Annotated in this window: 50 protein-coding genes and 1 tRNA gene (1 of these 51 running past the window's edge); 23 read left to right on the top strand and 28 right to left on the bottom strand. The window is 63.6% G+C overall.

Annotation, left to right across the window (positions count from 1 at the left end):
- The first annotated feature begins 364 nt into the window (after positions 1-364).
- The 9 genes from ACSQ3E_RS07840 (at position 365) to ACSQ3E_RS07800 (ending at position 10,745) form a co-directional block, all read left to right on the top strand.
- Positions 365-455 (top strand) — tRNA-Ser (locus ACSQ3E_RS07840).
- A 147-nt stretch (positions 456-602) separates the two neighbouring features.
- Positions 603-1,691 carry a porin gene (locus tag ACSQ3E_RS07835; RefSeq protein ID WP_436122246.1) on the top strand — a complete coding sequence of 363 codons (1,089 nt, stop codon included), beginning with the start codon at positions 603-605 and terminating at the stop codon, positions 1,689-1,691.
- A gap of 304 nt (positions 1,692-1,995) precedes the next feature.
- Entirely contained in the window at positions 1,996-2,871 is an 876-nt protein-coding gene (locus ACSQ3E_RS07830; RefSeq protein ID WP_436122493.1) for a tyrosine-type recombinase/integrase, read from the top strand.
- Between the two features lie 217 nt (positions 2,872-3,088).
- Entirely contained in the window at positions 3,089-4,201 is a 1,113-nt protein-coding gene (locus ACSQ3E_RS07825) for a pyridoxal phosphate-dependent aminotransferase (RefSeq protein WP_436122245.1), read from the top strand.
- 193 nt (positions 4,202-4,394) lie between these two features.
- A complete protein-coding gene (locus tag ACSQ3E_RS07820; protein ID WP_436122244.1) occupies positions 4,395-5,621 on the top strand; it encodes a CAP domain-containing protein in 1,227 nt (408 codons plus the stop codon).
- 82 nt (positions 5,622-5,703) lie between these two features.
- Complete coding sequence (locus tag ACSQ3E_RS07815) at positions 5,704-7,446, top strand: type I secretion system permease/ATPase (protein ID WP_436122492.1); 1,743 nt, start codon at positions 5,704-5,706, stop codon at positions 7,444-7,446.
- 2 nt (positions 7,447-7,448) lie between these two features.
- A complete protein-coding gene (locus tag ACSQ3E_RS07810; RefSeq protein ID WP_310323399.1) occupies positions 7,449-8,876 on the top strand; it encodes an HlyD family type I secretion periplasmic adaptor subunit in 1,428 nt (475 codons plus the stop codon).
- Positions 8,877-8,971: 95 nt separating this feature from the next.
- Complete coding sequence (locus ACSQ3E_RS07805) at positions 8,972-9,616, top strand: TetR/AcrR family transcriptional regulator (protein ID WP_310323397.1); 645 nt, start codon at positions 8,972-8,974, stop codon at positions 9,614-9,616.
- On the top strand, positions 9,582-10,745 hold the full coding sequence (locus ACSQ3E_RS07800) for an isovaleryl-CoA dehydrogenase (protein WP_436122243.1): 1,164 nt from the start codon (positions 9,582-9,584) through the stop codon (positions 10,743-10,745). Before ACSQ3E_RS07805 ends, ACSQ3E_RS07800 begins: the two co-directional genes overlap by 35 nt.
- Before the next feature lie 14 nt (positions 10,746-10,759).
- Here the strand turns inward: ACSQ3E_RS07800 and ACSQ3E_RS07795 are convergent, their stop codons facing one another.
- Entirely contained in the window at positions 10,760-11,152 is a 393-nt protein-coding gene (locus ACSQ3E_RS07795) for a hypothetical protein (RefSeq protein ID WP_436122242.1), read from the bottom strand.
- A gap of 341 nt (positions 11,153-11,493) precedes the next feature.
- Between ACSQ3E_RS07795 and ACSQ3E_RS07790 the strand changes: the two genes are divergently transcribed.
- The 5 genes from ACSQ3E_RS07790 (at position 11,494) to ACSQ3E_RS07770 (ending at position 16,662) form a co-directional block, all read left to right on the top strand.
- The gene (locus tag ACSQ3E_RS07790; protein ID WP_310323391.1) at positions 11,494-11,832 is read left to right on the top strand and encodes an AbrB/MazE/SpoVT family DNA-binding domain-containing protein; all 339 of its coding nucleotides are present in this window, start codon (positions 11,494-11,496) and stop codon (positions 11,830-11,832) included.
- Complete coding sequence (locus tag ACSQ3E_RS07785) at positions 11,829-12,206, top strand: type II toxin-antitoxin system VapC family toxin (RefSeq protein WP_246765324.1); 378 nt, start codon at positions 11,829-11,831, stop codon at positions 12,204-12,206. The genes ACSQ3E_RS07790 and ACSQ3E_RS07785 overlap by 4 nt, the downstream gene beginning before the upstream one ends.
- 151 nt (positions 12,207-12,357) lie before the next feature.
- Positions 12,358-13,965 carry a carboxyl transferase domain-containing protein gene (locus ACSQ3E_RS07780; protein ID WP_436122241.1) on the top strand — a complete coding sequence of 536 codons (1,608 nt, stop codon included), beginning with the start codon at positions 12,358-12,360 and terminating at the stop codon, positions 13,963-13,965.
- A gap of 14 nt (positions 13,966-13,979) precedes the next feature.
- On the top strand, positions 13,980-15,935 hold the full coding sequence (locus tag ACSQ3E_RS07775) for an acetyl/propionyl/methylcrotonyl-CoA carboxylase subunit alpha (protein WP_436122240.1): 1,956 nt from the start codon (positions 13,980-13,982) through the stop codon (positions 15,933-15,935).
- A gap of 106 nt (positions 15,936-16,041) precedes the next feature.
- Positions 16,042-16,662, top strand: coding sequence for a YitT family protein (locus ACSQ3E_RS07770; protein ID WP_436122239.1), 621 nt, complete (start codon positions 16,042-16,044; stop codon positions 16,660-16,662).
- A gap of 51 nt (positions 16,663-16,713) precedes the next feature.
- Here the strand turns inward: ACSQ3E_RS07770 and ACSQ3E_RS07765 are convergent, their stop codons facing one another.
- From ACSQ3E_RS07765 to ACSQ3E_RS07750, 4 genes are all read right to left on the bottom strand, one after another.
- Complete coding sequence (locus ACSQ3E_RS07765; RefSeq protein WP_263007767.1) at positions 16,714-17,376, bottom strand: peroxiredoxin; 663 nt, start codon at positions 17,374-17,376, stop codon at positions 16,714-16,716.
- A gap of 150 nt (positions 17,377-17,526) precedes the next feature.
- Entirely contained in the window at positions 17,527-18,648 is a 1,122-nt protein-coding gene (locus ACSQ3E_RS07760) for an ABC transporter substrate-binding protein (RefSeq protein ID WP_436122238.1), read from the bottom strand.
- 65 nt (positions 18,649-18,713) lie between these two features.
- Positions 18,714-18,911, bottom strand: a complete 198-nt coding sequence (locus tag ACSQ3E_RS07755) for a hypothetical protein (protein WP_310323377.1) — start codon at positions 18,909-18,911, stop codon at positions 18,714-18,716.
- A gap of 148 nt (positions 18,912-19,059) precedes the next feature.
- Positions 19,060-19,326, bottom strand: coding sequence for a sel1 repeat family protein (locus ACSQ3E_RS07750; RefSeq protein WP_067964272.1), 267 nt, complete (start codon positions 19,324-19,326; stop codon positions 19,060-19,062).
- Between the two features lie 438 nt (positions 19,327-19,764).
- Here ACSQ3E_RS07750 and ACSQ3E_RS07745 point away from each other — a divergent pair, with 438 nt between their 5' ends.
- Positions 19,765-20,106, top strand: coding sequence for a DUF2147 domain-containing protein (locus ACSQ3E_RS07745; protein WP_067964273.1), 342 nt, complete (start codon positions 19,765-19,767; stop codon positions 20,104-20,106).
- A gap of 99 nt (positions 20,107-20,205) precedes the next feature.
- On the opposite strand, the gene ACSQ3E_RS07740 is transcribed toward ACSQ3E_RS07745, so the two are convergent.
- A complete protein-coding gene (locus ACSQ3E_RS07740) occupies positions 20,206-20,928 on the bottom strand; it encodes a glutathione S-transferase family protein (protein WP_436122237.1) in 723 nt (240 codons plus the stop codon).
- A gap of 115 nt (positions 20,929-21,043) precedes the next feature.
- The gene (locus tag ACSQ3E_RS07735; protein ID WP_310323480.1) at positions 21,044-21,256 is read right to left on the bottom strand and encodes a hypothetical protein; all 213 of its coding nucleotides are present in this window, start codon (positions 21,254-21,256) and stop codon (positions 21,044-21,046) included.
- Between ACSQ3E_RS07735 and ACSQ3E_RS07730 the strand changes: the two genes are divergently transcribed.
- Positions 21,256-21,450, top strand: coding sequence for a hypothetical protein (locus tag ACSQ3E_RS07730; protein WP_310323369.1), 195 nt, complete (start codon positions 21,256-21,258; stop codon positions 21,448-21,450). The genes ACSQ3E_RS07735 and ACSQ3E_RS07730 overlap by 1 nt on opposite strands.
- 63 nt (positions 21,451-21,513) lie before the next feature.
- Positions 21,514-23,016 carry an AMP nucleosidase gene (locus ACSQ3E_RS07725; protein WP_310323367.1) on the top strand — a complete coding sequence of 501 codons (1,503 nt, stop codon included), beginning with the start codon at positions 21,514-21,516 and terminating at the stop codon, positions 23,014-23,016.
- A 27-nt stretch (positions 23,017-23,043) separates the two neighbouring features.
- Here the strand turns inward: ACSQ3E_RS07725 and ACSQ3E_RS07720 are convergent, their stop codons facing one another.
- Together ACSQ3E_RS07720 and ACSQ3E_RS07715 are read right to left on the bottom strand one after the other, a co-directional pair.
- Positions 23,044-24,198, bottom strand: coding sequence for a hypothetical protein (locus ACSQ3E_RS07720; RefSeq protein WP_436122236.1), 1,155 nt, complete (start codon positions 24,196-24,198; stop codon positions 23,044-23,046).
- A 127-nt stretch (positions 24,199-24,325) separates the two neighbouring features.
- The gene (locus tag ACSQ3E_RS07715; protein ID WP_436122235.1) at positions 24,326-24,928 is read right to left on the bottom strand and encodes a DUF922 domain-containing Zn-dependent protease; all 603 of its coding nucleotides are present in this window, start codon (positions 24,926-24,928) and stop codon (positions 24,326-24,328) included.
- A gap of 199 nt (positions 24,929-25,127) precedes the next feature.
- On the opposite strand from ACSQ3E_RS07715, the gene ACSQ3E_RS07710 reads away from it, so the two are divergent.
- The gene (locus ACSQ3E_RS07710) at positions 25,128-26,162 is read left to right on the top strand and encodes an endonuclease/exonuclease/phosphatase family protein (protein WP_436122234.1); all 1,035 of its coding nucleotides are present in this window, start codon (positions 25,128-25,130) and stop codon (positions 26,160-26,162) included.
- Positions 26,163-26,231: 69 nt separating this feature from the next.
- Here ACSQ3E_RS07710 and ACSQ3E_RS07705 read toward each other — a convergent pair whose 3' ends face one another.
- Positions 26,232-27,914 carry an electron transfer flavoprotein-ubiquinone oxidoreductase gene (locus ACSQ3E_RS07705; protein ID WP_436122233.1) on the bottom strand — a complete coding sequence of 561 codons (1,683 nt, stop codon included), beginning with the start codon at positions 27,912-27,914 and terminating at the stop codon, positions 26,232-26,234.
- A gap of 248 nt (positions 27,915-28,162) precedes the next feature.
- On the opposite strand from ACSQ3E_RS07705, the gene ACSQ3E_RS07700 reads away from it, so the two are divergent.
- Positions 28,163-28,816 (top strand): hypothetical protein, encoded by a 654-nt coding sequence (locus ACSQ3E_RS07700; RefSeq protein ID WP_436122232.1) that lies wholly within the window; start codon positions 28,163-28,165, stop codon positions 28,814-28,816.
- A gap of 36 nt (positions 28,817-28,852) precedes the next feature.
- On the top strand, positions 28,853-29,740 hold the full coding sequence (locus tag ACSQ3E_RS07695) for a uracil-DNA glycosylase family protein (protein WP_436122231.1): 888 nt from the start codon (positions 28,853-28,855) through the stop codon (positions 29,738-29,740).
- Here ACSQ3E_RS07695 and ACSQ3E_RS07690 read toward each other — a convergent pair whose 3' ends face one another.
- On the bottom strand, positions 29,741-30,145 hold the full coding sequence (locus ACSQ3E_RS07690) for a hypothetical protein (protein ID WP_436122230.1): 405 nt from the start codon (positions 30,143-30,145) through the stop codon (positions 29,741-29,743).
- 132 nt (positions 30,146-30,277) lie between these two features.
- Here ACSQ3E_RS07690 and ACSQ3E_RS07685 point away from each other — a divergent pair, with 132 nt between their 5' ends.
- Complete coding sequence (locus tag ACSQ3E_RS07685; RefSeq protein WP_436122229.1) at positions 30,278-31,072, top strand: helix-turn-helix domain-containing protein; 795 nt, start codon at positions 30,278-30,280, stop codon at positions 31,070-31,072.
- On the opposite strand, the gene ACSQ3E_RS07680 is transcribed toward ACSQ3E_RS07685, so the two are convergent.
- The 3 genes from ACSQ3E_RS07680 to ACSQ3E_RS07670 all read right to left on the bottom strand — a co-directional run bounded on the left by ACSQ3E_RS07680 (position 31,050) and on the right by ACSQ3E_RS07670 (position 35,391).
- A complete protein-coding gene (locus ACSQ3E_RS07680; protein WP_436122228.1) occupies positions 31,050-32,051 on the bottom strand; it encodes a Stealth CR1 domain-containing protein in 1,002 nt (333 codons plus the stop codon). The genes ACSQ3E_RS07685 and ACSQ3E_RS07680 overlap by 23 nt on opposite strands.
- Positions 32,052-32,134: 83 nt before the next feature.
- Positions 32,135-33,085: a DMT family transporter gene (locus tag ACSQ3E_RS07675; protein ID WP_436122227.1), complete on the bottom strand. Its 951-nt coding sequence runs from the start codon at positions 33,083-33,085 to the stop codon at positions 32,135-32,137.
- Positions 33,082-35,391 carry a xanthine dehydrogenase family protein molybdopterin-binding subunit gene (locus ACSQ3E_RS07670; RefSeq protein WP_436122226.1) on the bottom strand — a complete coding sequence of 770 codons (2,310 nt, stop codon included), beginning with the start codon at positions 35,389-35,391 and terminating at the stop codon, positions 33,082-33,084. The genes ACSQ3E_RS07675 and ACSQ3E_RS07670 overlap by 4 nt, the downstream gene beginning before the upstream one ends.
- Before the next feature lie 149 nt (positions 35,392-35,540).
- Between ACSQ3E_RS07670 and pepN the strand changes: the two genes are divergently transcribed.
- Together pepN and ACSQ3E_RS07660 are read left to right on the top strand one after the other, a co-directional pair.
- Positions 35,541-38,186: an aminopeptidase N gene (pepN, locus tag ACSQ3E_RS07665; RefSeq protein WP_436122225.1), complete on the top strand. Its 2,646-nt coding sequence runs from the start codon at positions 35,541-35,543 to the stop codon at positions 38,184-38,186.
- 245 nt (positions 38,187-38,431) lie between these two features.
- Positions 38,432-40,762, top strand: a complete 2,331-nt coding sequence (locus ACSQ3E_RS07660; protein WP_310323341.1) for a PAS domain-containing sensor histidine kinase — start codon at positions 38,432-38,434, stop codon at positions 40,760-40,762.
- Between the two features lie 3 nt (positions 40,763-40,765).
- Here ACSQ3E_RS07660 and ACSQ3E_RS07655 read toward each other — a convergent pair whose 3' ends face one another.
- From ACSQ3E_RS07655 to ACSQ3E_RS07590, 14 genes are all read right to left on the bottom strand, one after another.
- Positions 40,766-42,154: a serine hydrolase domain-containing protein gene (locus ACSQ3E_RS07655; RefSeq protein ID WP_436122224.1), complete on the bottom strand. Its 1,389-nt coding sequence runs from the start codon at positions 42,152-42,154 to the stop codon at positions 40,766-40,768.
- 132 nt (positions 42,155-42,286) lie between these two features.
- Positions 42,287-42,739 carry an EF-hand domain-containing protein gene (locus ACSQ3E_RS07650; RefSeq protein ID WP_436122223.1) on the bottom strand — a complete coding sequence of 151 codons (453 nt, stop codon included), beginning with the start codon at positions 42,737-42,739 and terminating at the stop codon, positions 42,287-42,289.
- A gap of 66 nt (positions 42,740-42,805) precedes the next feature.
- On the bottom strand, positions 42,806-45,769 hold the full coding sequence (locus tag ACSQ3E_RS07645) for a bifunctional [glutamine synthetase] adenylyltransferase/[glutamine synthetase]-adenylyl-L-tyrosine phosphorylase (RefSeq protein WP_436122222.1): 2,964 nt from the start codon (positions 45,767-45,769) through the stop codon (positions 42,806-42,808).
- Positions 45,770-47,206, bottom strand: a complete 1,437-nt coding sequence (locus tag ACSQ3E_RS07640; protein ID WP_436122221.1) for an ATP-binding protein — start codon at positions 47,204-47,206, stop codon at positions 45,770-45,772.
- Positions 47,206-47,880 (bottom strand): response regulator transcription factor, encoded by a 675-nt coding sequence (locus ACSQ3E_RS07635; RefSeq protein WP_432288437.1) that lies wholly within the window; start codon positions 47,878-47,880, stop codon positions 47,206-47,208. The genes ACSQ3E_RS07640 and ACSQ3E_RS07635 overlap by 1 nt, the downstream gene beginning before the upstream one ends.
- A 188-nt stretch (positions 47,881-48,068) precedes the next feature.
- Entirely contained in the window at positions 48,069-49,598 is a 1,530-nt protein-coding gene (locus ACSQ3E_RS07630) for a Do family serine endopeptidase (RefSeq protein ID WP_436122220.1), read from the bottom strand.
- A gap of 114 nt (positions 49,599-49,712) precedes the next feature.
- Positions 49,713-50,180 carry a cytochrome c-type biogenesis protein gene (locus ACSQ3E_RS07625; RefSeq protein ID WP_436122219.1) on the bottom strand — a complete coding sequence of 156 codons (468 nt, stop codon included), beginning with the start codon at positions 50,178-50,180 and terminating at the stop codon, positions 49,713-49,715.
- Complete coding sequence (locus ACSQ3E_RS07620) at positions 50,177-52,159, bottom strand: heme lyase CcmF/NrfE family subunit (protein WP_436122218.1); 1,983 nt, start codon at positions 52,157-52,159, stop codon at positions 50,177-50,179. The genes ACSQ3E_RS07625 and ACSQ3E_RS07620 overlap by 4 nt, the downstream gene beginning before the upstream one ends.
- A 16-nt stretch (positions 52,160-52,175) precedes the next feature.
- Entirely contained in the window at positions 52,176-52,616 is a 441-nt protein-coding gene (ccmE, locus tag ACSQ3E_RS07615; protein ID WP_436122217.1) for a cytochrome c maturation protein CcmE, read from the bottom strand.
- Positions 52,617-52,619: 3 nt separating this feature from the next.
- Complete coding sequence (gene ccmI / locus ACSQ3E_RS07610) at positions 52,620-53,756, bottom strand: c-type cytochrome biogenesis protein CcmI (RefSeq protein WP_436122216.1); 1,137 nt, start codon at positions 53,754-53,756, stop codon at positions 52,620-52,622.
- 99 nt (positions 53,757-53,855) lie between these two features.
- The gene (locus ACSQ3E_RS07605; RefSeq protein ID WP_310323323.1) at positions 53,856-54,299 is read right to left on the bottom strand and encodes a hypothetical protein; all 444 of its coding nucleotides are present in this window, start codon (positions 54,297-54,299) and stop codon (positions 53,856-53,858) included.
- A 105-nt stretch (positions 54,300-54,404) separates the two neighbouring features.
- Entirely contained in the window at positions 54,405-55,805 is a 1,401-nt protein-coding gene (locus ACSQ3E_RS07600; RefSeq protein WP_436122491.1) for an ATP-binding protein, read from the bottom strand.
- Positions 55,806-55,827: 22 nt separating this feature from the next.
- Positions 55,828-56,493, bottom strand: coding sequence for a response regulator transcription factor (locus tag ACSQ3E_RS07595; RefSeq protein WP_067964332.1), 666 nt, complete (start codon positions 56,491-56,493; stop codon positions 55,828-55,830).
- 80 nt (positions 56,494-56,573) lie between these two features.
- On the bottom strand, positions 56,574-56,753 hold the 3' portion of the coding sequence (locus ACSQ3E_RS07590) for a hypothetical protein (protein ID WP_436122215.1). 114 nt of this gene lie beyond the right edge of the window; 180 of the gene's 294 nt are visible here — the last part of the coding sequence; its start codon lies beyond the right edge, outside the window; it ends in the stop codon at positions 56,574-56,576.

Here is a 56,753-nt window from a genome sequence, read left to right as displayed (position 1 = left end):
AAGATGCGCACCGCGCTCCCTCTTCGACCCCGACATTACCCATGAGCCGCTGCGGTTCAACAGCCAACACGGCCCGCAAGCCTCCCGTAACGCTCTATCGCCGGGCCATGTTGCACAAATGACACGATTTGATACCCCCCATAAAGAAGTCATTAAGAAATGGGGCCATTCCAGCGCAGGTTTTGCGCTTGGCACCACATGCAGTTGAGTTCTCTTTCCGCAGAATCGCGGCTGAGCCGATTCCACCGGAGCCCAGCTGAGCGGACGATTCGTGCATCGAACTCGCCAGGCGATGCTTTTTCCCACCGATATGTAGAATGGCTTATTGATTGTGCCGCGCCTTTTCTTTATCCAGCGGCGCAACGGAGAGGTGGCCGAGTGGTCGAAGGCGCTCCCCTGCTAAGGGAGTAGAGGTCAAAAGCTTCTCGTGGGTTCGAATCCCATCCTCTCCGCCAGCCTCAGGCTACCTTCCCTCCCAGATCTCAGAATTACCAGCTATTTCAATTGCTTGCAGGATCGCTGCGCGCGAGGGGAGCTGATTTTCGCGGCTTTCTGATTTCTTTTTTCGATCTCCAGCCGCGATTCTGACTGGAGGTCAGAAAATGAACATTAAGAGCCTTCTTCTCGGCTCCGCTGCGGCTCTGCTCGCAGTCTCCGGCGCTCGTGCGGCCGACGCTGTCGTCGTCGCTGAGCCGGAACCCATGGAATACGTCCGCATCTGCGACGTTTACGGCGCGGGCTTCTACTACATCCCCGGCACCGAGACCTGCCTCAAGATCGGCGGCCTTGTTCGTTACCAGATCGACTGGAACAGCGAGACCGATGACGGCTGGCGCAAAACCGCCCTGTTCCGCCTGAAGGTCGATGCTCGTTCGGAGACCGAATACGGCACGTTCAAGCGCTACATCGAATTCCAGGGCGCAAACAACGGCGCGACCCACTCTCCGATCTTGGACGACGCAGGCGCTGTCATTGGCACGTCGTTTGATGGCAACGACGACAGCACCTTCGCCGTTCGTTATGCTTACTTCGAACTCGGCGGCCTGATGGTCGGTCGCAACGACACGCTGTTCGACGGCGATCTGTCGGGCGAGTTCGACAAGGGCGGTGGCGACTTCATCCAGCAGATCCGCTACACCTTCGACGCCGGCAACGGCATCGCTGTGTCGGTCGGCCTGGAAGAAGAAGACAACAACTTCGACTACGTGCCGCTCGTGACCGGTAAGGTCTCGATCGCTCAGGGTTGGGGTTCGGTCGACCTGTTCGCAGGTTATGACGATCGCTTCTCGGAGTTCGCCCTCAAGGGTATCGCCAAGATCAAGGCAACCGACGCTCTGACGCTCGAGCTGCTCGCAGCTTACGAGTCGGGTGCTACCTGGTTCGGCCTGTCTGACTTCTACGCTGGCTACGAATGGTCGGTCGGCGGTTACCTGAAGTACCAGGTCAACGAGAAGCTGGCGATCGGCGCTGGTGGTCAGTACTTCGCTGACGCTCACGAAGGCGACTTCGTGACCCTCACGACGGTTGACTCGGGCTTCAATGATTGGACGGTCGGCGCGGTTATCGACTACACGATCGTCGAGAACCTCAACGCCAAGCTCGCCCTCAACTACGTCGACGGCGACACCTTTGAGGATGCTGGCGAAGACGGCGCGTTCACGGGCTTCCTCCGCCTCAACGCCGAATTCTAATCGGCTGACGGCGTAAAGCATAAGGCGGCCCGGGTTTCCTAGGAGACTCGGGCCGTTTTTTTCTACCGGCAGAACGCCGGGACCCTAACCACAAAAGGAGAGCACGACGCTGTAAGACGAAGCGAGTTCGAGCCCAGGACGATATTGCCGTCTGCATCACGGCGTGAGCTTGCTCATTTGTTTACGTTATCCCTTGCCTCCGCAAACCATGGCTGTATCGTCCGCGCCGGGGATTGCTGAGGTGGTTATGAAGAAAGCAACTCCTAAGGACCAAATTATGAGCGGCCACCACTCAGCCGCCCTGATGACTGATTGCAAGGTAACTTACAGTTTCAATACTATTAAAGAAGTAAAGTCATTCAGGGTCATAGACCTTTTTTATTCTTACAAAGACATCTTATGGGATGACGGCAAGCACAAGTACAACGTCAGCTCCTTTATTGGTGAGATCGACGAGGTCCTGCTTGGCGAGCGCTTCAGCGCATTTTCCCAGGAGACACTCGACGGCCTGATAGGCTCCTTGCGCCAACGCGGTAACAGCAACGCGACCATCAATCGAAAGATGGCCGCTTTGAGCAAACTGCTGCGCAAGGCCTACAAGATGGGAGATATCCACAGCCTGCCCGAGTTCCGCCGCCAGAAAGAGCGGGCGGGACGAATCCGCTTTCTCGAGCTCGAGGAAGAGGATCGGCTGTTTGCTGCCATCAGGGCCAAGAGCGAAGACGCCTACCGGCTTTCCGTTTTCCTTGTCGACACCGGATGCCGCCTCGGCGAGGCGATCGGGCTGATCTGGAACGACATCCAGGACACCCGCGTCAGCTTCTGGATCACTAAATCCGGGCGCAGCCGCACCATTCCCCTGACCGCACGCGCGAGAGAAACGACCAAATGGCCGGCAGACCGTGGGCCGCGTCCAAAAGGACCGTTCGCCATGCTGACGCAGCCGCAGTTCCGCGCCATCTGGAACGAAGCCAAGGCAGAAGTTGGATTGGGTGCCGACGACCAGGTGGTGCCGCACATCCTGCGCCACACCTGCGCCTCGCGCCTCGTGCAGGGCGGCATCGACATCCGCCGCGTGCAGATGTGGCTCGGCCACCAGACGCTGTCGATGACGATGCGCTATGCACATCTCGCGACCAACGATCTTGATCGTTGTGTGGTGGTGCTGGAACGGCACTGAGGGCAAGCAGGCAATTTGTCGGGCGAACACCGGCCTCACTCAGGCTGCGTTGTCGTTCGCCGACGATTCGTCTCGGCCGCTTTGAAAGATTGTTGGTCCCGATCGCGCCAAGGCTGCGACAAACCGCATGCATGCGCGGCCGGTTTTGTCGTATAGGCAAAATCCGAGAGAGTTCCGCGCCCGGTACGGGGCGGACGACGCCATCGAGTATGCTGACATGACCAACCGCCCTGCCCTCACCCCCGTCATCAATGCCCTGCCTGTTACCGTGCCGTTTGTTGGGCCGGAGGCGCAGGAGCGTGACCGCGGCGCGCCGTTTCGGGCCCGCATCGGTGCCAATGAGAGCGGTTTCGGCCCCTCGCCACGCGTGATCGCGCGCATGCAGGAGGCGGCGGGCGAGATGTGGAAATATTGCGACCCCGACAACTATGAACTCAAGGTCGCCCTTGCGCGCCATCTCGGTGTCGGCATCGAGAATGTTGTCGTCGGCGAAGGCATCGACGGGCTGCTGAACCTCGTCGTGCGCATGTACGCCAGCGAAGGCACGCCAGTCGTGACCTCGCTCGGCGCCTATCCGACCTTCAATTTCCACGTCGCCAGCGTCGGCGCCAGACTGGTGCCGGTGCCGTTCCGCAACGACAAGGAGGATTTGCAGGGCCTGCTCGACGCAGTGAAACGGGAGAATGCGCCCGTTGTCTATCTGTCCAACCCGGACAATCCGATGGGCAGCTGGTGGGAGGCAACCGAGATCCTTCGCTTTGTCGAAGCGTTGCCCGAAACGACGATGCTGGTCCTTGATGAGGCCTATGGCGAGACGGCACCGGCTTCGGCGCTGCCGCCGGTCGACATTTCGCGACCCAATGTCGTGCGTATGCGCACCTTCTCCAAGGCCTATGGGCTCGCCGGCATCCGCTGCGGCTATGCCTTTGGCGACGCCGAGGTGATCACGAGCTTCGAGAAGGTGCGCAATCACTACGGCGTCAGCCGGATGGCGCAGATAGCGGGCGAGGAAGCCCTCGCCGACCAGGCTTATCTCGCTGAGGTCGTCGCCAAGGTTGATGCCGGGCGCAAGCGGATCGCCAGGATTGCAAGTGACAACGGGTTGAAGCCCCTGCCCTCGGCGACCAATTTCGTCACCATCGACTGCGGCGGTGATGCTGCCTTTGCCCTGGCGGTTATGCGCAACATGCTTGCCCGCGACGTGTTCATCCGCAAGCCGATGGCGCCGGTGCTCGACCGCTGCATTCGCGTCAGCGTCGGTCTCGACCACGAGCTCGACATCTTCGCCGAAGAACTGCCTCGGGCAATCGCTGCTGCCCGCGGCGCGTGACGACGGCCGACACTTTCAACTAGGGATAGCCACGAACTTCGCGCGACATAGGTTTGCGCGAAGATATATGCGCATATCCTAATTTATTCATTTCGACGCCGCATCATCAACACAGTTCGTGCCTAGGCCGGACCTGGGCGGACGGGGACACAGGGGGTTCAACAGCAATCAAGAACCAAACCGGGGAGACCCTATGCCTCAGCACAGCGCCAACGAGCAGTATCTGCTCGAGCTCATCAACGCGGAGCGCGCCAAAGTCGGCGCCCAGCCTCTGGCATTCGACAACGACCTAAGCGAAGCCGCCGAAAACCACGACAAGTGGATGCTCGCGGCGGATGTCTTTTCACACACGGGATCCGGCGGCTCGTCGCCGACGACACGCATGAAGGCGGCCGGCTACACGCTCAGCGGCTCCTGGGCGACCGGCGAGAACATCGCCTGGGCGACCACGCGCGCGCCGACCGGCTATGTCGACGAAGTGAAGCTGCTCCACACCAACCTGATGAATTCTTCCGGACACCGGGCGAACATCCTCAACCCGAACTTCCGCGAGGTCGGCCTCGGCTTCGAGGTCGGCGACTACAAGGGGCGTTCCTCCGCCTTCGTGACCGAAGACTTCGGCAAGACGGGTACCGACCTGTTCCTGACCGGCGTCACCTTCGACGACAAGGACGGTGACCGTTTCTACGATCCGGGCGAAGGGCTTGGCGCAATCACGGTGACGGCCAAGAACGCCCTCGGCCAGACCTTCAAGACCACGACCTCGGCGGCGGGCGGCTACGACCTGGTGCTGAAGCCCGGCACCTATACCGTGACCTTCACCGGCACCAACATCGCGACCTCGACGCAGACGGTCACGATCGGCACCAAGAACGTCAAGAAAGACCTGATCGATCCGGTGATGAAGTCGGGCACGCTGGCAGCCACCGCTTCGGCCGACGATGCCGGTGCAGCCGCGCCGACAACGCCGACCAAGGCAGTCGACGTTGCCGACAACACCGATACTGGCGGCGCCACGACCGGCGGCGACAATACGGGCGGAAACCCTGCGAACAACTGGCTCGCCGACTTCTTCAAGAAGATGGACCACTTCGGCCAGGACCAGGGCACGCGTGGCGCACGTGAAGTCGCCGACTCGGCCGACACGTCGACGAAGAAGACGGTGGCGCTTGATGGCGACCACTTCAACTTCAGCTCGAAGGTGGTGGCACATGTCAACGCTGACCATGTCAACGACATCGTCGATGGCGGCCACGTGCAGCAGGCGGTTGACCATGTGATCGCGGTCTTGCAGGCCCACCTTCCGGCGGATGGCCACGCCGTTGCCGATGCGGGCGATGCTGCCCAGGCAGCGGTCGCCAAGATCCTGGCGCAGATGGCCGCCCATTCGGGCCACCAGAACGGCGACCTCGCCGCCTGATCCTACTTGCGATCCAAGAGGCGGGCCTCGTTTGACGAGGTCCGCCGCAACGCAGCCGAGAGGCTGACATTGGGGAAAAGTCCTGACTTATCCGCTTGCGAATGACCCAGGCCGTACCAACCGCTCGGAGCTGCGCGATGCGCTGGGCTCGTTCCGGGGCGCTTTCGTTGCCGTTGCCGGCTTCAGCGGCCTGATCAACATCCTGATGCTGTCCGGCTCGCTGTTCATGCTGCAGGTCTATGACCGGGTACTGCCGAGCCGCAGTGTGCCGACGCTCGTGGCGCTGATCATATTGGTGGCGGTGCTCTACGCATTCCAGGGCGTGCTCGAAGCTGTCAGGGCACGCGTGCTGACGCGCATCGGCGCGGGCATCGACGAAATCATCAGCGGCCGCGTGTTCAACTGCATCGTCAGGCTGCCCTTGCGCACGCGCGACCGCGGCGAAGGCCTGCAGGCAATGCGCGACCTCGACCAGGTCAGCGGCTTTCTATCAGGCGCCGGACCGGCCGCCTTGTTCGACCTGCCATGGATGCCGCTCTATGTCGGCATCTGTTTTCTCTTTCATCCCTGGATCGGCGTCGCGGCACTCGCCGGCGCGGTGCTTCTTGTCGCGCTGACCGTGTTGACAGACCGCCTGGTGCGCGGGCCGACCAAGGCGATGTCGGGCTTCAGCACGCGGCGCAGCGCGATTGCGCAGGCAGGCGCTCGCAATGCCGAGGTGCTGGCCGCGATGGGCATGGGTGACCGGCTGGCGCAGCGCTGGGCCCAGGCGAATGGCGATTTCCGCGAGGCGCAGGAACGCGCCAGCGACCTGACCAGCGGCTTCGGTGCGGTATCGCGCATCCTGCGCATGATGCTGCAGTCGATGGTGCTGGCGCTTGGCGCCTATCTCGTCATCTACCAGCAAGCGACGCCCGGTATCATCATCGCCAGCTCGATCCTGACGTCGCGCGCGCTGGCGCCGATCGAACTCGCCATCGCGCACTGGAAAGGCTTTCTCAATGCGCGCCAGAGCTGGAACAGGCTCGACGCATTGTTCGCGGCAATGCCGGCGTCCGAAGGCGGCATGGAGCTGCCGGCTCCGGCCGACGAGCTCGCCGTGGAGGGCATCAGCGTGGTGGCGCCGGGCAACCGGCGATTTGTGCTGCAGGATGTCGAATTCTCGCTCCGGGCAGGATCCGGCATGGGCGTCATCGGCCCGAGCGGCTCGGGAAAATCGTCGCTGGCGCGGGCACTGGTCGGCGTCTGGCCGCTGATGCGCGGCAAGGTGCGGCTCGATGGTGCCGCGCTCGAGCAGTGGCCGGCGCAAGCGCTCGGCCGCCATGTCGGCTACCTTCCGCAGGACGTAGAGCTGTTTGCCGGAACGGTCGGCCAGAACATCTCGCGCTTTGAAGACAAGGCAGCCTCCGAAACGATTATCTCAGCGGCGAAGGCGGCGGGCGTGCACGACATGATCCTGCGCCTGCCCGAGGGCTACCAGACCGAGATCGGTGAGAGCGGTGCTGCCCTCTCCGCCGGCCAGCGCCAGCGCGTGGCATTGGCGCGTGCACTGTATCGCGACCCGTTCCTGGTCGTTCTCGACGAACCCAATTCCAACCTCGACGCATCGGGCGACCAGGCGTTGACGCAGGCCATCGAGCGCATCAAGGCGCGCGGTGGCATCGTCATCGTTGTGGCGCACCGGCCGAGCGCGCTCGCAGCACTCGATCACCTGCTGGTGCTCGGCGGCGGCAAGCAGCAGGCGTTCGGCCTGAAGAGCGACATTGCACGGCAGGCGCTGCAACCGGTGCCGGTGCCGCTGCATGCGGTGGGAACGGCGGGCTGACCATGACACTGGTGACGAACCATTTTTCGGCAGACCGGCTGAAGGCAGCCCGAAATCTTGCCGCATCGGCGAAGACGCAGATGCTCGCCTTGCTCGACAAGGGCGCCATGCCGGTTGCCGGCGCTACCCCGCAACAGCAGCGGCTGCGCAACGACATCAGGCGCAACATGCGGCTGGGCGGCATCGCCGCGCTGGCGCTGGTCGGCGGCCTCGGACTTTGGGCTGCGACGAGCAGCCTATCGGGTGCAGTGGTCGCTGCCGGTCACCTGGTTGTCGATTCGAACGTCAAGGCGGTCCAGCACCCGCAGGGCGGCGTTGTCGGTGCGCTCAACGTGCACAATGGCAGCATGGTTTCGGCTGGCGAGGTGCTGGTGCGGCTCGACGACACCGTCGCCAAGGCCAATCTCGCCATCGTCGACAATGGCCTGGACGAGCTGGTGGCGCGGCGCGCGCGGCTGATGGCCGAGCGCGACGGTGTCGACGCGATCGCCTATCCGGCCGAACTCACGGCCCGCGCCTCCACTCCCGAGATTGCGCAACTGATCGAGGGCGAAAACAAGCTCTTTGCGCTCCGGCGGCAGGCGCGCGATGGGCAGGTGTCGCAATTGCGCGAGCGTATTGCCCAGTTCCGCCAGGAAATTTCGGGCATCGAAGCCCAGCAGAACAGCAAGAAGCAGGAGATCGCCCTGATCAAGGTCGAGCTCGCGGGCATGGAAGAGCTCTGGAAAAAGAAGCTGGTGCCGATCTCTCGGTTGGCCGACCGCCAGCGGGCGCAGGCACAGCTCGACGGCGAGGACGGCCAACTCACCGCATCGGCGGCGCAGACGCGCGGCCGCATCAGCGAGACCGAGCTCGCCATCATCCAGATCGACCAGGACATGCGCAGCCAGGTGGCGGGCGAACTGCGCGAGATCGACGCCAAGGCCGGCGAGCTAAGGGAACGGCAGGTCGCCGCCGAGCAGTCGCTGAAGCAAATCGACATCCGCGCGCCGCAGGCCGGCCGTGTCCACCAGCTGGCGATCCATACCGTCGGCGGCGTGGTCACGCCGGGCGAAGCGATAATGCAGATCGTGCCGACGGCGGATGCGCTGGTGGTCGAGGCGCGCGTCGCACCACAGGACATCGATCAGGTGCGCATCGGCCAACCGGCGACGCTGAGGCTTTCCGCCTTCAACCAGCAGACCACGCCGGAAGTGGAAGGCACGGTCGACCGGGTTTCACCCGACATGATCGAGGACCAGAAGGCCGGGCTCTCCTACTACGGGGTGCGCATAACCCTGTCCGCCAAGAGCCTCGAACAGGCTGGCTCGCCGGAGCTCAAGCCGGGCATGCCGGCCGAGGTGTTCCTCAAGACCACCGACCGCACGGTGCTTTCCTATCTGTTCAAGCCGCTGACCGACCAGGCCAGCCGCGCCTTCCGCAGCGACTGACGCCGATCGGCCGTCATCCACAGGTCGCAATTCGCACCCCTTGAATTAATTAAACGTTCGTTTTATTAATTTGGTCATTCGGGAGGAATGGCTGGATGGCGCGAACTGCGGGTTCGGACGGCGGCAGGACGGAAGCGGCGATCCGCGAGGCGGCGGTGCAACTGATCGCGCGCCACGGCTTCGAGGCGGTGACTATGCGCCAGCTGGCGGCCGAAGTCGGCGTGCAGGCTGCTGCGCTGTACCGCTATTTCCCGACCAAGGAAGACCTGCTCCACACACTGATGCGCGAGCACATGGAAGCGCTGCTTGGCGCCTGGGAGGCAGCGCGCGCCGACAATGACGATCCGCTGGCGCGGCTGACCAGTTTTGTCGCCAACCACATCCGTTTCCATGTCGAGCGCCGGCACGCCACCCATGTCTCCAACATGGAGTTGCGCAGCCTTTCGCGCGATAATCTGACCAGCATCCTCAAGCTCCGCACGGCTTACGAAAAGGAGCTCAGGACCATCCTGCGCGACGGCGCGGATGCGGGCCTGCTGGAGGTCGACGACACCGGCCTGACCGCGATGGCGATCATCCAGATGATCACGGGCGTCATCGTCTGGTTTCGTCCCGATGAGAGACTGTCGGTCGACGAAGTGACCGCGACCTACCTTGCCATGACGATGCGCCTGACCGGTGCCAAGACCAACGCGGAGGACCGCCATGTACGACAAGACGCTGAACTTCGGGCTCGGTGAAGACATAGACAGCCTGCGCGAGATGGTCCGGCGCTTCGCCCAGGACCGCATCGCCCCGATCGCCGCCGACATCGACCGCAGCAATGAATTTCCCGCCCATCTCTGGCAGGAACTGGGCGCGCTCGGCCTGCTTGGCATCACAGCCGAGGGCGAGTATGGCGGCTCGGAAATGGGTTATGTCGCCCATGTCGTGGCGGTGGAGGAGATATCCCGCGCCTCGGCCTCGGTCGGCCTGTCTTATGGCGCGCATTCGAACCTGTGCGTCAACCAGATCAAGCGCTGGGGCACGCCGGAGCAGAAGGCAAAATACCTGCCCAAGCTGTGCTCGGGCGAAAATGTCGGCGCACTCGCCATGTCGGAAAGCGGCTCCGGCTCCGACGTCGTGTCGCTCCGCCTGAGGGCCGAGAAGCGCAACGACGTCTATGTGCTCAACGGCTCCAAGATGTGGATCACCAACGGGCCCGACGCCGACACGCTGGTTGTCTATGCCAAGACTGATCCGGATCGCAAATCGCGCGGCATCACCGCCTTCATCATCGAGAAGACGATGAAGGGCTTTTCGGTGGCGCAGAAGCTCGACAAGCTCGGCATGCGCGGCTCCAACACCGGCGAGCTGGTGTTCGAGAACGTCGAGGTGCCGGTCGAAAACGTGCTGCACGAGGAAGGCCGCGGCGTCGAAGTGCTGATGTCCGGCCTCGACTACGAGCGTGTGGTGCTGGCTGGCGGACCGATCGGCATCATGGCGGCATGCATGGACGTCGCCGTGCCTTACGTGCACGACCGCAAGCAGTTCGGCCAGCCGATCGGCGAATTCCAGCTGGTGCAGGGCAAGCTCGCCGACATGTATTCGACGATGAACGCCGCGCGCGCCTACGTCTATGCCGTGGCCGCTGCCTGCGACCGCGGCCAGACGACTCGCAAGGACGCCGCCGGCTGCGTGCTGTTTGCGGCCGAGAAGGCGACGTTGATGGCGCTCGACGCCATCCAGCTGCTCGGCGGCAATGGCTACATCAACGACTATCCCACGGGCCGACTGCTGCGCGACGCCAAACTCTACGAGATCGGCGCCGGCACCAGCGAGATCAGACGCTGGCTGATTGGCCGCGAGATCATGGCGGAAGGCGCATGACGCCTCCCGCCTGGTCACTGGAAAGCCCTTGGCAGATCGGCGGTCGGCTTCGACACGATCTGATGGGCGTCACGCCAGATGACCTCGCGCTGACCGGCGGTCTTGATTGTCCGCACCGGCAGGCCGCCCTCGCCAATCAGCCAGGCGCAGTAGCGCGCACGGCTGATGGCCTCGGCGGCGTCCGGGTCGAACCAGCAGATGCCCCAGATCGAGTTACGCCGCTTGAAATGGCGACCGATCCTGCCGGGTATCGGCAAATGCTCATTGAACCAGTTGAACTGCTCGCCCAGTTCGGCATGGATCCAGTCCGGACAGCCGGTCCTGTAGAGATACCAGGACGCCCGGAAGAAGCCGGCCTCCACCCGGCTGTTCGGGTGGATAAGCGGCGTAACGAAACGCACATACATGATGACAACCGCGCGGCCTCGACGGCGGCGCGCTCCCCTGCAACTTCGGTGAATTCAAGGTGTGAAGGTGCCGCCCTTCGGCGGCCTCAGCCTTTTGCCGAAGGGAGACGGAATGCCAGGCGCATATCGATGCGTCTCATCGGTCGTCTCCAAGAGGACAGGTTGCGGAACATGCGGACGAGCCAGAGGCTCGCCCATTCGGGAGCGGGCAGGTACACGCATTCCGCAACGTTATCAAGCCAAAACAATCAGAGGTTTTCGCAACACCTCTGGCTGCAATTTGCCGCAAATGGCCATTTATGGCACAATCTCGATTTCTGCCACAGATCGAGGTTCGTTCCATGACAGAGCCAGAGACACCGAAGGGCTTCGCCGAGGAGCCGCAGAAGCCATACAGCTCCAGGATCAGGGACGAATTGCTGCGCAAGCCGCCGAAGTACGAGCGGCTGCGCGTCGGCGACGGCGGCCGTGTCGTCATCCCCGCCGCCATGCGCGAGGAAATGGGCATCAAGCCGGGCGACGATCTCGTCGCTCGCGTCGAGAACGGAGAACTCAGGCTGATCTCGCGCCAGATGGCCCTCACCCGCGTCCAGCAGGAGATGGCCAAGTACAAGAAGCCGGGCGAGAGCGTTGTCGACGAGTTCATTGCCGAGCGCCGCGCAATGTGGGGTGAAGAGTGATCGTGCTCGACGCTTCGGCGGTGCTGGCGGCGATGCTGCAAGAGCCTGGAGCCGACCGGGTGCATGCGCTGGTCGACAAGAGCGTGATCTGCGCGGTCAATGTGACGGAGGTCATCTCGAAGCTGACCGACAAGGGCTATGACGAAGTTGACGTACGCCAGCAATACGAGAACTTGAGTCTTGAGGTGGTGTCGTTCGACCAACACCTGGCGCTGGTGGCGGGGCACCTTCGTGCATCGACGCGTCACAAGGGCCTGTCGCTGGGCGATCGCGCCTGTCTGGCACTGGCGATACTGACTGAACGAACGGCTGTCACCGCCGACAGGAAATGGGCCGATCTCGACGTCGGCTGCAAGATTGAGGTCATTCGCTGAGAGGCGATGCAGAGCGGAGATGGATCAACAGCAAGACACCGACGTCTGGACTTCGCCGAAATTACGAGGCTAGTGCGTTAGATTCGCCACCCACCATGACTGCTTCGCGCCTTGGGCGCGGCTATGCATGGGTATCACTCCAAGAGGAAAAATGCCGACGCTTCATTCCCAGCTCTCCCCCTCCTCCGAAAGCTTCAAGGCCAATGCCGCGCGCCTGCGAACGCTGGTGGCTGACATCAGCGAGAAGGCTGCGACGGTGGAGCGCGGCGGTTCGGAGGATGCGCGCAAGCGGCATGTGTCGCGCGGCAAGCTTTTGCCGCGTGAAAGGCTGGCACAGCTGCTCGACGCCGGCTCGCCCTTCCTCGAGGTCGGCCAGTTCGCCGCCTTCGGCCTCTATGGCGGCGACATCGCCTCGGCCGGCGTGATCGCCGGCATTGGCCGCGTCGAGGGCACCGAGGTCATGGTGGTGGTCAACGACGCCACGGTGAAGGGCGGCACCTATTATCCGCTGACGGTGAAGAAGCATCTCAGGGCGCAGGAGATCGCGCTGCAGAACAATCTGCCCTGCATCTATCTCGTCGATTCGGGCGGCGCCAACCTGCCCAACCAGGACGAGGTGTTTCCCGACCGCGATCATTTCGGCCGCATCTTCTTCAACCAGGCCAACATGTCGGCGGCAGGCATTCCGCAGATCGCCTGCGTCATGGGCTCGTGCACGGCGGGCGGCGCCTATGTGCCGGCAATGTCCGACGAGACCGTCATGGTGCGTAACCAGGCGACCATCTTCCTCGCCGGGCCGCCGCTGGTGAAGGCGGCCACCGGCGAGGATGTGAGCGCCGAAGACCTGGGCGGCGCCGACCTGCACACGCGGGTCTCGGGTGTCGCCGACCACTATGCCGTGGACGACGAACACGCGCTGGCGATCGTCCGGCGCATCGTCAAAAACCTGAATCGGAAGAAGGACATCGGGCTCGTTCTCAAGAAATCGATTCCGCCTGTTCATGCGCCGGAAGAGGTCTATGGCGTCATCCCCGCCGACCTGCGCCAGCCTTACGACGTGCGCGAGGTGATCGCGCGCGTTGTCGACGGCTCCGAGTTCGACGAGTTCAAGCAGAACTACGGCGCCACGCTGGTGACCGGCTTTGCCCATATCCACGGCATGCCGGTCGGCATCATCGCCAACAACGGCGTGCTGTTTTCGGAGAGCGCGCTGAAGGGCGCGCATTTCATCGAGCTGTGCTGCCAGCGGAAGGTCCCGCTGGTGTTCCTGCAGAACATCACCGGCTTCATGGTCGGCGCGAAATACGAGGCCGGTGGCATCGCCAAGGATGGCGCCAAGCTGGTGACGGCGGTCGCGACCGCCCAGGTGCCGAAGGTGACGATCATCATCGGCGGTTCGTTCGGCGCCGGCAATTACGGCATGTGCGGCCGCGCCTACTCGCCTCGCTTCCTGTGGATGTGGCCGAACGCACGCATTTCCGTCATGGGCGGCGAGCAGGCGGCGACCGTTCTCGCCATGGTCAAGCGCGAGGGCATCGAGCGCAAGGGCGGCACCTGGAGCAAGGAAGAAGAGGCCGAATTCCGCGCGCCGATCCTCGAGAAATATGAGCGCGAGGGGCACCCGCTCTACTCGTCGGCGCGCCTGTGGGACGACGGCATCATCGACCCGGCGAAGACGCGCGAGGTGCTGGCGCTCAGCCTGTCGGCTGCGCTCAACGCGCCGGTCGCCGACACCAAGTTCGGCGTGTTCAGGATGTGATGGGGGATCAAAGAATGTTCTCAAAAATCCTCATCGCTAATCGCGGCGAGATTGCATGCCGCGTCATCCGCACTGCCCGCAAGATGGGCATCAAGACGGTGGCCGTTTACTCCGACGCCGACGCGCGCGCGCTGCACGTCGCCATGGCCGACGAAGCCGTGCATATCGGCGGCTCGCCGGTCGCCGAGAGCTATCTGCGCGGCGACGTCATCATCGCGGCTGCCAAGGCGACCGGCGCCGAGGCGATCCATCCCGGCTACGGCTTCCTGTCCGAAAACCCCGGCTTCGTCGACCAGGTGACGCAGGCAGGGCTCGTCTTCATCGGCCCTTCGGCAGATTCGATCCGCGCCATGGGGCTCAAGGACGCGGCCAAGAGGCTTATGGAAAAGGCCGGCGTGCCGGTCGTGCCAGGCTATCACGGCGAGGCGCAGGAGATCGTCATCCTCGCCAGCAAGGCGCGCGAGATCGGCTATCCCGTGCTGATCAAGGCGCGCGCCGGCGGCGGCGGCAAGGGCATGCGCCGCGTCGACCATCCCGACGATTTCGCCGATGCGCTCTCTGGCGCGCGGCGCGAGGCCAAGGCCGCCTTCGGCGACGACCGCGTGCTGGTCGAGAAATATGTCGACAAGCCGCGCCACATCGAAGTGCAGGTGTTCGGCGACAATTTTGGCAATGCCGTGCACCTGTTCGAGCGCGACTGCTCGGCACAGCGCCGCCACCAGAAGGTGATCGAGGAAGCCCCTGCTCCTGGCATGACGGCGGAGTTGCGCGCTGCGATGACCGATGCCGCCGTGAAGGCGGCAAAGGCGATCAAATATTCCGGCGCCGGCACGATCGAGTTCATCGTCGATGCCTCGGACGGGCTGAAGCCGGACCGCTTCTGGTTCATGGAAATGAACACGCGGCTGCAGGTCGAGCATCCGGTGACCGAGATGATATCAGGCGTAGACTTGGTCGAATGGCAGCTTCGGGTCGCCTCGGGCGAGCAGATACCGCTGGCGCAGGATGAGATCGCGCTGTCCGGCCATGCCTTCGAGGCACGGCTCTATGCCGAGGATCCCGCCAAGGGCTTCCTGCCGGCGATCGGAACGCTGCATCATCTCAGTTTCCCGACCGAAGCCACGCCGGGCACCGAAATTCGCGTTGAAACCGGCGTGCGCCAAGGCGATGCGATTTCGCCGTTCTACGACCCGATGATCGCCAAGGTGGTGACGCACGGGCCTGATCGCGCCACGGCCCTCAACGCGCTGGCCGAAGCAGTCACTCGCACCGAAGTGGCCGGGTCGACGACCAATGCGGCGTTCCTCGCAGCCCTTGCACGTGACCCCGACTTCGCCTCCGGCGATGTCGACACCGGTCTCATCGGGCGCAAGCAGGATGAGCTGACGGTCACCGCGCCGCCGAGCAGCCGGGCCGTAGCACTCGCCGCACTGGCTGCCACGGGAGCCACGGCATCCGCTGCCTCTGATGATCCGTGGTCTGGCCTCACCGGCTACGCCCACTTCAACCCGCTGGCACGGCGGGCAACGCTGTCATTTGGCGGCGACGATATTGTTGCCCACATCACCGCGCGGCCGGACGGGCGTTTCCAGGTCAGACCGGAGGGCGGCGAGGCTTTCGTGCTAGCTGCGGGCGTGAACGATGTCGGTGCGACCGTCGCGGCGTGGCCCGGCCATGTCACCGTGTTCGAAAACGGCCGCTCGTTCGACTTCGCCATCAGCGATCCGTTCGCCCGTGCTGCCGAGATCGGCGAAGGCACGTCGAGCATGCGCGCGCCGATGCCAGGGCTGGTCAAGCTGGTACGTGCCGCCAAGGGCGACAAGGTGACCAAGGGCCAGCCGCTGCTGGTGCTCGAGGCGATGAAGATGGAGCACACCATCACCGCCACCCATGACGGGGTGATCAGCGAGATCGCCGTCGAGGGCTCGCAGGTCACCGACGGAACTGTGCTGGTGCGCTTCGAGGACTGACGCGAGCCTTGCTGTTTGCGCATGACAGCCCAGCCCGAAAATCTGTACCGGATTTCGGGCTGGCGTCTTATTGCTGCGATGCAGCAAACATGGACAGGCAAGCGCAGTGACCAACATCAGCAACAGTGATGCCCTACCGCATCGCCAGTACGAGGACGTGCTGGCACTGCTCACCGGTACCATGATGGTGGCGCTCGGGCTGGTGCTCTACACCAATGCCGGGCTGATCACTGGCAGTTCGGCCGGACTGGCGCTGCTTGTCCAATACGCCACCGGCTACGGCTTCGGCGCCATCTTCTTCGTCATCAACCTGCCCTTCTATTATCTCGCGGTGAAGCGCATGGGCTGGCCATTCGCGCTGCGCACCTTTGCTGCCGTGGCGCTGATTTCGCTGCTGTCGCGCCTGGTGCCCGACTGGATCGGCATCGGCCACCTGAACCCGCTTTATGCCGCGATATCAGGCGGCGGCCTGATGGGCATGGGCCTTCTGGTGCTGTTCCGCCATCGCGCCGGCCTCGGCGGCTTCAACATCTTGGCTTTGTACCTGCAGGACAATTACGGCATCCGCGCCGGCTATTTCCAGCTGGCGGTCGACCTCGTGATCCTTCTCGTGTCGCTGTTTTATCTCGAGCTCGACAAGGTCGCACTTTCGGTGCTGGGTGCGGCGGTGCTCAACCTGATCATCGCCATCAACCATCGCCCCGGCCGTTATGTCGGCATGAGCTGAATCGAAAAAGCCGCGCCAAGGGCGCGGCTTTCGTTCGCATGCTGGGCCGGATCAGCTGGCGGTCGGCTGCTTGGTCTTCCTGAGATAGGGCAGAACGCGCTCGAACGAGCCGAAGCGCTTGATCGCGTCCTCGTCGGAGACGGCGGCGGTGACGATGACGTCGTCGCCCTGCTTCCACTGCACAGGTGTTGCCACCTGGTACTTGGCGGTCAGCTGGATCGAATCCAGCGCGCGCAGGATCTCGTCGAAGTTGCGGCCGGTCGACATCGGATAGGTCAAGGTCAGCTTGACCTTCTTGTCGGGGCCGATGACGAAGACCGAACGCACGGTGGCATTGTCTGCCGGCGTGCGGCCTTCAGAGCTGTCGCCGGCCGTCGCCGGCAGCATGTCGAAAAGCTTGGCAATGGCAAGCGTCGGGTCGCCGATCATCGGATAGTCGACCTTGTTGCCGGAGAGCGTCTCGATGTCGGCCTTCCATTTGTGGTGGTTCTCGACCGGATCGACCGAAATGCCGATGATCTTGGCGTTGCGCTTGGCGAAATCCGCCTTGAGCCCGGCCATGTAGCCGAGTTCGGTGGTGCAGACGGGCGTAAAATCCTTCGGGTGCGAAAACAGCACGGCATAGCCGTCACCGATCCAGTCATGGAAGCTGATTGCGCCTTCCGTGGTGTCGGCCTTGAAATCGGGGGCGGTGTCATTGATGCGAAGGCTCATTGTCGGTTCCTCCTGAATGCGACGCACACGGCTTGCGCCGGCCAGAACGGCCTGATCTTGGCGTCCGCGTGCGAAAATCTCATTTTGCGCCAAGCTCGTGAAAACGACAATGGCCGGGACATGCCCGGCCATTGAATGCATACGTGCGGCTTACTGCTTGATCGGCGCGTATTTGCCGTCGTGCCACTGGTTGATGTCGTAGCTGGCGTTCTTGAGATCGCCCTTCTCGTCGAAGACGACATCGCCAACGACGGTGCTGATCGGTTTGCCGTCCTTGAGCGCCTCAGCGACCTTCATCGGGTCATCCGTGCCGGCACGCTCGATGCCCTGCGCGAAAGCCTGGATGGTGGCGTAGGAGAACAGCGTGAAGCCTTCCGGCACGAAACCGCCGGCCTTGATCTTCTCGACTGCTTCCTTGGCCTCAGGCTTGGCCTGCGGATCGGACGGGAAGACGAACAGCGTGCCCTCGCCGGCCGGGCCGGCGATCTGCCAGAACTCCGGCGAGGCGATCGAGTCGGGCATGATCAGCTGGTACTTCAGGCTCTGCTCTGCCGACTGGCGCAGGATGAGGCCGGCTTCGGGGTGGTAGCCGCCGAAATAGACGACGTCGGCCTTGAGCTCCTTGAGCTTGGTAACCAGCGCCGAATAGTCCTTCTCGCCGGCATTGATGCCTTCGTAGAGAACCTCGGTCAGGCCACCGGCGTTCATCGTTGCCTTGACTGCGTCGGCCACGCCCTGGCCGTAGGCGCTCTTGTCATGCAGCACGACGACATTCTTGCCTTTGTACTTCTCGGCGATCCATGGGCCGATGAAGGCACCCTGGGCGTCGTCACGCGTGTAAAGGCGCATGATCGTCGGCCAGCCCTTCTTGGCGGCATCGTCGGTCAAAACAGGATTCGACGACGCCGGCGACATCATCAGCGCGCCGGATTCGGCATAGACGGCGGATGCCGGGATGCTCGAGCCCGAGCAGGCATGGCCGTCGATGAACTTGATGCCGTTGGCAACGATGCGGTTGGCGACAGAAACCGCCTGCTTGGGATCGCAGACGTCGTCTTCGATCGACAGCTTGAGCTTGCGGCCCAAGACGCCGCCCTTTTCGTTGATCGCCTTGACGGCGGCTTCGGCACCTTGCTTGAACTGGTCGCCGATGTTGGCGAGCTGTCCGGTCATCGGACCCGCCACGGCAATGCCGATGTCCTGCGCGTAGGCGGCGCCGGCGCTGATCGACAGGCCGACAAGAGCCGCGCCGAATGTACGTTTCAAATGCATTGTTACCCTCCCTGGGACGCTCCGGAATTCCCTGATCGCGTCATACGTGCAATCGCCGAAAGCTGTCATCGCGACCGGGCCTTGTCTTGGCGCATCGGCGTCAGGATGTTGTGCCTGCAAACAGGGCGGCGGGCAATGCGGTGGGCATGACGATGCTGCCACGCTTCGGCTGGCCGAAACAAAAAGGCCGCGCCGATCTTATGGTGATCGGTCGCGGCCTTTTTCGTGGAGAGTGCCGCGAGCATCTTCGGCCCGTCGGACATTCGCCTGCCCTGTCTAACTCTTTGTTCGTCAATGGGGCATGCTGGAGGTCATGTCCCTGTCGCGCCTGGCCTGTCCTTCAAACCGTCGCGTTGTTGTTATTGGAAGCCGCCATTCAGGCGACCTCGGCCTCCCCCCGGAAGCAGATTGTTAGTGCATCGTCATCCATTCACGCGCTTCGCGCAGCGCCTTGACGATGTCGAGCTTGGACATCGTGCCGGAAAGCTCCGAGCGCAGGGCCGCAGCGCGGGCCGAGCCCTTGATCGCGGCGATGTTGAACCATTTGTGGGCGGCAACCACGTCGACCTCGCAATCGCGGCCGGTCGCATACATCATGCCGAGTTCGAGAAGAATGTCGGCCTGAGCGGTGGTTCCCATCGCGCCGAAGCCAGCGTCAAAGATTTCGAAACGTGCCATTTTCTTATCCTCTGCCTGTCTCCTGAGAGCCGGCCCGCTGGTGTTCCGGAGCTGCCCTTTCGATGCTTCCGAGAATGCCGGGGAGCCTTGAATCCGCCGTTAAATGGCTTGCTTAACTCGAAGAAAACAAACTGAAAACAAAGGGTAAAGCTCGGAATTCATTAAGGATAGGATTCCTTGCGGCGGCTGGAATTTGAAGAAAATGCGATGAAAACTCTCAGGCCGCCGGATAAGTCTTTGATAACCACGCGACACATTGATCCGCTGCCAAGGATGAACTTCGGCACTCGGACGACGCGTTTCGGGGCTCTCAAAAAGGCTCAAAACTTCCCTTGCGGCACCACTTTCGTTTTGCCGACAGCTGCATTACGCTTACGTTTGCGTAAACGTCAGGCAGGGAGAGTGCCTGTGAGCGACAATTCAACCGGGAGGACTTCAATGCTTCGCAAGATGAGCCTGGCCATCGCGGCCACCCTGATGATGGCGGGGGCTGCCTATGCCGATCCGATCGAGGGCAACTGGAAGACGGAAGCCGGATCGACTGCCGCGATCACGCCCTGCGGCGGCGGCTTCTGCATCACGCTGAAGGACGGCAAGCACGCCGGCAAGAAGATCGGCACCTTCAACGCCAATGGCGGCACCTATGCCGGCAAGATCACCGATCCGGCCAATGACAAGACCTATACTGGCAAGGCTTCGGTCGCCGGCTCGACGCTCAAGATGAGCGGCTGCGTGCTCGGCGGCCTGATCTGCAAGACGCAGAACTGGAAGAAGCTGTAAGCGAATAGCGAATAGCGAATAGCGAATAGCGAATAGACGGCTCACAACGACCCTGGCGGTCAAGAGTCCCTCATCGCTATTCGCTATATCCTAGCCGCCTTATGCCCTCGCCCGCTGGCCGAACAGTACCTTCTGGGCTTCCTTGTCGTCGGCGAGGTTACGGCGATGGTCTTCGCCAACAGCCAGGCCGCGGATAACGGCGGGACGGGCTAGCAGCGTGTCGAACCAGCGCTTGAGATGCGGGAAGTCCTCGAGCTCCTGGCCCTGGTTCTTGTAGGGCTTGACCCAACCGAGCGAGGCGATGTCGGCGATCGAATAGTCGCCCGCCAGGAATTCGCGATCGGCGAGTCGCTTGTTCATCACGCCATAGAGCCGGTTGACCTCATTGGTGTAGCGGTCGATGCCATAGGCGATCTTCTCCGGCGCGTATTGCCGGAAGTGATGTGCCTGGCCGGCCATCGGGCCGAGGCCACCTACCTGCCAGAACAGCCACTGATCGACCTCGGCACGGCCGCGCTCATCCGAGGGATAGAGCTTGCCGAACTTGCGGCCGAGATATTGCAGGATCGCACCGGATTCGAAGATCGAGATCGGCGCGCCGCCCCACTTGCCGTCAGCAGTCGGGCCTTCCGGGTCGATGATGGCAGGCATGCGGTTGTTGGGGGCGATCTTGAGGAATGACGGCTCGAACTGCTCACCCTTGCCGATGTTGATGTATTTGACCGTATAGGGAACGCCAAGTTCCTCCAGCATGATCGAAATCTTCCAGCCATTGGGCGTGGGCCAGTAATAGAGTTCGATCGGCAATGTCTGACTGGTCATTCCGCAGTCTCCGTTGGTGAGCGATGCTCTGGAGATATGCGTGGCGGGGCGAAACACAACCCTGCGGACACATTAAGCCCTGTCAATAAATTTGAACCGAAGATGAACGGAGGTCTCAGAACCCGTTCAGTCGCAGCTTGGCATAGTCCGATCCATCGAAGGAGAAGACACCAATGCTCGCCCGCCGGTTCACCATCGTCTGCCTGCTGAGTGCCCTGTTCGGGATCATGTTCGCAACGCTGGTGGCAGAGACCAGCCGCCCGGCGCGATCCTGGGAAATCGTGACGAAGTAACGAAACAACGCAAAACCGAAAAGAAGCAACGCCAATGACCCGCACCGCAACCCAGATCAAGAAGACGCTCCGGCTCCTGCCGCGCGCTGCTTTGATCCTGATGGTCCTTGCCGCTCCGGTGCTGGCCGTTCCGCAGCTTCGCGCCGACAACGGCTCGACGATCGAGGCACCTGCCGCTCGCAAGAGCGGCGTCGGCTTCGTCCTCTTGGTCAGCCTGCAGCGCGCCTGAGAGATTTGAAGGAGGCGCCGCGAGCCCCCTCGCAGCCGTCATAATTGATCTCTATAATAGGTCATGGAAAAGCGAATCTATCCTCAACCTATCGAATCGATCTCTTCGCCGCTGCCGTTTCCACGGCAGAGCTTTACTGATGCTACCAAGGCGGTTGCTGCCTTGCAGGCGCTTTACGAGCGCAACACCGCCTTCCTGCGCGATGCTTTTGCCTCGCTCGCAGCCGGCGCAGACACCAATGTCAGGTTCCGCGCCTGCTATCCCGAAGTCGGCGTCACCACGACATCCTACTCGCAGGTCGACTCGCGCCAGGCCTACGGCCACATGCCGACGCCAGGGCATTTCTCGACGACGATCACCCGGCCGGACCTGTTCAAGAGCTACCTCACCGAACAGCTCAAGCTGATCATGCGCAACCATGGCGGCCCGGTGACGGTTTCGGAATCGACGACGCCGATCCCGCTGCATTTCGCCTTCCTCGAAGGCACCCATGTCGACGGTGCCGCCGCCGACCGCATCCAGCGGCCGATCCGCGACCTGTTCGACGTGCCTGATCTCGACGGCACCGACGACCATATCGCCAACGGCACGTTCGAGATCATGCCGGGCGAATCCCGGCCGCTGGCCGTGTTCACCGCCCAGCGCATCGACTATTCGCTGCACCGGCTGGCGCACTATACCGCGACCACGCCGCAGCACTTCCAGAACTTCGTTCTGTTCACCAACTACCAGTTCTACATCGACGAATTCGTCGTATTGGCCCGCGACCTGATGGCCAAGGGCGGCGGCGGTTACTCGGAGTTCGTCGAGCCGGGCGGCGTGGTGACCAAGGCAGGCGACTCGGCGCCGTCCGAAGGCACGCCTGCCGCGCGGCTGCCGCAGATGCCGGCCTACCACCTGAAGAAGCCTGGCCATGCCGGCATCACCATGGTCAACATCGGGGTCGGACCCTCCAACGCCAAGACCATCACCGACCACATCGCCGTGCTGAGGCCGCATGCCTGGCTGATGCTTGGCCACTGTGCCGGCCTGCGCAACACCCAGGCGCTCGGCGACTATGTGCTGGCGCATGCCTATGTCCGCGAGGACCACGTGCTCGACGACGACCTGCCGGTGTGGATCCCGATCCCGCCGCTGGCCGAGGTGCAGGTGGCGCTGCAGGAGGCGGTCGCGGAAGTAACCGGCCTGTCCGGCTACGATCTCAAGCGCATCATGCGGACGGGCACGGTCGCCACCATCGACAACCGCAACTGGGAGCTGCGCGACCAGCGCGGACCGGTGCAACGGCTGTCGCAGTCGCGCGCGATTGCGCTCGACATGGAATCGGCGACGATCGCGGCCAACGGCTTCCGCTTCCGCGTGCCCTACGGCACACTGCTGTGCGTTTCCGACAAGCCGCTGCATGGCGAACTCAAGCTGCCGGGAATGGCGACGGAGTTCTACAAGCGGCAGGTGGCACAACATCTGACCATCGGCATACGCGCGATGGAGAAGCTGGCCGAAATGCCCAATGAGCGGCTGCATTCGCGCAAGCTGCGCAGCTTCGCCGAAACGGCGTTCCAGTAAGCTGCGGACCGACCAAATGGCCGCTGGCTAGTGCTTGCGGCCGAAAACAGCGGTGCGTCGAGTGAACCCGCCACCAAAGCGCGGCGCTGGCGACGGGTCGTCCGAGCCGCCCTCGCCCTTGCGGTAAAGCTGCAGGCTGTTGCCCACGGCCTGGGCCGTGCGCTCCTTCTGCTCCCAATCGGCGATCAGTTCGCGCCGCTTGTCCCTGTCCGGTTCGACAGAGGCGGCGACGCTGCGCATGCCGCCTGATATCAGCGTGCGGGTCTCGTGTTCCATCGTGGTGTAGCTGTGCTGTCGGGAGAAGCGCAGCGTCAGCGCATAGCAGGGCTCGCGCATGCCAATCGGGTGCTGCTCGGCAGACAGATGCCTGACGCGATAGGAATAGTCGCCGTTTTCGGGACCGAAGGTCTCGTCGTCGGGGACGATGTAGCCGTTGGGCAAAATAGCGACACGCATGAAGGCCAGCGCGGCGTCGTAGAGATCGATCCACGGAATGGGCGCCGGCGCGACATAGACTTCGCGGCCGATATAGTCGGCGCCGCCCAGGGTCAGCAGACCGGCTGGCTGCTCGTTGAAGCCGGGCACGGGCTCGCCGGCGAAAAGCTTGGGATGAACGGTCAGCATGCTGGGCTGCGGCTGGTCCAGAAACGCCGTGAACTGCTCTCCGGCGATGAGCATATTGTTCTGGGTCCAGTGGATGGCGCTGGCAGGCTGGATCTTGAGCAGGTGGCGGCAGACTTCGCCGAGGATCTCGACGCGCATATTGAACTCGCGCAGCGTCGCGCCGGGGCGCGGCATGCCGATCTGGCTGAAGAAGCCCGCAATTTCAGGGTTGTCGGTGACGCCTCCCATGACGCCATGATGCACCTCGACAAGGACATGCGCGGTGTGCCGGCGCACGCGCTCCCTGGCATCCGGCATCAGAAGGGTCGTGACCGCGGAGCCAAGTGTCGGGGCGAAGACTGCCGCATCGGCGGGCCGCGGAAAATAGGTGACCAGGATGCGGAACTCGCCCGGCCCCATCATCAGGACGAAATGACGGTCCTCCTGGACGATGTTGAGCGGAAGCTGATTGTTGAGCATCGCTGCACGGAAGGCATTGAGATGCAGCGACGGATAGATCTCATCTCCGCCCTCATAGAGGATCGCTGCCTGGATATTGTTGGTGTACCTGCCGGTCATGGTTGCACCTCGCGTCAAGGCAACGGTGCCATTTGGCCGCAAAAGCAAGGTTAACTTCCAGCGCAACCATAAGCTGTGGTTAAAAATCCCCTTGCGTCATGCAGGTTCCGCGTCGAGGCAGGTAAGACTACTGCCCGTTGACGAAGGACAGGATCAGGCGATGGACGTTGCCGCCATCGTTGAGCTCGACGCGGTCGAAGTCGCTGCTTTGCTGGCGTTGTGCCAGAGACGCCTCAGACAGTGGTTTGATCATCTCCTGCCTGATCTTCTTGCAGTTCGGATCGCCCGGAACCGAAAGGCCGATCGTGGTTCGCTCGATTGTCGCCACCATGTCCTTGATCATCTGGCCGTGCACCAGCTCGTGGCGGCGGACGCCTTCGTAAAAGACATCCCAGCGCTGCTTCAGCCCGCCCGGCAAGCGTCCGGCCGGCTTGGGCAAGGTGTAGGTGATGATGAGCTTTGGCTTGGCCGAGACCAGCGTGCAGGTGTCGCCTTGCGGCACGTAGTTGCGCTGCCAGGTGAGCTTGAAATTGGTGTCCGCGATGGCGCGGCCGATACCGGCTTTCGGGCCGCGCTCGCCGATCGAGGCGTAGAGCTCGGGGGCCGTGGTTCCCGAGATTGCGTAGGTCTTGACCTGCTCGACGACCTGTCCCTCGGCTTGCGCGGCAAACGGGGTCATGACGATCAGCGCCACGCATGCACGTAGCCAGCGATGGGCGGTTGATTTCATTCCAGTCTCCGCAAGGCCAATGCATGCGCGCATCGATGCCGGTTTCCAGGCCATCGGTCTCACGAGTCGCCCAGCATTTCAACCGTTGGTCACGGGCATAGCCAACTTGCACCGCGGCGCCGACGGAGCTTTCCAGCAAAGCGCAAACGGCCCATAATCGATCATCAATGGGCCGTATTTGTTGCTACATGAAATCAGAATGACGACGTTTTGCAGATTGGGCAGGATCGCCTGCTTCTTGGCGATGATGATCTTGTCGGCGCCGCTGGTCGCCGGATTCTTCGGCGCCTGGCATCCGGCGCTCGACTCGTTTGCGCATTTCAGGGTGCATCTGGCGGTGGCGATGATGCTGGCGGCACTGCCGCTGCTCTTGACCTCGCTGCGCTGGCAGGCGGTTGCCGCCCTGGCATTTGGCGCTGCGGCCCTTTCCACCACCTCCAGTTCGCTGCCCTTGCCCGGGCTCGGTCCGGTACATGCCGCGTTCCAGCCGCGCGCCGAAGGCCGGCCGGTCTACAAGATGCTGCAGATGAACCTGCGCTTCAAGAACACCGAACCCGGCAAGGTGCTGTCGCTTGTCGGCCGCTGGCAGCCCGACGTGATCACCTTCCAGGAGGTGTCGGCGATGTGGGAAGGCAAGCTGCAACCGCTGTTCGCGCGCTACCCCTATCGCATGATGTGCCCTTATCCGAACGGCATCTTCGGCGTGGCGATCCTGTCGCGACGGCCATTTGCCGAAGGCGGCGAGCCGCAATGTTTCGGCGAAGGCGCATTGGCGGTTGCCAGGGTCGATTTCGGTGGCCGGGCAAGCGACGTCGTGTCCATCCATCTCGGCTGGCCCTGGCCGTTCGAGCAGTCGGGCCAAATCGATGAATTGGGCGGCAATCTCGCTGCCCTCGGCCAGAACGCCATTCTCGGCGGCGACTTCAACGCCACACCATGGAGTGCTGCCGTGGCTCGCGTTGCCAGGCTTGGCGGGCTGACTTTGATGCCAGCCGCCGGCCGCACCTGGCTGACCTTCATGCTGCCCGATTTCATGAGCTTTGCGGGGCTGACCATCGACCATGTCATGGCCAAGGGTGACGTGCTGGTCCACCAGGTGACGATGGGTGAGGATGCCGGCTCGGACCATCGTCCGCTGCTGGTCGAGTTCTCGTTCCGCGACACGGCCACCCATCCAGAAGACAGCGAGACGGAAACGGTGGCGACCGAAAGCGCCTCAGCACCCCGCAGCTAAAGAAACGGCCCGGAAGTCTGGAGACTTCCGGGCCGTTTCGTTTGTTAGCTGGAGGCCAGCCGGCCTCGATCACATGTTTGGATAGACCGGCCCTTCGCCGCCCTGCGGCGGCACCCAGTTGATGTTCTGGTTCGGATCCTTGATGTCGCAGGTCTTGCAGTGGACACAGTTCTGCGCGTTGATGACGAACTTCGCGTCCGCATGGCCGGGATCGCCGGCGATCGAATTGCCGTCCTTGTCGACCCATTCATAGACGCCTGCCGGGCAATAGCGGCTCGAAGGGCCGGCGAAGACGCCATATTCCGAGCGCTTCTGCAGTTCCATGTCCTTGACCTGGAGGTGGACCGGCTGGTCTTCCTCGTGGTTGGTGTTGGACAGGAACACCGACGACAGGCGATCGAAAGTCAACACGCCGTCGGGCTTGGGGTAGTCGATCTTCTTGTGCTTCGAGGCCGGCTCGAGCGACTGGGCGTCCGATTTGCCGTGCTTCAGCGTGCCGAAGGGCGAGACGCCGAACAGCGTGTTGAGCCACATGTCGAGGCCGCCGAGGCCGACGCCCAGGATGGTGCCGAACTTCGACCACAACGGCTTGACGTTGCGGACCTTCTTCAGGTCCTTGCCGATGTCGGTCGAGCGCCAGGCGGCTTCGTAGGAAGCGAGCTCGTCATTGGCGCGGCCGGCGCCGATGGCTTCGGCGACATGTTCGGCAGCGAGCATGCCCGACAGCACGGCGTTGTGCGAACCCTTGATGCGCGGGACGTTGACCAGGCCAGCCGAGCAGCCCATCAGCGCGCCGCCTGGGAAGGACAGCTTCGGCACCGACTGGTAGCCGCCCTCGGTGATCGCGCGGGCGCCATAGGACAGGCGCTTGGCGCCGTCGAAGGTGTGGCGGATCGCCGGATGCGTCTTGAAGCGCTGGAATTCCTCGAAGGGCGAGAGATACGGGTTCTTGTAGTTGAGGTGGAGGACGAAACCGACCGCCACCATGTTGTCCTCAAGGTGGTAGAGGAACGAGCCGCCGCCGGTCTTCATATCGAGCGGCCAGCCGAAGGAATGCTGGACGAGGCCCGGCTTGTGATGCTCGGGCGCGACCTGCCACAGTTCCTTGAGGCCGATGCCGAACTTCTGCGGCTCCTTGCCGGCACCGAGGTCGTATTTGGCGATCAGCTGCTTGGCAAGCGAGCCGCGGGCGCCCTCGCCGATCAAGACGTACTTGCCCATCAGCGCCATGCCGGGAGCGAAGGACGGGCCATGCGAGCCGTCGCGCTCGACGCCCATGTCACCGGTGTAGACGCCGGTGACGGCACCTTCGTCGTTGTAGATGAGGCCGGCGGCGGCGAAGCCGGGATAGATCTCGACGCCGAGCGCTTCAGCCTTCGTCGCCAGCCAGCGGCAGACATTGCCGAGCGAGACGATGTAGTTGCCGTGGTTGCTCATCAGCGGCGGCATGAACATGTTCGGCAGCTTGACCGAACCTGCCGGCCCCAGCACCAGGAAGTGGTCATCTGTGACGGGCGTCTTGAACGGATGGTCGCTGTCTTGGCGCCAGTCGGGCAGCAGACGGTCGATGCCGATCGGATCGACGACGGCACCCGAAAGGATGTGGGCGCCGACCTCGCCGCCCTTCTCGAGCACGACGACGGAGAGTTCAGGATTGACCTGCTTGAGCCGGATCGCCGCCGCCAGGCCCGCCGGGCCAGCGCCAACGATGACAACGTCGAATTCCATGCTCTCGCGTTCGATATCGCTCATCAATCCCTCCGCGTTGGCTAGCCCTGTCCCAGGGGCAATCTGTAGCTAAGCGCTGCATAGCGCATCGTCGGCAAACGTCAAACGGACCAATCCGCACATCGGCTGTTTGGCCTATGACGCTCCTCCAAGTCATGAATTATCTTACGTTAACGTAAAGGTCAAAAGATTTCACCTTTCGGCTGTGCGTTATGGCCCGTACTGTCACAAAACAGGTGTTGTTCAACAGCCTTTTCGTCCATTGATTCTACATGCGCCAACACGTGCCTTGCAGGACCGGACTGGAGCGCTTTCACCCCAAACGCCACATCCTGGCTGGGGCCGCCCTTCTTATTGCGACATGTCTTGTTAGCGAAGGTCGCTCGCAGGAGACCGAGGCCGATCAAAAGGTCTGGAATGCCGGCGCTTACTCGTTTTCCGACGAGCTCGGCGGCTTCAAGATCACCGGCGTTTCGGGAACGGGCACCAGGGAAGACCCCTTCGTGGTCAGGGAAGAGCTGGAATCGGCGACGCCGGTGACGCTGACCATCCGCACGATCCGGCCGATCCGTCCCTTCGACAGCTCGGGCTTCTATGCCAATGGCATTATGTTCATGCGCATCGAGGCGCTGAACAACAGCGGCCAGGCCTGGGTGGAGTTCGAGTTCGAATTGCAGGAGCAGCAGGGCCAGGCCAGCGTGTTTGGCGACGGGCTGTCCTTCGACCAGCGCCGCACCGACAACGTCAACATCTCCTCCGACAGCTTCGTGCAGTACAGCCGCGACTTCGAACCTTATGACCGGCTGCGCTACCTCGATGGTAAGGTCGACCCGCTCGCGGTCGCCAGTTTCAGCTTCCTGGTCACCGACTACACACCACGCTGGCGCTTTTATCTGGTGCAGGACCCGCGCATTCCTTCCTCGTGAACTTGCAAATCGGCGGCGTAACACCGACAAAGGGCCATGGTCTCAATTTCGGGAAACGCCACAACTTCGGGAAACGAATTTCCGGATCTGCGCGATCTGCTCGCCTTCTATGCGGCGGCGGGCGTCGACGATGCGCTTGTCGACGATCCGATCGACAGGTTTGCCGAGAGCGCCGCCCAGCGGCAGGCGGCCCCGGCCAAACAGACAGTACAGGCAGCACAGGCTGGAGAGGGCGGCGCATCGCGCCCTGGTGCGGACAGATCGGCGCCGCCGCCGCCACAGCGCCCCGCGGTTGCCGCCGTGCCGGACGAAGTACAGGCAGCGGCGGCACGCGAGCTTGCCTCCAAGGCTGCATCGCTCGACGAACTCAAGCAGATCATGGAAGGCTTCGACGGCTGCAATCTCAAGACCACCGCCAAGAGCATGGTTTTCGCCGACGGCAACCCTGAAGCCGATCTGATGCTGGTGGGCGAAGCGCCCGGCCGCGACGAGGACCTCGAGGGCCTGCCCTTTGTCGGCCGCTCAGGGCAACTGCTCGACCGTATCCTTGCGGCGATCGGGCTCGACCGGACGTCGGCCTACATTGCCAATGTGATTCCGTGGCGTCCACCCGGCAACCGCACGCCGACGCCGCATGAAACGGAAATCTGCCGGCCATTCGTCGAGCGCCAGATCGCCCTTGCCAGGCCCAAGGTGCTGGTGACGCTGGGTGGCCCCTCGGCCAAGCTGCTGGTCGGATCGCAGGACGGAATTCTGAGGCTGCGCGGCAGCTGGAAGAGCCATGTCACTGCTGACGGCATCGTCATCCCGGTCATGCCGACTTTGCACCCGGCCTATCTACTCAGAAATCCCGCCCACAAGAAACTTGCGTGGCGGGATTTCCTGGAGGTCAAGGCGAAGCTGCGGGAACTTGGCAGCCTCTAGTCAGGCAGCTGCAACCGCTGCAGTAGCGCGGCGGATGCCGATGAACTGCAGTTCGGCGAAGACCGCAACCGCCAGCGCCTGGGCAACCACGAAGGCGATGCCGAGCGCATTGGGCGCAACCACGCCGCTGAGCAGCAGGCCGAAGCTGGCGACCACCCACAGAGCGTTGATGGCGATGATGTCGATCATCATCAGCTTCGACACCGTGGTGCGGCGGGCGACGACCACCAGCATCGCAACGAATGGCACCAGCACCAGGCCGGCCCAGAACAGCAGTTGGGCCGGCAGTTCGAGCAGCGGCGACAGCAGAGGGGCACCCTGCATCATGAGCAGGCCGGCCGCGCCGCTGATCAGCGCATCGGCATGGAGGACGTTGCGGAGGAAGGGGGTGACGGTGATGGACATGGCAAGCTCCTGTTCGGTTGGTGGAGGCTGTCTGCGACCGCCTTCCTGAAACCGAACATCTCATCGCCGCTGAACCAATGCGATTACGCTTGAGGTAATAGCAATCAGAATTCGATTGCTTAATGTAGCGGCATGACAACGACACAGAATTCCGTAGGCGACCTCATCCGCGAATGGCGCACCAGGCGGCGCATGAGCCAACTCGACCTCGCAATGGAAGCCGAAATCTCGCAGCGGCATCTGAGCTTCATGGAGAGCGGGCGCTCGGCGCCATCACGCGACATGGTGCTTCACCTTGCCGAACAGCTGGAGATTCCGCTGCGCCAGCGCAACCAGATGCTGCTCGCCGCCGGATATGCGCCGAGCTTCAGCGAAAAGCCGCTCGACCATCCCTCGCTGGCGCCGGCCATGGAGGCGGTGCGGATGGTGCTGAAGGGGCATGAGCCCTACCCCGCCATAGCAGTCGACCGGCACTGGAACCTGATCGAAGGTAACGCAGCACTCGGTCCGATGCTCGCAGGCGTCGATGCCGCCCTGCTCGAGCCGCCGGTCAACGTGCTCAGGCTCAGCCTGCATCCGAAGGGCGTGGCGCCACGCATCGTCAACCTGCACGAATGGCGTTCGCATCTGCTGGAGCGGCTGAAGCACCAGAACGACACGGCGGGCGACCCGGTACTCAAGGCACTGGAGCAGGAGCTGCTGACCTATCCCGACGGGCCGCGTCAGGGCCGGCCGATGCAGGCCGACCCGCTGGCAATCGCCCACCCGCTACGGCTGCGCGTGGGGGACGACGTGCTGTCCTTCATCAGCACGATCACCGTGTTCGGCACGCCGCTCGACGTGACCTTGTCGGAAATCGCCATCGAGTCGTTCTTCCCGGCCGACGAAGAAACGGCGGCACGGCTCAGGTGCCTGGCTGTTCAGTAGGCTCAAGCCTAATCTCACGACGATCCTTTTCGAATGGCGCCGGGTCTGGAAAGATCGACGCCAAGGCAGCCTGCAACTCCAGGGCCCTGACAGGGGCACGCACATCGTCGTCGATCTCGTCATTGAGGCAGAAGAAGGTAGGCGGGGCCGCGACCAGGCGCGCCAGCGATCGGCTGAACGCGTCATCATCCCTGACGGCGACGACATGCTCGTTCGCCAGCTTCACTTGCACGGCGCCATCCGGCCGGCCGCGATCGCGCTCGGGAATGGCGTTGATGTAGAGCACCCGCGCCTGCGCGTCCGTCCGCTGGCGAAAACGATGCCGTGCGGTGCGGCGCAGCAAGAAGCCGAACCGGGCGTTGAGCCAAGCCAGCTTGTCGAGCTCCATTAGCAACGGGATATGCGGCGGGTAGGACCATCGCCTGCGACGGAAGGCCAGGCACAGCAGCAGGTTGTTGAAGGCCAGCATGTGCCCGTAGCGGTCGGCCCGCAGCCGAAACCTTGGCAGCCTTGCCGACATGACGTGAAGCCGGGACCTGCCATCGGGCGTGACGAACTCTTCGCGTGGCACCATCTGGCCGACGAAGAAGTCGTCGTTGAAAAGCAGGAAGCGGTCAGCGACGCCTGCCCTGCCGATACCATGAAGATTGGCTTCGATGGTGCTGGAGCTGAACACCGGCAGGCTGGACGGCTCGGCGAAGAAATCGCCATGCGTGATCAGATTGATGCCTGCATGATCAAGATCGAGCCATGGCGGCACCTGGCCATTGGTGACGAGATGGATGGTCCGGACCCACGGCAGGTGGAAATGGATCGACCGCAGCGCATAACGCAGCTCGCCATTCTCGCGGTAGCGATAGGATGCCGGCCTCAGCCAGGGCAGCGTCGGCCAATGGCGCAGGAGACTGTCGCGATGGGCAGGATCACTACCGTCGACCCAAGGCATGACGACGTCGATGGGGCCGGAAAACTCACTCAAAAGAATGCCTCGCCGCTCGACCGAAAACAGGCCGCTTCACGTTCCGCGGAGCGGGCAGGCTCCAGATGTATAGTCATCGCCTCTTACTGGGGCGACGACGCTTTCTTGACGGCCTGGCGTTCCAGGCCAAGGCGCTGTTCGCGCCAGATGATGAAGATGCCGGCGGCGATGACGATGATGCCGCCGATCAGCGTGTGGATCGTCGGCAGGTCGCCGAAGACGAGATAGCCGACGGCAATGCCAAGCAACAGGGATGTGTATTCGAAGGGGGCGACGGTCGACGCCTCCGCATGGCGGTAGGCCTCGGTCATGAACAGCTGGGCAATGCCGCCGCAGAAACCGCCGGTGACGAGCAGTGCAGTCTGCTGCCAGGTCAGCGCCTGCCAGCCGAACGGGATGCTGAACAGGGCCATGACGCTGGCTGTCAGCGAGAACCACAGCACGATGGTTGCGGTGCGTTCTGTATGGACGAGGTTGCGCACAAGCAGCATGGCGATGGCCGACAGGCCCGCGCCGATGATGGCAGCCACCGCACCCATCGCTGCCTTGTCGCTGACGCCTCCGGGCGACGTGAACAGCGTCAGGTTGGGCCACGACACGATCAACACACCGACAAGACCAACCGCGACCGCGGTCCAGCGATAGGCGCGAACGTTTTCGCCGAGGATGAGCGCGCTGAAGACGACGACGAGCAGCGGCTGGGCATAGTTCAGCGTGATCGCCTCGGGCAGCGGCAGCTGCGTCAGCGCGAAGAAGCCGAAGCCCATGGCCGTGACGCCGGCCAGTCCGCGCATGATGTGGCCGACCGGGCGCTTGGTGACGACCGCCGTGCGCAGCTCGCCACGGAAGGCGAGGAAGACCAGGATCGGAAAGATGGCGAAGAAGGAGCGGTAGAACACGATCTGGCCTGCGGGCACCTGGCCGGCCAGCTTGATGGCCGTCGACATGCCGACGAAAATCGCCACTGAAATGACCTTGAGAGCGATACCTGTAAGCGGCGACGACGACGCCGCCTGAACCACGTTTTGCTTCACTGCTGCCGTGCCGCCTCTATCGCCGCCCAGATGCGCAACGGCGTCGCGGGCATTTCAATGTGGGTGATGCCGTAGGCGCGGTAGAGCGCGTCGGTCACCGCGTTGAGCGCCGCCGGCGTTGCGCCGATGGTGCCCGCCTCGCCCGCGCCCTTCATGCCCATGGCATTGGTGGTCGAGGGCACGTTGCGCGTCTCGAAATGAAAGGACGGCACGCTGTCGGCGCGCGGCATGGTGTAATCCATGAAGCTGGCCGTCAGCAACTGGCCGTCCTCGCTGTAGACCGCATCCTCCTGCAACGCCTGGCCGATGCCCTGGACGACGCCGCCATGGACCTGGCCGGCAAGCAGGATCGGATTCACCGTCGCGCCGAAATCGTCGACGATGGTGTAGGCGATCACCTCGGTCGTGCCGGTCTCCGGATCGATCTCGACTTCGCAGATATGGGTGCCGTTCGGATAGGTCGCCTCGTCCTGAACAAACTCGCCCATTGCCTTGAGATCGTCGGGGTTTTTCGCCGCAGCATGGAGATCGGCGAATGTCATGGCGCGGTCGGTGCCGACGATGCGCGCCTCGCCATTGCCAAGCTCGATGTCGGCGACAGCGGCCTCAAGTTCGTCGGCGGCGATCTTCTTTAGCTTCTCGGCAAGGGCAGCACCGGCGCGGGAGGCAGAAACGCCGCCGAGCGGGATCGAGCGTGAACCGCCGGTGCCGCCGCCCTTGGCAAGCTGGTCGGTATCGCCCTGGTGAACGCTGATGCTGGCGACGTCGAGATTGAGCTTTTCCGAGACGAACTGGGCATAGGCAGTGGCATGGCCCTGGCCGTTGGACTGGGTGCCGATGAAGACCGAAACGGTGCCGTCGGCATTGAGCTCGACCCGTGCCGGCTCGGAGCCGGCAAAGGCGCAGGCCTCGATATAGGTCGCCATGCCGATGCCACGGATTCTTCCGCGGGACTGAGCTTCGGCGAGGCGGTCGGGGAAGCTTGTCCAACCGGCGCGTTGCATTGACAGGTCCATATGGGCCTGGAACTCGCCGACGTCGTAGAGCCGGCCGGTCTGGGTCCGGTATGGGAACTGCTCGGGGCGGATGAAGTTGCGGCGGCGGATCTCGTCGACCGACAGGCCGAGATCACGGGCGCAGGCGTCAGTCAGCTTCTCGACCAGGAGCGCTGCTTCCGGGCGCCCTGCGCCACGATAGGCGTCGACGGGACAGGTGTTGGTGTAGACACCCAGGATCGTCACGTCGAGCGCCTGGATGTCGTAGACACCAGTCGACATGCTGGCGCCGATATGGGCGATGGCCGGACCGTATTGCGAGATGTAGGCGCCGAGATTGGAGAGCAGTTCGACGCGCAGGCCGAGGAAGCGACCGTTCTTGTCCATGGCCATCTCGGCCTTGACGACATTGTCGCGCCCTTGCGCATCGGTGAGGAAATGTTCGGTGCGGTCGCTGGCCCACTTGACCGGTTGGCCAAGCCGCTTGGCCGCTTCCAGCACCAGCGCATGTTCGCGGTAGACGAAGGCCTTGGTGCCGAAGCCGCCGCCGACGTCGGGGGTGACGACGCGCAGCTTGTCGGCACCGATGCCGAAGACCTGGCCGGTCAAAACCGTGCGCATCGAATGCACGCCTTGCGAGCCGGTGGTCAGCACGAAGCGGTCTTCGTCGTCGCGCCACTCGCCGATCGCCGAGCGCGGCTCCATGTAGTTGCATATCAGGCGGTTGTTGATGAACTCGACACTGGTGACGTGATCGGCCTTGGCGAAAGCGCTGTCGGTCTTGGCCTTGTCGCCAAGATGGTAGGTGAAGGCGCGGTTGGTGCCGAGCTCCGGCCACACCAGCGGCGACTCGTCGTCAAGCGCGGTCGCGGTGTTGGCGGCGGCGTCCTCGCCGTCATAGTCGACCTCGATAAGTTCGGCGGCGTCCTGGGCAAGGGCGCGGCTGTCGGCGACGATAAAGGCAACCGCATCGCCGACATAATGAACCCGGTCACGGCACAAGATCGGAATGTCGCGCGTCGGTGCACGGGTGCCGTCGGGCTGCTTCTGCATGACCGTCGACTTGAGATCGCCGAGATGTGCGACATCGGCACCTGACAGCACCAGCCGCACGCCGGGTGCGGCACGGGCATCGTCGAGAGAGCCGATCTTGAAACTCGCCTTGGCGACGGGCGAGCGCAGGACATAGCCGTGCAGCTGCGAAGTGGCCGCGATGTCGTCGGTATAGCGGCCCTTGCCGGTGATGAAGGCGCCGTCCTCGACGCGCAATACGGACGCGCCCATTCCGAATTTCGGCGTGACGACTGTCATATCTGCCTCGTGAGGATTGGTGGGGAGCGCAGCGAATGTGCGGTCCCGAACAGTTTTGCCGAGGGGGCGTTTCGTGTAAAGAGCAGCGGCCGCATATTTATGATACCAGCCTGCGGCGAGCATCCGGAAGTCGACAGGAGGGCCATCACATGCGCACTGACACTGGACAGGTGTTTCGTCTCGAAGACTACCGGCCCAGCGACTACCTGATCCCGAGAACCGAACTCGATTTCCGTCTCGGCGAAGACAGCACCAGGGTGGTGGCACGGCTGACGATCGAGCGGCGCGCCGGCATCGACAAGCCGGTGCAGCTCGAACTCGACGGCGACGGCCTGACCATGCGCCGCATCGAAATCGATGGCGAGGCGGTCGACGCGGCCGACTTCGACGCCACGCCCGACAGGCTGGTCATCCACACGCCGCCGGCATCTGGCCGCTTCACGCTGCTGATCGAGACCGAGCTGGCGCCCTCGCGCAACGAGGCGCTGATGGGCCTCTACCGCTCCAGCAATGTCTACTGCACGCAGTGCGAGGCCGAGGGTTTCCGTCGCATCACCTATTTCCTCGACCGGCCCGACATCCTGTCGGTTTACACGGTGCGCATGGAAGCGCAGCGCACTGAGGCACCGCTGCTGCTTTCCAACGGCAATCCGGTCGAGCATGGCGACCTCGCTGACGGCTGGCACTATGCCGTGTGGCACGACCCCTTCCCCAAGCCGTCCTACCTGTTTGCGCTGGTCGCGGGCGATCTTGGCTGCATCAAGGATCGCTTCGTCACCGCTTCCGGCAAGGAAGTGGAACTCGGCATCTATGTAGAGCACGGCAAGGAGAACCAGGCCGGCTACGCCATGGATTCGCTGCGCCGCTCGATGAAATGGGACGAGGGGGTGTTCGGCTGCGAATACGACCTCGACGTTTTCAACATCGTCGCCGTGTCCGATTTCAACATGGGCGCGATGGAGAACAAGGGCCTCAACATCTTCAACGACAAGTATGTGCTTGCCGACGAGGAGACCGCGACGGACACGGATTTCGCCAATATCGAGGCGATCATCGCGCATGAATATTTTCACAATTGGACAGGCAACAGAATCACTTGCCGCGACTGGTTCCAGCTCTGCCTCAAGGAAGGTCTGACGGTTTTCCGCGACCACGAGTTCTCCGCCGACCAGCGCTCACGCCCGGTCAAGCGCATCGCCGAAGTGCGCACGCTGCGCGCGCACCAGTTCCCCGAGGACCAGGGTCCGCTCGCCCATCCGGTCCGCCCGCGCCGCTATCGCGAGATCAACAACTTCTACACGCCGACCGTCTACGAAAAAGGCTCGGAAGTGGTGCGCATGATCCGCACCATTCTGGGCGCCGAGACCTTCCGCCGTGGCATGGACCTCTATCTCGAGCGTCATGACGGCGATGCCGCGACCATCGAGGATTTCGTCAAGGTGTTCGAGGACGTGTCGGGCCGCGACCTGTCGCAGTTCGCGCTCTGGTATCACCAGGCAGGCACGCCCAATCTCAGCGTGACGACGAAGCACAGCCCCGCCACCGCCGAGTTCACCATCGAGGTCGAGCAATCGGTGCCGCCGACGCCGTCGGAAAGCCGCAAGCGGCTGATGCACATTCCGCTCGCCTTCGGCCTGGTCGGCAGCGACGGCAAGGACATGGCCTTCGGAGGCGCCGAGGGCGCGACCTTCGAGGACGGCGTCATTCACGTGCGCAAGCGCAAGCATGTCGTGACCTTTTCAGGTGTCGCCGAGCGGCCGGTGCTGTCGCTCAATCGCGGCTTCTCGGCGCCGATCACGCTGAGCATCGAGCAGCGCCCGGAAGACCAGATCTTCCTCGCCTCGCATGACAGCGACGCATTCTCGCGCTGGCAGGCGTTCAACACGCTGCTGACCGACGCGATCATCGCTGCGTTCAGGAACATCCTCGGCGGCAAGCAACCGAAGTTCGGCACCGAGCTGACGGGACTGGCCGGACGCATCGCTGGCGACGGCTCGCTCGAGCATGCGTTCCGCGCTTTGGCGCTCGCCCTTCCCGGCGAAGCCGACATTGCCCGCGAGATCGGCAAGAACATCGACCCCGATGCCATCTTCGCCGGACGCGAGGCGCTGGCGCGCAGCATCGCGCAGGCTAATGGCGGAGTCTTTTCGCAGCTTTACGACGATCTGCTGATGTCCGGTCCGTTCTCGCCGGATGCGGCAAGCGCCGGACGACGAGCATTGCGCAACACGCTGCTCGACTATCTCGCGATCCTGCCTGATGGCGCGCAGCGCGCGGCAGCTCATTTCGCTTCGGCCACCAACATGACCGACCGTGCCGCGGCCCTTGCCGTGCTGGCGCATCGCCATGCCGGAAGCGAAGAAGCGAAGGCCGCGCTGGCGGAATTCGACAAGCGCTATCGCGGCGATCCGCTTGTCATGGACAAGTGGTTCATGATCCAGGCGACAGCGCCGGGCGCAGGCGCGGTCGAGGCGGTACGGGCGCTGACCGAACATCCGGCGTTCTCGATCGCCAACCCCAACCGGGTGCGCTCGCTGATCGGCGGTTTTGCCAGCGCCAACCAGACCGGCTTCCACCGTGCCGACGGCGCCGGCTACACCTTCTTCACCGAGACGGTGCTGACTGTCGAAAAGCGCAACCCGCAGGTCGCAGCGCGCCTGGCAACCGCACTCCGGTCATGGCGTTCGCTCGAGCCGAAGCGCCAGGCCAAGGCACGCGACGCGCTGCTGACGATCCAGGCCAAGGAAGGCCTGTCGGCCGATCTGCGCGACATCATCGAGCGCACGCTGGCCTGACGAGGCCGGGCCGATCCGGCCACGCATGACTTCCAAAAAGCGGCAGCCCCTGAAATCCAGGGTGCTGCCGCCTTGGTTTGGCGCGTAATACGCCGCAGCAAATCGGGCGGACTTTTAGTCGAACTTTAATCTTTTTCGCGCCGACCACTGGACAAGGCGAATCAGCTTTGATTCTTTAGTGACGATTCGGATGTTCGGCGTGTTCCGGATCGAGCTACCAGGAAACGGGATTTGGGGAGCCATTTATGGCAAAGGCGGACGCGTGGGGCGCGCCCGATGAGACTGCTTTTGGCCGTCGCAGGCAGGCGCGTAGCGCTGGTCTGGCGGGCAATGCACGCCTCATCGCCGAACCCGCATATCGCCGGCTGCTGGCCGCCGAGCCGCTGCTCCGCCGCTCCATCCCGACGCTGATCGTCATCTTCCTGATCGTGGTCGCCGGCACGCGCTTCCTGTCCTTGATGGCGCAGCGCGACGATGTCGAACGCAATGCCAAGGCGATCCTGGCGCTCTCGGCCGGCGAGCTGGTCAATGCGCTGATGGTCGGCGCCACCACGGAGCGGCCGCTTGCCGCGGCAAGCCAGGACCTGCTCGAACGCACGAGCCAGCAAGGCACGCTGAGCCGCAGCCACGTCATTGCGCTGACCGACCAGAATTTCCGCATCGTGGCCGTCAGCCCGCAATCGACCGGGTGGCAGGGCCAGGCGCTCGACGGCCTTGTTTCGGGCGGGCAGCCGCTGTTCATGTTCGGCGACCGCGCCGGCGTGATGGAGGTGCGCATCGGCGGTAGGGACTGGCTGGCGGCCGTCAGCATCGCCGACGACAAGCGCGCGGCGGCCGCCGCCATGGTGCCGCAGGACGCGGTGTTCGCCGACTGGCGCAAGACCGTGTCGCTCAATGTCGCCCTGTTCGTGATGACCGCCGGCATGCTGATCGTCATCCTCTTCGCCTATTTCAGCCAGGCGGCGCGCGCCCAGGCTGCCGACGGCATCTATCTGCAAGCACACGAGCGCATCGACCTCGCGCTGGTGCGCGGCAAGTGCGGGCTGTGGGACTGGGACATGGTGCGCGGCAAGATGTACTGGTCGCGCTCGATGTACGAACTGCTCGGCTACGAGGCCTGTGAGGCGATGCTGTCGTTCGGCGAGGTCGCCCGCATCATCCACCCCGAAGACGGCGACCTGTTCGAGCTGGCCAACCAGGTGATCATGCGCGAGGTCGACCATATCGACCGGGTGTTCCGCATGCGCCACGCCGACGGCCGCTGGGTGTGGATGCGCGCCCGCGCCCAGGTGGTGGACCCGGAAGCGCCTGAAATCCAGATGACCGGCATTGCCGTCGACATCACCGAGCAGCGCCACCTCGCCTTGCGCTCGGAGGCAGCCGACCAGCGGCTTCGGGCGGCGATCGAAAACATCACCGAATCCTTCGTGCTGTGGGATGCCAACGGGCGCCTGGTGATGTGCAATTCGAAGTACCAGCACGACAACGGCCTCGGTGACCGCGACGTGCTGCCGGGCACGGCGCGCGAGGAGATCGAGGAGCGCATGGTCGCCTTCGCTTCCGAACGACGGCTGGCCAATGCCAACGGCCCGCGCGGCGGCGCGACCTATGAGCGCCAGCTGGCCGACGGCCGCTGGCTGCAGGTCAACGAGCTGACCACACGCGACGGCGGCATGGTGTCTGTCGGTTCCGACATCACCCAGATCAAGCAGCACCAGGACAAGCTGATGGAGAGCGAGCGCCGGCTGATGGCGACGATCCACGACCTCAGCCTGGCGCGACGCTCCGAGGAAGAGCGCTCGGACGAGCTGGTCGAACTCAACCGCAAATACATGAAGGAAACCGAGCGCGCCGAGGCGGCCAACCGGGCCAAGTCGGAATTCCTCGCCAACATGTCACACGAGCTGCGCACGCCGCTCAATGCGGTGATCGGCTTTTCGGAGTTGATGGAAGGCCGCCTGTTCGGCCCGATGGGCTCGCCGCGCTACGAAGAATATGCCCGCGACATCAACTCCAGCGGCAAGTACCTGCTGGGCGTCATCAACGACATCCTCGACATGTCGAAGATCGAGGCTGGCCAGTTCTCGATGGACCGCGAGGAGATCGACCTCTGCCCGCTGATCCGCGAGACGGTCCGCGTGGTGTCGCTGCAGGCAGCGCAGAAGTCGATCACCGTGGAGACGCAGATCGCCGACTCGATGACGCTGTTCGCCGACCGTCGCGCGGTCAAGCAGATCGTCATCAACCTTTTGTCGAACGCGGTGAAGTTCACCGGCGAAGGCGGGCGCATTTCGGTGCGGGCGCGCAATGCTTCGGGCGCACTCACGTTGTCGATCGAGGACAATGGCTGCGGCATCCCCAAGGACGCGCTAGGCAAGCTCGGCCGACCGTTCGAGCAGGTGCAGAACCAGTTCTCGAAGAACCATGCTGGCTCGGGTCTCGGCCTCGCCATCTCGCGCTCGCTCGCCGAACTGCATGGCGGCGCGCTGAAGATCCGCTCGACCGAAGGCGTCGGCACCATCGTGTCGGTGCGCATCCCGGTGAAGAAGGTCGAACGGCTGGCCAAGGCCGCCTGAGGTTCAAGGCGTTTCCGGCAGCCGGGCCTCGATGAATTCCAGCGGCCGCGTGCTGGCAGGCGGATCGAGGTTGGACAACGACACCAGCACATAGCCCAGCTTGGGGAAGACATGCAGGTCGCCGCTCATGCCCGGCGCACCGCCATTGTGGCCAAAACCCTTCCAGTTGCCCTCGCCGACAACGGCGAAGCCAAGGCCGAACATCTGGACCTGCGTGCTGATCGCCTGATCGAGCATCTTCTTCGAGATGAGCCTGCCGGCTTGCAACGCGTCGACGAAACGCCAGAGGTCGCCGACGGTCGAGTAGCCGCCGCCGGCGGAGGTTCCACGCCACGGCAGGGTGTCGGTGTTCGGCACGAGCTTGCCACCCTGGTTGACGTAGCCTCTCGCGCGGCCAGGTACAGTCTCGGTTTCCGGCAGCGAGCCCGTCGATGTCATCCCGGACGGCTCGAAAATTTTCTTCTCGACATAGTCGTCATAACTCAGCCCGCTGACCTTCTCGATCAGGGCGCCGAGCAGGATGAAGCCATAGTTCGAATAGCGCTGCGCGGTGCCGGGAGCAAATAGCGGGGCGCGCTCACCATAGAGCGCAATGTAGTCGTCGATGGTCTTGAGCTTGAGCCGGTTGCGGTCGAATTCGGGACCGAAGATATCGCCGGAGCCTCCGGTGTGGGTCAGCAAATGGCGAACGGTGACCTGCTCGGCGATGTCCTTGTTGAGGTAACTGACCAAGTACTTGCCGATCGGGTCGTCGAGGCCGAGCTTGCCGGCTTCGACCAGCTGCAGGATAGCCACCGCGGTGAACATCTTGTTCATCGAGCCGATGCGGAACCTGGTGTCGACTGTCACTGATAGCTTGCGCTCGCGATCGGCCAGGCCCCAGGCTTTCTCCAATACGACCATGCCATCCTTGGCGACCAGCAATGCGCCGGAAAACCTGTCGGCAACCGCAGCTTCGTCCTGACGTTTGACTAGCGCGGCGAGCGCTTCGGCCAAGGACAGGCGCTTAGCGCCAAGACCGGGTGGCGGCGCCACCGGTTCGAGCCGAAAGCCTGTCAGTTTCGGTTCCACGCCGCCGCTCAGCGACAGCTGCAATCTTGCGAAGCGATCACCCGCCTTTTCCCTGAGAAAGGCTATGAGCGTGGTGGCGTCGCTTGTCTCGACCTTGACCAGTTCGAAGCCGCCGGTCTGGCCGCGCAAGGCGGCCATGCCGGCGATCGGGTCCTGTGGCTGGTAGGTGCGGTCGAAGGCTTCGGCCTTCGCCGTGTCGCCACTATTGAAGGCTTCAAGCAGTTCGGCGAGCACCTTGCCCGGCGGCGTCGGCGGCAATGCCGCTTGGGCTATAGCGGCAGCGGAAATGAACAGCGAGAAAATGGCAGCGATCCAGCTCATGGCGGCACTCCTTTGTTGGAGGCGAGCAGAGGCCGGCTGCATTGCGGCAAGGTTGCGCAAGGTCGTGTCCGGACAAAACAAAACCTCCCGGATAGGCAATCTCCGGGAGGTTTCTCAGCTTAGGCGTCCGCGTTAGTGCTTGCCGTCGCGACCATGCCAGCCGCGGACAGGCATCTCGTCCTTGACGATCTTGCCGTCGTCGTTGCGGTCGAGCAGCGCAAACATCTTCTTCTGCCGCGACTCGATTTCCGCCTTGGTCAGCTCGCCGTCGCCATTGGCGTCGAAGCGCTTGATCAGGCGCTCAGCCATGCGCTCGGCGCGCATGCGCTGGATCTGGTCCGCCACCTCGGCAACTGTGATCTTGCCGTCGGTGTTTTCATCGGCATCCAGCAGCCGGGTGTTCATGGCGGCAGCGAACTCCTCGAAGGTGACGTCGCCGCTCTTGTCGGCATCGGCCCGTTCGAAACGCATCTGCGGCTTCATGTTCTGGCCGCGCTGCCCCTGCCCGTTGGCGGCAAAGGCGGAGGTTCCGGCAGTGCCGGCGAGGGCGAGAAAGGCGATCGCGATCCTTGTTGACGTGTTCATGGGGTTTCTCCTGTTGCATCGACACCCCCGATGCTGACCGAAGCGCTGACGCGGCGTCCCATCGCCTCATTTGCGCTTCGCACGGAGCAGAAGGTCAAAGTGGTCCCTGACCTTCTGCGACGTCTCCTTGAGATGCGCCTCCAGCACGCTGAAATCGGGAAGGTCGGTTGCTGCTAGCAGCAGGTCCGACAATCCCGGCGGAACATCGTTCCGTTCGAACGCACCGGTGAGGCACAGCCTCGTCATTTGTGTGATCGCCTGATAGAGCACGTAGGCATCGACGAGATCCTGCCGCACCTGCGCATCGGCGAAGCCTGGCGCTAGCCGATGCAGCGTCTCGGCCGTTCCAGTGGCGTGCCCGTTGCCCTCGATCTGGCCGGTCAGGACCGCGACCTGGGCGATGAATTCCAGATCGATCAGCCCGCCCGGGACCAGCTTGATGTCCCAGAGATCGTGCGGCGGCTTTTCGTCCTCGATCATCTGGCGCATCTCGCGCGCCTCGGTCGTTACCTTGGCGGCATCGCGCGGCAAGGCGATGATGGCGGCGACCTCGGCTTCGACCTCGGTGCAGAGCGAAGCGTCGCCGGCAATCGGGCGGGCGCGGGTCAACGCCATGTGCTCCCAGGTCCAGGCTTCGCCGCGCTGATACTTGCGGAACGAGTCGATATGGGTGGCCACCGGCCCCTTGTTGCCTGAGGGGCGCAGCCGGAGGTCGAGTTCATAGAGCACGCCTTCGGCGGTGGGCGCCGATACCGCGGCGATCAGGCGCTGGGTCATGCGCGAGAAGTAATGCGACGGCGCCATCGGCTTGTCGCCGTCGGACTCCTCGGCATTCTCGCTGTGGTCGTAGAGCAGGATCAGATCGACGTCGGAGCCGGCGGTCAGTTCGCGGCTGCCGAGCTTGCCCATGCCGAGGATCGCTACCCTGCCGCCGGCGATCTTGCCGTGGCGGCGGGCGAATTCGGCCTCGACGGCCTCGAGTGCCGCCCCGACCGTCAGGTCGGCAAGATCAGAAAAAGCCTTGCCGGCACGGGCGGCGTCGATCGCGCCTGCGAGCAAACGGACGCCGATCAGGAATTTCTGCTCGGCGGCAAAGATGCGCAGGCGGTCGAGCACCTCCTCGTAGAGCCGGGTGCTTTCGAGGAAGGCCGCAAGGCGCGCGGCAAGATAGGCGCGGTCCGGCAGTTCGGACAGCAATGCCGGGTCGAGCAGGCCGTCGAAAACATGTGGCCGGCGCGTGATGATGCCGGCCAGCCGGGGTGCTGCACCCATGATGGTGGCGAGCAGCTTGAGCAGTGCCGGATTGGACTGGAGCAGCGAAAACAGCTGGATGCCTGCCGGCAGGCCGGCGAGGAACTCGTCGAAACGCATCAGCGCCTCGTCGGCGCGGCGGGTCTTGCCGAAGGCTTCGAGCAGCGCTGGCGTGAGTTCGGTCAGGCGTTCGCGCGCTTCGGCAGACTGGGTCGCGCGGTAGCGGCCAAAATGCCAGCTGCGAATGACGCGGCAGATATCGGAGGGACGCTGGAAACCGAGCTGGCGCAACGTATGCAGCGTGTCGGGATCGTCGACGTCGCCGGTGAAGACGAGATTTCCGACGCCGGAGGACAGCTCGGGCGCCGCCTCGAACAGCGCCGCATAATGACGCTCGACCTCTTGCAGCGAAGCACGGAACACCTTGGAGAAGGCATCCGCATCGGCAAAGCCAAGCATGTGGGCAATGCGCTGGAGGCCCTCATCGTCTTCCGGCAGCATGTGGGTCTGCTCGTCGGCGACCATCTGGATGGCGTGCTCGACGCTGCGCAGGAACCAGTATTGCCGTTCGAGCGCATCGCGCGCCTCCGGCGTGATCCAGCCGCGCAAGGCAAGCTGCGTCAGCATTGGCACCGTTGCCCGGCCGCGCAATTCAGGAAAGCGGCCGCCTGCGATCAGCTGCTGGGTCTGGACGAAGAACTCGATTTCGCGGATGCCGCCTCGGCCGAGCTTGACGTTGTGGCCCTTGACCGCAACCTCGCCATGACCCTTGTGGGCGTGAATCTGGCGCTTGATCGAATGGACGTCGGCGATCGCCGCATAATCCATATATTTGCGCCAGACATAGGGCTGAAGCTCCTTGAGGAAGGCCTCGCCGGCGGCGATGTCGCCGGCCACCGGACGCGCCTTGATCATCGCGGCGCGTTCCCAGTTCTGGCCGCGGCTTTCGTAATAGTGCAGGGCTGCAAGGACCGGAATGGCGAGCGGCGTCGAACCGGGATCGGGGCGCAGCCGCAGGTCGGTGCGGAAGACATAACCGTGCTCGGTGCGGTCCTGCATGATGCGGACAAGCCGCCGGGTGAGCCGGGCGAACAGCTCCGTTGCTTCATACGGGTCTGCGATCGCCGGCGCCTCGGGATCGAAGAACACCACAAGGTCGATGTCGGACGAGAAGTTCAGCTCGTGGGCACCGAGCTTGCCCATGCCGAGCAATATCCAGCCGGACCCGACGGTCGGGTTTTCGGGATCGGGCAGCTTGAGCTTGCCCTGGCCATGCGCGTCCCTGAGCAGGAAATTGACCGCAGCACTGGTGCACAGGTCGGCAAGGTCGCTCAGCCGGCGCACGCTGTCGGCCGCACTCGCCTCACCCGAGAGGTCGGCAAGCGCGATCAGGAAATGTGCCTCGGCCTTCAGCCGGCGCAAGCGCATCATCAGGGCGTTTTCGACGATGCCGTCCTCGAACGGGATCGCGGCCATCGCGATGCCGATGTCGACGAGCCGCTGCTCGATGGTCTGGTCGAACAGCCTGTCCAGAATTTCGGGCTGCCGCCGGGCGCTGTCGCGCATGAATGCGGAGAGATCGAAGACGGCGGCAAGAAAGGACTGAGCAACACCCTTCGCCTCCAGGAAGGCGGCGAGACGGTCGAGCCCCTCCTCCTTGGCCACGCCTGCAAACTCCGCCAACTCGCGCTGCGCGCGCTCCGGGTCGAGCGGCGCGACGTTGGTTAAGGGCTCCAGAAGCCACTCGGTCGCTGTCTTGCTCGCGGCCACGGTTTTCATCTATGCGTCCTTCGATCCGGGAAAGCCCATCAGGACCGATAATCCGGGATTGCCGGGCAGAAGATCAAGCCGGCCATTGTGAAACTTCATCACCGCCTTGGCGAGGCTGAGCCCGAGCCCGGAGCCCGGTTGCGAGCGGCTCTTCTCCAGACGGACGAAGCGCTCGGTGGCCCGCGCCCGATCGCCTTCGTCGGGAATGCCAAGGCCATTGTCGGACACCTGCAGCCGAACCTCGTCGCCTTCGCGCTGCAGGGTGACGCCGACATGGGGCTTTTCAACCGATCCGGCAGAATATTTGATGGCGTTGTCGATGATGTTGGACAGCGCCTGGGCAATCAATTCACGATTACCGTTGACGACGACAGGACCGGCGACGCTCGCCTCGAAGCCAACGCCCAGTTCTTCGGCAACCGGCTCGTAGAGCTCGACGACGTCGTGAACGACAGCGGCGAGATCGACCTTGTCGGTCGACTCGGCGGAGTAGCCGGCCTCGAGGCGCGAGATCATCAGGATCGCGTTGAAGGTGCGGATGAGCTGGTCGGACTCGGCGATTGTGCCTTCGAGCGCCTCGCGGTAGTCGGCTCCGGTCTTCTTGCCCGACAGGGCCGCCTCGGCGCGGTTGCGCAGGCGCGTCAGTGGGGTCTTGAGGTCGTGGGCGATGTTGTCGGAAACCTGCTTCAGCCCGTCGTTGAGATGGGCGATGCGGGCCAGCATGGCGTTGAGGTTTTCCGAGAGCCGGTCGAACTCGTCGCCGGCACCTGTCACCGGCAGGCGGCCGCTGAGGTCGCCGGCCATGATGCGCCGGCTGGCCTCGGAAACGCTGTCGATGTGCTTCAGCGCGCGGCGGCCGACGAAATACCAGATCAGCAACGCGCCGAAACCCATCATGGCAAGTGCCAGCATCAGCGAGCGCTGGATCACGTCGCGGAAACGTTCGGGTTCGCCGAGGTCGCGGCCGACCATCAGGATCATCTGGTTGGGCAGGCGCAGTACCACAGCAATGGCGTTGTGGCCGACCTCCGTCGGCGTTTCCGCCTCGGTCGATTGGCGCCTGCCGGCGGCTTCGCCGTAGCGCTCATAGGAAAAAGGCAGTTCGGTCCAGCCCTCGCGCTGCAGCACGCCCGGCTGGATGCTCTGGACGTTGCCCGACAGGATCTGGCCGTTCGGGTCGGCAAGCAGATAGAGGTTGGCGCCGGGCTGGCGCGAACGCTGTTCGACCACGCGCACCAGCACCGGGATGCCGCCACGTTGATAGCCGCGGGCAAGGCCCTGGACCTCTTCGTTGATGGTTTCCTGGGTCTGCACCATCAGCATGCGTGCCGACAGCGACGTCATGTAGAAGACCAGGAGGACCGCGCAGAGGGCGAAAAGCAAGAGGTAGAGCGCCGAGAGGCGCGCTGCGGTCGTCTTCATGATGGCCGGCAGCCTGAATGCCATCAGCCGGCCTTGAGCATGTAGCCTGCGCCACGGATGGTGTGCAGGATCGGCTTCTCGAAGCCTTTCTCGATCTTGCCGCGCAGCCGCGAAATGTGGACGTCGATGACATTGGTCTGCGGATCGAAATGGTAGTCCCAGACATTTTCGAGCAGCATCGTGCGCGTCACCACCTGGCCGGCGTGGCGCATCAGATATTCGAGCAGGCGGTATTCGCGCGGCTGCAGCACGATCTCCTGCGAGGCGCGACGCACCGTATGCGACAGCCGGTCGATCTCGAGATCGCCAACCCGGTAGAGCGTTTCGGATTCACGCGTCGGGGCACGCCTGTTGAGCACTTCGACACGCGCCAGCAATTCCGAGAACGCGTAGGGTTTGGTGAGATAGTCGTCGCCGCCGGCGCGCAGACCGGTGACCCGGTCGTCGACCTCGCCGAGCGCCGACAAGATCAGCACAGGTGTCGTGTTGCCGCGCGAACGCAGGCCGGCGATCACCGAAAGACCATCGCGCCTCGGCAGCATGCGATCGACGACGAGGACATCGTATTCGGCAGCATCGGCAAGCGCGAAACCTGAATCGCCGTCGCCCGCGACATGGGCGGTGTGGCCAGCTTCCGCGAATGCCTTCTGCATGTAGTCGGCGGCCTCACGGTCATCTTCGATGACAAGAATCTTCATGCCGTCGTTATACGCGATTTTGTGGGATGTCAGAGGCGACATGTCGTTTCCTCCTAACGTGAATGTGGCAGCGGACGATGGGAGCCCGCTGCCACCGGTGCCGGAATCGAAGACTGACAAACTATCCGGCGCCGTAAGCTCCCGCCGTGCGACTGGGGGTGATGAAGCCACCCAGCGGGAGCGAACGGTCAGCCCTGATTGAGCGGCAGGGCGACGAACCGGTTGGAGTCCTCGCGGCTGATCTGGAACAGGACGGCCTTGCGTCCTGCCTTCTCCGCCTGGTCGAGCGCCTTGGTGACGTCGGACGCCGACTGGACCTCGACGGCATTAACCGCGGTGATCACGTCGCCGGCCTGGATGCCGCGGTCGGCAGCGTCGCTAGAGGGGTCGACATCGGTGATGACCAGGCCCTTGCCGTCCTCGGAACGGGTCACGGTCAGGCCGAGGTCAGCCAGGGTGCTCGGCTCGGCCGGCGACGACGGCTGGTCGGCCGAGGCCTTCTTGTCGCCGCCCGGGATCTCGCCGAGGTTGACCTTCAGGGTTTCGGCCTTGCCGTTGCGCCAGACGGTGACGTCGATAGACTTTCCTGGAGTGATGCCGGCGATCAGGCGCGACAGTTCCTTCGGCGAGCCAACGTCCTGGCCATTGACACCGGTGATGATGTCGCCGGCGGCGATGCCCGCCTGCTTGGCCGGACCGGCATCCTGGGCGCTCGCCACGAGAGCGCCCTTCTCGTTCTTCAGGCCGAGAGATTCCGCGACATCGGCGGTCACGGGCTGGATTTCCACGCCGAGCCAGCCACGCTGCACGCTGCCGCTCTTCATCAGGTCCTGGACCACCTGCTTGGCGGTCGAGGCGGGGATGGCGAAGGCAATGCCGACATTGCCGCCCGAGGGCGAGAAGATGGCAGTGTTGATGCCGACGACTTCGCCGTTCAGGTTGAAGGCGGGGCCGCCCGAATTGCCGCGGTTCACAGCAGCGTCGATCTGCAGGAAGTCGTCATAGGGGCCGGCGCCGATGTCGCGGCCACGGGCCGAGACGATGCCGGCGGTAACGGTGCCGCCGAGGCCGAACGGATTGCCGACGGCAACGACCCAGTCGCCGACGCGAACCTTGGCGTCGTCGGCAAAGCCGACATAGGTGAACTTGGTGCTGGCATCGACCTTGAGCACGGCCAGATCGGTGCGCGGATCGGTGCCGATCAGCTTGGCATCATATTCCTTGCCGTCATTGGCGACCACCGTATAGGCGGTGCCGTCCGAGACAACGTGGTTGTTGGTGACGAGATAACCGTCCTCAGAGATGAAGAAGCCCGAACCCTGCGCGACCGGACGCGGCTTCTGGCTGCCGTCGCGACGATTGAAGCGCGGACGATCCTGGTTGCCGTTGCCGTCCTGGCCAAACTGGCGGAAGAAGCGCTTCAGCGGGTGATTATCGGGAAGGTCGTCAAAACCCTGCTCGTTGGAGAAGGGCGACATGCCACGGTCAGCAGCCGGGTCGATCCGCGCCTTGACCTGGACGCTGACGACTGCCGGCGAGACCTGCTGGACGACATCGGCGAAGCCGGGTGCCTGGGGCGCTTCGACACGCACTGCCTCGGCATAGACGGGGGCCGTTCCGCCGGTGACGGCGCCGAGGCCAATCGCGCCCGCCAGGGCGACGGATGCGGCGGCAGCCATGAGACGCTTGCGAGAACGCGAAAGGGGGGTGGTGCTCATTGTCTCTAATCCTCTTGAACGGGATGCAGTGGAGTCGCATCCGTTGGTTCAAGAGATAGAGAAGCTCACATTACGCCACCATTTCCGAAGCATGAAACTTTCGTAATGTTCGGCTCAGGCGTCCTTGTTCAGGATCGCGTCAAGTGCTGCCTGCTCGTCCCTGGTCAGGCCGGCTGGCTCCTGCCTGCGCCGCGAGCGCGCCGACAGGAATACGAAGGCACCGCCACCGAACAGGAGCAGCACCGGCGTGCCCCACAGCAAGGCATTGCGCAGGTTGAACTGCGGCTTGAGCAGCACGAATTCGCCATAACGCGAAACGATGTAGGCCATCACCTGCTCGTCGCTGTCGCCGGCAAGCAGCCGCTCGCGCAACAGCACGCGCAGATCGCCGGCCAGTTCGGCATCGGACTCGTCGATGGACTGGTTCTGGCAGACCATACAACGCAGCTCTTCCGAAAGCAGCCGCGCGCGTGCCTCGAGCTTCGGATCGGCAAGCATTTCGCTGGGCTTCACCGCAAGTGCTGTTCCTGCAAACAGCAGCGCTGCGACAAATCCGGCGATCGCAGGCAGCCGGGCTGTCATGGCGTCACCGCCAAAGGTTTGGCGGACTTGCGCCGTGCCGGCGCGCCCACCCGCAGGCGGCGGTCCAGCAGCGAGACGAAGCCACCCAGCATCATCACCAGCGAACCGCCCCAGATCAGCGTCACCAGCGGCTTCCACCACACACGCACGACCACCGAGCCATCGCCCGATTCATCGCCGAGCGAGATGTAGAGCTGGCTGAGCCACATCGTCTTGATGCCGGCCTCCGTCGTCGGCATCTGGCGCACCGGATAGAAGCGCTTGGACGACATGATGACATCGCTCGGCTGGCCATTGGCGCCAAGCAGTGAGAAATGGCCCTGGTCCTCGGTGAAGTTGGGCCCACGGACCGGCGTCAATCCGTCGAAGCGCAGGCTGTGGCCCGAGATTTCCACGACCTGACCCGGCTTCATGACCAGGATTGCTTCCTTTTCGAAAGAAAGGACGCCAACGATGCCGAGCAGCGTCAAGCCAAGGCCAAGATGGGCGATTGCCGTGCCGAACACCGAGCGCGGCAGGCCGACGAAGCGGCGCAGCGCCATGCCAGGCGCGACATTGCCGATACCCGCCTTCAAGGCGAGATCGGTGAGCGCGCCAAGCACGAGCCAGGCAGAAAGACCAGCACCAAGGGCCGCGAACACCGAGGCGCCATCAATGAACAGGTACGTCACGAGGACAGCCAGAAGTGCCGCGCCAAAGGCAAACATCAGTCGCTGCGCCACCGCAAAGACATCGCCGCGCTTCCAGGCCAGCAGCGGGCCGAAGGGCACGACGACCAGAAGCGGGATCATCAGCGGGCCGAAGGTGAGGTTGAAGAACGGCTCGCCGACGGAAATCTTGTCGCCGAACATCGCCTCGACGACCAGCGGATAGAGCGTGCCGATCAGCACAGTCGCGGTCGCCGTGGTCAGGAACAGATTGTTCAGTACCAGCGCGCCTTCGCGCGAGATCGGATGGAAGATGCCGCCCGCTGTCAACGACGAGGCCCGGAAGGCAAACAGCGCCAGCGAACCGCCGATGAACAGCGTCAGGATGCACAGGATGAACACGCCGCGGCTCGGGTCACTGGCAAAGGAGTGAACCGAGGTCAGCACGCCTGAACGCACCAGGAATGTACCGAGCAACGACAGCGAGAACGTCAGGATCGCAAGCAGCAGCGTCCAGATCTTCAGCGCTGAGCGCTTTTCCATGACGATGGCCGAGTGCAGCAGTGCGGTGCCGGCCAGCCAAGGCATGAAGGAGGCGTTCTCGACCGGGTCCCAGAACCAGAAGCCGCCCCAGCCGAGTTCGTAATAGGCCCAATAGGAGCCCATGGCGATGCCGCCGGTCAGGAACACCCAGGCAGCGAGCGTCCACGGCCGCACCCAGCGCGCCCATGCCGCGTCGATGCGGCCCTCGATCAGCGCTGCCACGGCAAAGGAGAAGCAGACGGAGAAGCCGACATAACCGAGATAAAGCAGCGGCGGATGAACCGCGAGACCAATGTCCTGGAGGATCGGGTTGAGATCCTTGCCTTCGATCGGTGCCGGTACGAGGCGAGCGAATGGGTTCGATGTGATGAGGATGAAGAGGAGAAAGGCCGTGCCGATCCAGCCCTGAACCGCAAGCACGTTGGCACGCAGGGTGGCCGGCAGATTGCCGCCAAAGGCAGCGACGAGCGCGCCGAAGAAGCTGAGGATCAGCACCCACAAAAGCATCGAGCCCTCGTGGTTGCCCCATGTCCCGGTGAACTTGTAGATCAGCGGCTGTAGCGAGTGGGAATTTTCCCAGACATTGGTGACCGAGAAGTCCGACTGGACATAGGCCACCGTCAGCGCGGCGAACGACAACGCGATCATGGCGAAGCCGGTGACGGTGACCGGCCCGCCAACCGCCATCAGCCTGGCGTCGCCCTTGTGCGCACCGTAGAGCGGCACCAGCGACTGGACCAGCGACAGGACTAGCGCGAGGACTAGCGAGAAGTGACCCGTCTCAACCATCAGCGCTGCCCGTCATTCATTGGGTGGTTTCCTGCCAAACGCCCTTCGCCTTCAGGCTGTCGGCGACTTCCTTGGGCATGTAGTTCTCGTCATGCTTGGCCAGCACGCTGTCGGCGATGAAGTCGCCGTCGGGCCCGAAGCTGCCCTCGGTGATCACACCCTGCCCTTCGCGAAACAGATCGGGCAAGATGCCGGTGTAGCGCACTTTCACCGTCTTCTCGGAATCGGTCACGCCGAACGCGACCTGGGTGCCCTGCCCGCGCACGATGCTGCCGTTCTCGACAAGACCGCCAAGACGAATGCGCTGGCCGGGCTCAAGGGTCGCGGTCTGCAGATCCGCGGGCATGTAGAAATAGGACGCCTTCTGGCCAAGCGCGTAAAAGGTCAGCGCGGTGGCGGCCCCTAGGAAGGCCAGCGCGCCTGCGATCACCGAAAGCCGTTTTTGCTTGCGCGTCATCGTTTACTCCGTGACCTTCAGGCCGAGCGACCCTGCGAGTTCCGTCAGCTTGCGGCCGTCCTCACTGTCACGGCCCAATGCGGTGTAGGCGCGGCCGAGCGCAGCCTGGGCAAGGTCGGTCTTGCCGAGCACCTGATATGAACGCACCAGCCGCAGCCAGCCTTCCGGATCGCGCGGGTTCTGGCGCAGCTTCTCATCCAGCGTCGCCACCATGCCCTCGATCATCGCCGTGCGGTCGCCCGACGACATGGAAGCGGCAGCGTCGATGTCGTCCTGGTTCGGTCCAGGCGCACCGGCGGCCTGCTTGGCCGGTGCGGTACGCACCTCGGCCTGGGCTACCGCTTGGTCCGCTGCCGCAAGCCACGGCGAGTCGGCAGGCAGGCTTGCGGCCAACAGCCGCCAGGCAGCCGCGGCCTCGGCAATCTTGCCTTCCTGCGCCAGCGCCAGTGCCAGGAAGTAGCGGGCCTTGGCATCGGTGGGCTCAAGCTTGAGCGCTGCCTCGAAGGCCAGGCGCGCGTCCGAGGTGACGATATCGCCCGCCGAGCCGGCAATGGCCTCGCCGAGCCCGGACTGGCGGGTGGTCGTCGAGCCGAGAATGCGGATGGCGTTGCGATATGCGGTAACAGCGTCGTTGGCGCGCCCGATCCTGAGATAAACCGGTGCCAGCACGTCCCAGCCGCGGCCGTCGGACGGGTTGGCCACCAGATGCGCCTCGGCGCGGGCGATCAGTTCGTCGACCGAGCTGTCCGCCGGCTTCTGCGACAGGCGCGCGCTCAGTGGCTGCGAGGGAACGGTGGGCGAGCCGATCGCGGTGTAGACGCTCCAGCTCAGCAGCGGGACGGCAAGCACGGCGATCATGCCGACGAGACGAGGTCCGAGCTGCGATGCCTTCTTCGGCTCGCGCGCATTTTCTGCATCGAGCTTGATGATCCGGCGGGCGATCTCGGCGCGCGCCTGCTCGGCATCCGCAGGCGCGATCAGCCCGCGCACCGCATCCCTGTCGACTTCGCCGAGTTGATCACGGTAGACTTCGAGGTCATGGCTCGCATCGTCCCTGGCCCTGGTCTGCCGCGTCAGCGGCAACAAGACCGCAAGGCTCGCACCAAGCGTCAGAACAGCGGCTATGATCCAGAACAGCATGTCACCTAAATAGCCAGCAGCCTCCAAGCTGCCAACATCTCCGTGCTGCGGCTTATTGACGGTTCGAACGCCTCTGCCAAAGCAACAACACGTGAAGACTTAGGTCAGCGGCGTCCAGCTTCCATCGGCATTCCGGCAGGCCGTTCCGCGCGCGACCAGCGGTGTTCCCGTGGTGAAGACGGTCTGCGAATACTGGCGACAGTCCTGCGAGCCGACACGATAGGGCTGTGCGGCCACGACTTCGCCCGAACGACCGTCGCCCTTCCAGGCGACCGCCTGTCCACCCTGGCCGTATTCCAGCGCGCGGTACTCGGCCTCCAAGGCCTTGCGCCGATCGTCACTGTTCAAGCCATTGCCGATCGTGCCGCCGATGAGGCCGCCATCCATCGCATTGATGATGCGTGCGGCAACCTTGCCGCTGGAAGCATCGTCGCCACCGCCAAGCGCTGGAACCACTCCGCCGCCGCTGCTCAGGCTGGTCGTTGTGCAGCCTGAGCCGGCAAGCAATCCCGCAACCAGTGCTACCTGAAGTCTCTTGCTCATCACCGGTCCCGAATTTGCGTCCGCTTACAAGGGCTTGGCGCCGCGTTAGATTGCATCTTTGGCCGAAATGGGGCCGATTCGGCCAGCCATTTCTCCTGCCATTTCCTAGTGTACGCCACGCAACTCCACGACGGCCTTCAATCCGCCCATCGTCGAGCGCTCAAGCCGCAGCGTGCCGCCATACTCCTTGACCAGATCGGCGACGATCGCCAGTCCGAGTCCGGTACCCGGCTTGGTCTCGTCGAGGCGCCTGCCCCGCTGCAACGCTTCGCGCGCCTTGTCCTCCGGAATCCCCGGTCCGTCATCCTCGATCAGGATCGAAAACCGCGGCGGCTCCTCGTTCACCGGCTCTGCCGTCTCGACTGAAATCCTGACGGCACTGTGCGCCCATTTCATCGCGTTTTCGAGCAGATTGCCGACAACTTCCTCGAGATCTTCGCGTTCGCCGGCGAACACCACCTCGGTTGCCGGCAAGTTCAGCGAAAACGCCGTCCCCCGCGAGAGCTTCTCCATCACCCGCGCCATGCGCTGGAGCAAAGGCGCCACCGGCGTGCGGTAGACCACGCTTTCGCGCTGTGCCGCCACCCGGGCGCGCTGGAGATAATGGTCGATCTGCTTCTGCATGGCCGCCGCGTGATCGGCGAAAAGCTGGCCCTTGGGCCCGCCCAAGGCGCGCCCCTCGTTCAGCATCACCGCCAAAGGCGTCTTCAGCGAATGCGCCAAATTGCCGACCTGGGTTCGCGAGCGCTCGACGATGCGGCGGTTGTTTTCGATCAGCGCGTTGGTTTCGTTGGCAAGCGGCTGGATTTCGGCGGGGAACCGTCCGGTCAGGCGCTGCGCCGTGCCCTCACGCACCATGGCAAGCGCATTGCGCACCCGTGCCAGCGGCTGCAGGCCGAGCAGGATGGCGATCGCATTGATCGCGATCATGCCGAGGCCAAACAAGGAGAGATAGGTGAACAGGCGCCACTCGAAGCCGCCGATCTCGGCTTCGAGCTCGGAGCGGTTGCCCATGACGCGAAATCGCGCGATGCGGTTCTGCGAATCGAGCACGAACTCGGTCTCGAAGACCTCGAGTTCCTCGCCGACGATGCCGGCGACGCGATAATGGCGTTGAAACTCGGCATTGAACGGCACGTCTGCGACATCAGGCGATGCCACCGGCTCGGTCATCGACGACGACCTGAGTTGCCCGACAAGCCCCTTGGAGACCGGCTCGACAGACCAGTACCAACCCGATTCAGGCTCTGAGAAACGAAGATCGCCGAGATCGGGGCCGCCTGTCAGCGTGCCACTGTCCGAGACTCCGACCGAGCCGATGAGATTGAACAGGTGCGCCGACAACAGGCTGTCGAAGCCGCGCTCGCTGGTCTGGCGATAGAGCGAACTGATGACTGTGAAGATCAGGGCGAAGGCGAGGATCGCCCAAACGGTCGAGAACGCGATGACGCGAAACGCCAGGGAACGCGGTCCGAGCCCAAGCGCGTAACGCTTCCAGCGCCCCAGTCGTTTGGCCAGCTTTTCCGCCTTACGCCTCCGGCTCGCGCATGCGGTAACCCATACCGCGGACGGTTTCGATCATGTCAATGCCCATCTTCTTGCGAAGACGCCCGACAAACACCTCGATGGTATTGGAATCCCTGTCGAAGTCCTGATCGTAGAGATGCTCGACCAGTTCGGTGCGCGACACGACCTCGCCCATGTGATGCATGAGATAGGCGAGCAGCCGGAACTCGTGCGAGGTCAGCTTGAGTGGCACGCCGTTGACGTCGGCCTTGGAGGCCTTGGTGTCGAGCCTGAGCGGCCCGCACGACAGTTCGGACGATGCATGGCCGGCCGCGCGGCGGATCAGCGCTCGCACCCGCGCCAGCACTTCCTCGATATGGAATGGCTTCGTCACATAGTCGTCGGCGCCGGCGTCGATGCCGGCAACCTTGTCGCTCCAGCGGTCGCGCGCCGTCAGCATCAGCACCGGCATCTTGCGGCCTTCGCGTCGCCAGCGTTCAACGACACTGATGCCGTCCATCTGCGGCAGGCCGATGTCGAGCACGATGGCGTCGTATGGCTCTGTATCGCCGAGGAAATGCCCCTCCTCGCCGTCAAAGGCCTTGTCGACGACGTAGCCGGCGTCGGTCAGCGCCTCTGATATCTGGCGGTTCAGATCCTTGTCATCTTCGACGACGAGTATGCGCATGCGGCTTTGCGACCAGTGAAAAGATGACGGAGATATAGGCGATTCCGGACTTGCAGGAAATCCGGGGCGGGAAATCCGGGTTAGTTGGCCGGCACGACGACCTCGACGCGACGCGGACGCTGGCCGTCCTTGGCCGGAACCAGCACCACGATCACGCAGACCGACTGCCCACCCTGATTGGATTCGGACGCCCGCGCCAAGGTGCCGCCATGCTGGTCGGCCACCTGCTGGCCGATCGAGTAGCAATCCGCGGCAGCCAC

The sequence above is a fragment of the Aminobacter sp. LjRoot7 genome (assembly GCF_964252895.1).
Lineage (GTDB): Bacteria > Pseudomonadota > Alphaproteobacteria > Rhizobiales > Rhizobiaceae > Aminobacter > Aminobacter aminovorans_B.
The sequence above is the reverse complement of the archived record's forward strand: the minus strand, read 5'-3'. Positions and strand labels throughout refer to the sequence as shown.

What these genes read in the sequence shown, in the direction of transcription:
- ACSQ3E_RS07835 (WP_436122246.1), top strand. Translation starts at nt 603, where the DNA reads ATGAACATTAAGAGCCTTCTTCTCGGCTCCGCTGCGGCTCTGCTCGCA.
- ACSQ3E_RS07830 (WP_436122493.1), top strand. Translation starts at nt 1,996, where the DNA reads ATGACTGATTGCAAGGTAACTTACAGTTTCAATACTATTAAAGAAGTA.
- ACSQ3E_RS07825 (WP_436122245.1), top strand. Translation starts at nt 3,089, where the DNA reads ATGACCAACCGCCCTGCCCTCACCCCCGTCATCAATGCCCTGCCTGTT.
- ACSQ3E_RS07820 (WP_436122244.1), top strand. Translation starts at nt 4,395, where the DNA reads ATGCCTCAGCACAGCGCCAACGAGCAGTATCTGCTCGAGCTCATCAAC.
- ACSQ3E_RS07810 (WP_310323399.1), top strand. Translation starts at nt 7,449, where the DNA reads ATGACACTGGTGACGAACCATTTTTCGGCAGACCGGCTGAAGGCAGCC.
- ACSQ3E_RS07805 (WP_310323397.1), top strand. Translation starts at nt 8,972, where the DNA reads ATGGCGCGAACTGCGGGTTCGGACGGCGGCAGGACGGAAGCGGCGATC.
- ACSQ3E_RS07800 (WP_436122243.1), top strand. Translation starts at nt 9,582, where the DNA reads ATGTACGACAAGACGCTGAACTTCGGGCTCGGTGAAGACATAGACAGC.
- ACSQ3E_RS07795 (WP_436122242.1), bottom strand. Translation starts at nt 11,152, where the DNA reads ATGTATGTGCGTTTCGTTACGCCGCTTATCCACCCGAACAGCCGGGTG.
- ACSQ3E_RS07790 (WP_310323391.1), top strand. Translation starts at nt 11,494, where the DNA reads ATGACAGAGCCAGAGACACCGAAGGGCTTCGCCGAGGAGCCGCAGAAG.
- ACSQ3E_RS07780 (WP_436122241.1), top strand. Translation starts at nt 12,358, where the DNA reads ATGCCGACGCTTCATTCCCAGCTCTCCCCCTCCTCCGAAAGCTTCAAG.
- ACSQ3E_RS07775 (WP_436122240.1), top strand. Translation starts at nt 13,980, where the DNA reads ATGTTCTCAAAAATCCTCATCGCTAATCGCGGCGAGATTGCATGCCGC.
- ACSQ3E_RS07765 (WP_263007767.1), bottom strand. Translation starts at nt 17,376, where the DNA reads ATGAGCCTTCGCATCAATGACACCGCCCCCGATTTCAAGGCCGACACC.
- ACSQ3E_RS07760 (WP_436122238.1), bottom strand. Translation starts at nt 18,648, where the DNA reads ATGCATTTGAAACGTACATTCGGCGCGGCTCTTGTCGGCCTGTCGATC.
- ACSQ3E_RS07755 (WP_310323377.1), bottom strand. Translation starts at nt 18,911, where the DNA reads ATGTCCGACGGGCCGAAGATGCTCGCGGCACTCTCCACGAAAAAGGCC.
- ACSQ3E_RS07750 (WP_067964272.1), bottom strand. Translation starts at nt 19,326, where the DNA reads ATGGCACGTTTCGAAATCTTTGACGCTGGCTTCGGCGCGATGGGAACC.
- ACSQ3E_RS07745 (WP_067964273.1), top strand. Translation starts at nt 19,765, where the DNA reads ATGCTTCGCAAGATGAGCCTGGCCATCGCGGCCACCCTGATGATGGCG.
- ACSQ3E_RS07740 (WP_436122237.1), bottom strand. Translation starts at nt 20,928, where the DNA reads ATGACCAGTCAGACATTGCCGATCGAACTCTATTACTGGCCCACGCCC.
- ACSQ3E_RS07730 (WP_310323369.1), top strand. Translation starts at nt 21,256, where the DNA reads ATGACCCGCACCGCAACCCAGATCAAGAAGACGCTCCGGCTCCTGCCG.
- ACSQ3E_RS07725 (WP_310323367.1), top strand. Translation starts at nt 21,514, where the DNA reads ATGGAAAAGCGAATCTATCCTCAACCTATCGAATCGATCTCTTCGCCG.
- ACSQ3E_RS07720 (WP_436122236.1), bottom strand. Translation starts at nt 24,198, where the DNA reads ATGACCGGCAGGTACACCAACAATATCCAGGCAGCGATCCTCTATGAG.
- ACSQ3E_RS07715 (WP_436122235.1), bottom strand. Translation starts at nt 24,928, where the DNA reads ATGAAATCAACCGCCCATCGCTGGCTACGTGCATGCGTGGCGCTGATC.
- ACSQ3E_RS07710 (WP_436122234.1), top strand. Translation starts at nt 25,128, where the DNA reads ATGACGACGTTTTGCAGATTGGGCAGGATCGCCTGCTTCTTGGCGATG.
- ACSQ3E_RS07705 (WP_436122233.1), bottom strand. Translation starts at nt 27,914, where the DNA reads ATGAGCGATATCGAACGCGAGAGCATGGAATTCGACGTTGTCATCGTT.
- ACSQ3E_RS07700 (WP_436122232.1), top strand. Translation starts at nt 28,163, where the DNA reads ATGCGCCAACACGTGCCTTGCAGGACCGGACTGGAGCGCTTTCACCCC.
- ACSQ3E_RS07695 (WP_436122231.1), top strand. Translation starts at nt 28,853, where the DNA reads ATGGTCTCAATTTCGGGAAACGCCACAACTTCGGGAAACGAATTTCCG.
- ACSQ3E_RS07690 (WP_436122230.1), bottom strand. Translation starts at nt 30,145, where the DNA reads ATGTCCATCACCGTCACCCCCTTCCTCCGCAACGTCCTCCATGCCGAT.
- ACSQ3E_RS07685 (WP_436122229.1), top strand. Translation starts at nt 30,278, where the DNA reads ATGACAACGACACAGAATTCCGTAGGCGACCTCATCCGCGAATGGCGC.
- ACSQ3E_RS07670 (WP_436122226.1), bottom strand. Translation starts at nt 35,391, where the DNA reads ATGACAGTCGTCACGCCGAAATTCGGAATGGGCGCGTCCGTATTGCGC.
- pepN (WP_436122225.1), top strand. Translation starts at nt 35,541, where the DNA reads ATGCGCACTGACACTGGACAGGTGTTTCGTCTCGAAGACTACCGGCCC.
- ACSQ3E_RS07660 (WP_310323341.1), top strand. Translation starts at nt 38,432, where the DNA reads ATGGCAAAGGCGGACGCGTGGGGCGCGCCCGATGAGACTGCTTTTGGC.
- ACSQ3E_RS07655 (WP_436122224.1), bottom strand. Translation starts at nt 42,154, where the DNA reads ATGAGCTGGATCGCTGCCATTTTCTCGCTGTTCATTTCCGCTGCCGCT.
- ACSQ3E_RS07650 (WP_436122223.1), bottom strand. Translation starts at nt 42,739, where the DNA reads ATGAACACGTCAACAAGGATCGCGATCGCCTTTCTCGCCCTCGCCGGC.
- ACSQ3E_RS07645 (WP_436122222.1), bottom strand. Translation starts at nt 45,769, where the DNA reads ATGAAAACCGTGGCCGCGAGCAAGACAGCGACCGAGTGGCTTCTGGAG.
- ACSQ3E_RS07640 (WP_436122221.1), bottom strand. Translation starts at nt 47,206, where the DNA reads ATGGCATTCAGGCTGCCGGCCATCATGAAGACGACCGCAGCGCGCCTC.
- ACSQ3E_RS07635 (WP_432288437.1), bottom strand. Translation starts at nt 47,880, where the DNA reads ATGAAGATTCTTGTCATCGAAGATGACCGTGAGGCCGCCGACTACATG.
- ACSQ3E_RS07630 (WP_436122220.1), bottom strand. Translation starts at nt 49,598, where the DNA reads ATGAGCACCACCCCCCTTTCGCGTTCTCGCAAGCGTCTCATGGCTGCC.
- ACSQ3E_RS07625 (WP_436122219.1), bottom strand. Translation starts at nt 50,180, where the DNA reads ATGACAGCCCGGCTGCCTGCGATCGCCGGATTTGTCGCAGCGCTGCTG.
- ACSQ3E_RS07620 (WP_436122218.1), bottom strand. Translation starts at nt 52,159, where the DNA reads ATGGTTGAGACGGGTCACTTCTCGCTAGTCCTCGCGCTAGTCCTGTCG.
- ccmE (WP_436122217.1), bottom strand. Translation starts at nt 52,616, where the DNA reads ATGACGCGCAAGCAAAAACGGCTTTCGGTGATCGCAGGCGCGCTGGCC.
- ccmI (WP_436122216.1), bottom strand. Translation starts at nt 53,756, where the DNA reads ATGCTGTTCTGGATCATAGCCGCTGTTCTGACGCTTGGTGCGAGCCTT.
- ACSQ3E_RS07605 (WP_310323323.1), bottom strand. Translation starts at nt 54,299, where the DNA reads ATGAGCAAGAGACTTCAGGTAGCACTGGTTGCGGGATTGCTTGCCGGC.
- ACSQ3E_RS07595 (WP_067964332.1), bottom strand. Translation starts at nt 56,493, where the DNA reads ATGCGCATACTCGTCGTCGAAGATGACAAGGATCTGAACCGCCAGATA.